47 protein-coding genes and 1 pseudogene (1 of these 48 running past the window's edge) are annotated in these 57,671 nt (G+C 55.8%); 17 read left to right on the top strand and 31 right to left on the bottom strand.

Features of this window, described 5'->3' with window-relative positions; all coding sequences use genetic code 11:
- The 3 genes from alsS to BBB56_RS10060 form a co-directional block, all read left to right on the top strand.
- Positions 1-1,375, top strand: the 3' portion of a protein-coding gene (gene alsS, locus BBB56_RS10070; protein WP_123800824.1) for an acetolactate synthase AlsS. It extends 305 nt beyond the left edge of the window; the window shows 1,375 of its 1,680 coding nt (coding positions 306-1,680); the start codon falls outside the window, past its left edge; its stop codon occupies positions 1,373-1,375.
- A gap of 24 nt (positions 1,376-1,399) precedes the next feature.
- Positions 1,400-2,173: a (S)-acetoin forming diacetyl reductase gene (locus BBB56_RS10065; protein WP_123800823.1), complete on the top strand. Its 774-nt coding sequence runs from the start codon at positions 1,400-1,402 to the stop codon at positions 2,171-2,173.
- Between the two features lie 289 nt (positions 2,174-2,462).
- Positions 2,463-2,759 carry a type 2 periplasmic-binding domain-containing protein gene (locus BBB56_RS10060; protein WP_123800822.1) on the top strand — a complete coding sequence of 99 codons (297 nt, stop codon included), beginning with the start codon at positions 2,463-2,465 and terminating at the stop codon, positions 2,757-2,759.
- Positions 2,760-3,520: 761 nt separating this feature from the next.
- Here the strand turns inward: BBB56_RS10060 and BBB56_RS10055 are convergent.
- The 4 genes from BBB56_RS10055 to BBB56_RS10040 form a co-directional block, all read right to left on the bottom strand.
- Positions 3,521-4,534, bottom strand: a complete 1,014-nt coding sequence (locus BBB56_RS10055; RefSeq protein WP_123800821.1) for an AI-2E family transporter — start codon at positions 4,532-4,534, stop codon at positions 3,521-3,523.
- 572 nt (positions 4,535-5,106) lie between these two features.
- Positions 5,107-6,072, bottom strand: coding sequence for an acyltransferase family protein (locus BBB56_RS10050; protein WP_123800820.1), 966 nt, complete (start codon positions 6,070-6,072; stop codon positions 5,107-5,109).
- Positions 6,069-9,134 carry an efflux RND transporter permease subunit gene (locus tag BBB56_RS10045; RefSeq protein ID WP_123800819.1) on the bottom strand — a complete coding sequence of 1,022 codons (3,066 nt, stop codon included), beginning with the start codon at positions 9,132-9,134 and terminating at the stop codon, positions 6,069-6,071. The genes BBB56_RS10050 and BBB56_RS10045 overlap by 4 nt, the downstream gene beginning before the upstream one ends.
- Positions 9,134-10,216, bottom strand: coding sequence for an efflux RND transporter periplasmic adaptor subunit (locus BBB56_RS10040; RefSeq protein ID WP_370661857.1), 1,083 nt, complete (start codon positions 10,214-10,216; stop codon positions 9,134-9,136). The genes BBB56_RS10045 and BBB56_RS10040 overlap by 1 nt, the downstream gene beginning before the upstream one ends.
- 738 nt (positions 10,217-10,954) lie before the next feature.
- On the opposite strand from BBB56_RS10040, the gene BBB56_RS10035 reads away from it, so the two are divergent.
- From BBB56_RS10035 to BBB56_RS10020, 4 genes are all read left to right on the top strand, one after another.
- The gene (locus BBB56_RS10035; RefSeq protein ID WP_123800818.1) at positions 10,955-13,642 is read left to right on the top strand and encodes a cation-transporting P-type ATPase; all 2,688 of its coding nucleotides are present in this window, start codon (positions 10,955-10,957) and stop codon (positions 13,640-13,642) included.
- Between the two features lie 525 nt (positions 13,643-14,167).
- Complete coding sequence (locus BBB56_RS10030; protein WP_123800817.1) at positions 14,168-14,611, top strand: Xre family toxin-antitoxin system antitoxin; 444 nt, start codon at positions 14,168-14,170, stop codon at positions 14,609-14,611.
- Positions 14,608-15,066 carry an RES family NAD+ phosphorylase gene (locus BBB56_RS10025; RefSeq protein WP_123800816.1) on the top strand — a complete coding sequence of 153 codons (459 nt, stop codon included), beginning with the start codon at positions 14,608-14,610 and terminating at the stop codon, positions 15,064-15,066. Before BBB56_RS10030 ends, BBB56_RS10025 begins: the two co-directional genes overlap by 4 nt.
- A gap of 465 nt (positions 15,067-15,531) precedes the next feature.
- Positions 15,532-15,807 carry a hypothetical protein gene (locus BBB56_RS10020; RefSeq protein ID WP_123800815.1) on the top strand — a complete coding sequence of 92 codons (276 nt, stop codon included), beginning with the start codon at positions 15,532-15,534 and terminating at the stop codon, positions 15,805-15,807.
- Positions 15,808-15,902: 95 nt separating this feature from the next.
- On the opposite strand, the gene BBB56_RS10015 is transcribed toward BBB56_RS10020, so the two are convergent.
- From BBB56_RS10015 to atzF, 9 genes are all read right to left on the bottom strand, one after another.
- Positions 15,903-16,130, bottom strand: coding sequence for a hypothetical protein (locus tag BBB56_RS10015; protein ID WP_123800814.1), 228 nt, complete (start codon positions 16,128-16,130; stop codon positions 15,903-15,905).
- A 62-nt stretch (positions 16,131-16,192) separates the two neighbouring features.
- On the bottom strand, positions 16,193-16,891 hold the full coding sequence (gene urtE / locus BBB56_RS10010) for an urea ABC transporter ATP-binding subunit UrtE (protein ID WP_123800813.1): 699 nt from the start codon (positions 16,889-16,891) through the stop codon (positions 16,193-16,195).
- Position 16,892: 1 nt separating this feature from the next.
- Positions 16,893-17,684 carry an urea ABC transporter ATP-binding protein UrtD gene (gene urtD, locus BBB56_RS10005; protein WP_123800812.1) on the bottom strand — a complete coding sequence of 264 codons (792 nt, stop codon included), beginning with the start codon at positions 17,682-17,684 and terminating at the stop codon, positions 16,893-16,895.
- Positions 17,677-18,753 (bottom strand): urea ABC transporter permease subunit UrtC, encoded by a 1,077-nt coding sequence (urtC, locus tag BBB56_RS10000; protein ID WP_123800811.1) that lies wholly within the window; start codon positions 18,751-18,753, stop codon positions 17,677-17,679. The genes urtD and urtC overlap by 8 nt, the downstream gene beginning before the upstream one ends.
- A complete protein-coding gene (gene urtB / locus BBB56_RS09995; RefSeq protein ID WP_123800810.1) occupies positions 18,753-20,318 on the bottom strand; it encodes an urea ABC transporter permease subunit UrtB in 1,566 nt (521 codons plus the stop codon). The genes urtC and urtB overlap by 1 nt, the downstream gene beginning before the upstream one ends.
- 74 nt (positions 20,319-20,392) lie before the next feature.
- Positions 20,393-21,661, bottom strand: coding sequence for an urea ABC transporter substrate-binding protein (gene urtA / locus BBB56_RS09990; protein ID WP_123800809.1), 1,269 nt, complete (start codon positions 21,659-21,661; stop codon positions 20,393-20,395).
- A gap of 30 nt (positions 21,662-21,691) precedes the next feature.
- Entirely contained in the window at positions 21,692-22,390 is a 699-nt protein-coding gene (locus BBB56_RS09985) for a GntR family transcriptional regulator (RefSeq protein ID WP_123800808.1), read from the bottom strand.
- Between the two features lie 9 nt (positions 22,391-22,399).
- Positions 22,400-26,017, bottom strand: coding sequence for an urea carboxylase (uca, locus tag BBB56_RS09980; protein ID WP_123800807.1), 3,618 nt, complete (start codon positions 26,015-26,017; stop codon positions 22,400-22,402).
- Positions 26,018-26,019: 2 nt separating this feature from the next.
- Positions 26,020-27,816 carry an allophanate hydrolase gene (gene atzF, locus BBB56_RS09975; protein WP_123800806.1) on the bottom strand — a complete coding sequence of 599 codons (1,797 nt, stop codon included), beginning with the start codon at positions 27,814-27,816 and terminating at the stop codon, positions 26,020-26,022.
- A 455-nt stretch (positions 27,817-28,271) separates the two neighbouring features.
- On the opposite strand from atzF, the gene BBB56_RS09970 reads away from it, so the two are divergent.
- Together BBB56_RS09970 and BBB56_RS09965 are read left to right on the top strand one after the other, a co-directional pair.
- Entirely contained in the window at positions 28,272-29,381 is a 1,110-nt protein-coding gene (locus BBB56_RS09970; protein WP_123800805.1) for a lactonase family protein, read from the top strand.
- Positions 29,382-29,617: 236 nt separating this feature from the next.
- A complete protein-coding gene (locus BBB56_RS09965) occupies positions 29,618-30,172 on the top strand; it encodes a pyridoxamine 5'-phosphate oxidase family protein (RefSeq protein ID WP_199756227.1) in 555 nt (184 codons plus the stop codon).
- A 378-nt stretch (positions 30,173-30,550) separates the two neighbouring features.
- Here BBB56_RS09965 and BBB56_RS09960 read toward each other — a convergent pair whose 3' ends face one another.
- Together BBB56_RS09960 and BBB56_RS09955 are read right to left on the bottom strand one after the other, a co-directional pair.
- Entirely contained in the window at positions 30,551-31,336 is a 786-nt protein-coding gene (locus tag BBB56_RS09960; protein ID WP_123800957.1) for an SDR family oxidoreductase, read from the bottom strand.
- Positions 31,337-31,388: 52 nt separating this feature from the next.
- Positions 31,389-32,285, bottom strand: a complete 897-nt coding sequence (locus BBB56_RS09955; RefSeq protein WP_123800804.1) for a GntR family transcriptional regulator — start codon at positions 32,283-32,285, stop codon at positions 31,389-31,391.
- A 249-nt stretch (positions 32,286-32,534) separates the two neighbouring features.
- Between BBB56_RS09955 and BBB56_RS09950 the strand changes: the two genes are divergently transcribed.
- Genes BBB56_RS09950 through BBB56_RS09920 form a run of 7 tightly spaced genes read left to right on the top strand, consistent with a single transcriptional unit; the run spans position 32,535 to position 39,157 of the window.
- Positions 32,535-33,287 (top strand): ABC transporter substrate-binding protein, encoded by a 753-nt coding sequence (locus BBB56_RS09950; protein WP_370661856.1) that lies wholly within the window; start codon positions 32,535-32,537, stop codon positions 33,285-33,287.
- 20 nt (positions 33,288-33,307) lie between these two features.
- On the top strand, positions 33,308-34,042 hold the full coding sequence (locus tag BBB56_RS09945) for an amino acid ABC transporter permease (protein WP_123800802.1): 735 nt from the start codon (positions 33,308-33,310) through the stop codon (positions 34,040-34,042).
- Entirely contained in the window at positions 34,039-34,785 is a 747-nt protein-coding gene (locus tag BBB56_RS09940; RefSeq protein ID WP_123800801.1) for an amino acid ABC transporter ATP-binding protein, read from the top strand. The genes BBB56_RS09945 and BBB56_RS09940 overlap by 4 nt, the downstream gene beginning before the upstream one ends.
- 13 nt (positions 34,786-34,798) lie before the next feature.
- Positions 34,799-35,974 carry a M20 family metallopeptidase gene (locus BBB56_RS09935; RefSeq protein WP_123800800.1) on the top strand — a complete coding sequence of 392 codons (1,176 nt, stop codon included), beginning with the start codon at positions 34,799-34,801 and terminating at the stop codon, positions 35,972-35,974.
- On the top strand, positions 35,971-37,074 hold the full coding sequence (locus BBB56_RS09930; RefSeq protein ID WP_123800799.1) for a mandelate racemase/muconate lactonizing enzyme family protein: 1,104 nt from the start codon (positions 35,971-35,973) through the stop codon (positions 37,072-37,074). The genes BBB56_RS09935 and BBB56_RS09930 overlap by 4 nt, the downstream gene beginning before the upstream one ends.
- Positions 37,058-38,227 (top strand): M24 family metallopeptidase, encoded by a 1,170-nt coding sequence (locus BBB56_RS09925; RefSeq protein WP_123800798.1) that lies wholly within the window; start codon positions 37,058-37,060, stop codon positions 38,225-38,227. The genes BBB56_RS09930 and BBB56_RS09925 overlap by 17 nt, the downstream gene beginning before the upstream one ends.
- Before the next feature lie 9 nt (positions 38,228-38,236).
- Positions 38,237-39,157 carry a dihydrodipicolinate synthase family protein gene (locus BBB56_RS09920; RefSeq protein ID WP_123800797.1) on the top strand — a complete coding sequence of 307 codons (921 nt, stop codon included), beginning with the start codon at positions 38,237-38,239 and terminating at the stop codon, positions 39,155-39,157.
- On the opposite strand, the gene BBB56_RS09915 is transcribed toward BBB56_RS09920, so the two are convergent.
- Positions 39,144-40,205 carry a glutamine amidotransferase-related protein gene (locus BBB56_RS09915; protein WP_123800796.1) on the bottom strand — a complete coding sequence of 354 codons (1,062 nt, stop codon included), beginning with the start codon at positions 40,203-40,205 and terminating at the stop codon, positions 39,144-39,146. The genes BBB56_RS09920 and BBB56_RS09915 overlap by 14 nt on opposite strands.
- Before the next feature lie 68 nt (positions 40,206-40,273).
- Here BBB56_RS09915 and BBB56_RS09910 point away from each other — a divergent pair, with 68 nt between their 5' ends.
- Positions 40,274-41,482, top strand: coding sequence for a pyridoxal phosphate-dependent aminotransferase (locus tag BBB56_RS09910; protein WP_123800795.1), 1,209 nt, complete (start codon positions 40,274-40,276; stop codon positions 41,480-41,482).
- A 400-nt stretch (positions 41,483-41,882) separates the two neighbouring features.
- On the opposite strand, the gene BBB56_RS09905 is transcribed toward BBB56_RS09910, so the two are convergent.
- From BBB56_RS09905 to BBB56_RS09835, 15 genes and pseudogenes are all read right to left on the bottom strand, one after another.
- Entirely contained in the window at positions 41,883-42,473 is a 591-nt protein-coding gene (locus BBB56_RS09905) for a cupin domain-containing protein (protein ID WP_123800794.1), read from the bottom strand.
- A 78-nt stretch (positions 42,474-42,551) separates the two neighbouring features.
- Positions 42,552-43,250 carry a DUF1989 domain-containing protein gene (locus BBB56_RS09900; protein WP_199756226.1) on the bottom strand — a complete coding sequence of 233 codons (699 nt, stop codon included), beginning with the start codon at positions 43,248-43,250 and terminating at the stop codon, positions 42,552-42,554.
- Positions 43,219-44,503, bottom strand: a pseudogene (locus BBB56_RS09895) (M20 family metallo-hydrolase). Before BBB56_RS09895 ends, BBB56_RS09900 begins: the two are co-directional and overlap by 32 nt.
- The gene (locus tag BBB56_RS09890; protein WP_123800793.1) at positions 44,496-45,308 is read right to left on the bottom strand and encodes an amino acid ABC transporter ATP-binding protein; all 813 of its coding nucleotides are present in this window, start codon (positions 45,306-45,308) and stop codon (positions 44,496-44,498) included. Before BBB56_RS09890 ends, BBB56_RS09895 begins: the two are co-directional and overlap by 8 nt.
- 4 nt (positions 45,309-45,312) lie before the next feature.
- Positions 45,313-45,951: an amino acid ABC transporter permease gene (locus BBB56_RS09885; protein WP_123800792.1), complete on the bottom strand. Its 639-nt coding sequence runs from the start codon at positions 45,949-45,951 to the stop codon at positions 45,313-45,315.
- A complete protein-coding gene (locus BBB56_RS09880; protein ID WP_123800791.1) occupies positions 45,948-46,607 on the bottom strand; it encodes an amino acid ABC transporter permease in 660 nt (219 codons plus the stop codon). Before BBB56_RS09880 ends, BBB56_RS09885 begins: the two co-directional genes overlap by 4 nt.
- Before the next feature lie 11 nt (positions 46,608-46,618).
- On the bottom strand, positions 46,619-47,476 hold the full coding sequence (locus BBB56_RS09875; protein ID WP_123800790.1) for a transporter substrate-binding domain-containing protein: 858 nt from the start codon (positions 47,474-47,476) through the stop codon (positions 46,619-46,621).
- 839 nt (positions 47,477-48,315) lie between these two features.
- Positions 48,316-49,452 (bottom strand): alpha-hydroxy acid oxidase, encoded by a 1,137-nt coding sequence (locus BBB56_RS09870; RefSeq protein ID WP_123800789.1) that lies wholly within the window; start codon positions 49,450-49,452, stop codon positions 48,316-48,318.
- Positions 49,449-50,708, bottom strand: coding sequence for a flavin-containing monooxygenase (locus tag BBB56_RS09865; RefSeq protein WP_123800788.1), 1,260 nt, complete (start codon positions 50,706-50,708; stop codon positions 49,449-49,451). The genes BBB56_RS09870 and BBB56_RS09865 overlap by 4 nt, the downstream gene beginning before the upstream one ends.
- A 118-nt stretch (positions 50,709-50,826) precedes the next feature.
- Positions 50,827-51,336: a flavin reductase gene (locus BBB56_RS09860; RefSeq protein ID WP_123800787.1), complete on the bottom strand. Its 510-nt coding sequence runs from the start codon at positions 51,334-51,336 to the stop codon at positions 50,827-50,829.
- Positions 51,326-52,048, bottom strand: coding sequence for a class II aldolase and adducin N-terminal domain-containing protein (locus BBB56_RS09855; protein WP_123800786.1), 723 nt, complete (start codon positions 52,046-52,048; stop codon positions 51,326-51,328). The genes BBB56_RS09860 and BBB56_RS09855 overlap by 11 nt, the downstream gene beginning before the upstream one ends.
- Positions 52,049-52,063: 15 nt before the next feature.
- The gene (locus tag BBB56_RS09850) at positions 52,064-53,848 is read right to left on the bottom strand and encodes an ABC transporter permease subunit (protein WP_233593013.1); all 1,785 of its coding nucleotides are present in this window, start codon (positions 53,846-53,848) and stop codon (positions 52,064-52,066) included.
- A 9-nt stretch (positions 53,849-53,857) separates the two neighbouring features.
- Positions 53,858-55,189, bottom strand: coding sequence for an LLM class flavin-dependent oxidoreductase (locus tag BBB56_RS09845; protein WP_123800784.1), 1,332 nt, complete (start codon positions 55,187-55,189; stop codon positions 53,858-53,860).
- Between the two features lie 27 nt (positions 55,190-55,216).
- Positions 55,217-56,281: an extracellular solute-binding protein gene (locus BBB56_RS09840; protein ID WP_123800783.1), complete on the bottom strand. Its 1,065-nt coding sequence runs from the start codon at positions 56,279-56,281 to the stop codon at positions 55,217-55,219.
- A 68-nt stretch (positions 56,282-56,349) separates the two neighbouring features.
- Positions 56,350-57,444: an ABC transporter ATP-binding protein gene (locus BBB56_RS09835; protein ID WP_123800782.1), complete on the bottom strand. Its 1,095-nt coding sequence runs from the start codon at positions 57,442-57,444 to the stop codon at positions 56,350-56,352.
- Between the last annotated feature and the right edge of the window lie 227 nt (positions 57,445-57,671).

Here is a 57,671-nt window from a genome sequence, read left to right as displayed (position 1 = left end):
GGTGGCGATTGGCGGCGCGGTAAAACGTTCAGACAGCGCAAAGCAGGTGCATCAGAGTATGGATACCGTGTCGATGTTTCGTCCCGTCACCAAGTTTGCCGTTGAGGTTACCGATGCTTCGGCGCTGGCAGAGTGCGTGTCTAATGCCTTTCGCCATGCGGAAAATGGACGAGGCGGCGGCGCCTTTATCAGCCTGCCGCAGGACATCGTCGATCAACCTGTTTCCGGCAGTCTGCTACAGCACAAAGGGCGCGTAACGCTGGGGGCCGCCCCCGACGCGCTGGTGGAGGCAGTGAGTCGTGAAATCGCCCGCGCTAAAAATCCGGTCATTCTGCTGGGCCTGATGGCGAGCCAGCCGGAGAACAGCGCGGCGATCCATGAGTTACTCAACAGAAGCCGGATTCCGGTCACCAGTACCTATCAGGCCGCAGGGGCGGTCAGGCAAGAGCATTTTTCCCGCTTTGCCGGACGTATCGGCCTGTTTAACAACCAGGCGGGCGACCGGCTGCTGCAACAGGCCGATCTGATCATTACCATCGGCTACAGCCCGGTGGAGTATGAACCAGCGATGTGGAACAGCGGCAACGCCATTCTGGTGCATATCGATGTGTTGCCCGCTGAAACGGATAATCGTTATCTGCCTGATGCCGAGCTGGTCGGCGACATCGCGCAGACGGTGCGCAAAATTGCGTCACGGGTCGATGCGCCGCTGCAACTCAGCGAGGCCGCGGCGGCGATCCTGGAAGATCGCCAGCAGCAGCGGCAGTTGCTGGCGATGCAGGGCGCCCGCCTGGAGCAGTTTGCCCTGCATCCGCTGCGCATCGTGCGGGCGATGCAGGACATTATTAACAGCGATGTCAGCCTGACGGTCGATATGGGCAGCTTTCATATCTGGATAGCCCGCTATCTCTACAGCTTTCGCGCCCGGCAAATCATGATCTCCAACGGACAGCAAACCATGGGCGTAGCGCTGCCCTGGGCGATTGGCGCCTGGCTGGTGGATCCGTCTCGCAAAGTGGTTTCCGTGTCAGGCGACGGCGGTTTTCTACAGTCGAGCATGGAGCTGGAGACAGCGGTCCGGCTGAAGGCCAATATTCTGCACATTATCTGGGTCGATAATGCTTACAACATGGTGGCCATTCAGGAAGAGAAAAAATATCAGCGCGTCTCCGGCGTGAACTTTGGTCCGGTGGACTTTAAGGCCTATGCCGAGGCGTTCGGGGCCGCCGGTTTCTCAGTCAACAGCGCCGCTGAGCTGGAGCCAACGCTGCGCCGGGCAATGGATGTAGCGGGTCCGGCAGTGGTGGCGATTCCGGTCGACTACAGCGATAACCCTCTGCTGATGGGGCAGCTGCATCTTAGCCAGCTGCTTTGAGGTTTTAACCGAAAGGAGAACAGGATGAAAACTAACGTTGCCTTAGTGACAGGCGCCGGTCAGGGTATTGGCGCAGCGATTGCGCTGCGTCTGGCGCAGGATGGCTTTGCCGTAGCGGTCACCGATTACAACGCCGAGACCGCGCAGCAGGTGGCGGATACGATTGTCCGCTCAGGCGGTAAAGCGATTGCGTTAAAGGCCGACGTCGCCCGGCGGGATCAGGTTTTTCACGCCGTTGAAGAGGCAAGGCAGGCGCTGGGCGGCTTCGATGTGATCGTGAACAATGCAGGCATAGCGCCTTCCACGCCGATCGCGGAGATCACCGAAGAGGTCGTGGACAGGGTGTATAACATCAATGTCAAAGGGGTGATCTGGGGCATACAGGCTGCGGTTCAGGCATTTGCAGCCGAAGGGCACGGCGGCAAGATCATCAATGCCTGTTCGCAGGCAGGCCACACGGGCAATCCAGAGCTGGCCGTTTACAGCTCCAGTAAGTTTGCGGTACGCGGGCTAACGCAAACCGCAGCCAGAGACCTGGCGGGCGCAGGAATTACGGTGAATGCCTTCTGCCCCGGTATTGTGAAAACGCCGATGTGGGACGCCATCGACCGCCAGATCTCAGCCGCTGCCGGTCAACCAGCCGGGTATGGCACCCAGCAATTTGCCCGACGCATTACCCTGGGACGCCTTTCAGAACCAGAGGATGTCGCCGCCTGCGTCTCGTTTCTGGCCGGTCCTGACTCCGACTATATGACCGGGCAGTCGTTACTGATTGATGGCGGGATGGTATTTAATTAAGCTTCTGCGCGGCGTGATGACTTAAGCGATCCATCGCGCCGCGGCTTGCCTGCATGCTGCCCTCTGATTCACAGGGGTGCCGCACAGCCGCGTCACCCTCTCCTCGTCCACAGCATCCATCACCCGCGAAAGAAAAAGCCAGACTTCTGTCAGTCGCCCGCGAGGACGTCTCCTTAGCAGGGCGGCTCACCACCTGACCTGCACGCCATCGAAAATCACGCAAGAAAGATGGCGCAAATTCAAAACTTAAGTAAACTTAAATTTTAAGCAGATCATAAGGACGTTTGTTATGCCAGTCTATGACATCTCGATTGAGCTACGCGGCCAGGTCGACGCAGCAGGGGATTACCGGCGACTTCGCGAAGCCATGAACAACAGTGGATTTCGGCACAGCATCACTGATAATGACGAAAAATGTTACTGGCTTCCGCGTGACGTTTTTACTTATCAGGGAAGCATGTCGAGTCAGGAGTTAATGGAGAGAGTTTACGATCTGCTAACTGATTTCGTGCCTGCTCCCGGCGTAATGGTCACAGAGTCTGTTGGCCGCGCCTGGCGAGGCCTGAGACCGATGGACGGCGCGTAAGCCTGTAAGCCCTGCGCTTCAGCCTGCCAGTGACATCGGGAGTAAGGCGCTCATGAGTAAACGCTAAATGGCAATTAAAAAAACAGCGGTCAGGATACCAGGAGTGACGGATACCCCATCTGTATTTTTCTTTGCCGAGAAATAACGCCATTTTTTCGACCGTCGTCATTGCCTCAGTACTTTACTCTTCCTCTGTTTTTTCCAGGGTCGTAATGAAAAAAAAAGACCTGATAATCAACCCCCGGCATTATCGGATCAGTTTAAACACAAGGACGCTAAAGATATTTTAAATATCTGGAAAAAGCGAAGATGGCCGGGGGCTATATCGTATCGGATAAAGAGATGAGGAGAACTCATCTTTCCAGTCTGGCAGTGAGCTGCACGGAAATCGATTCGGAAGCATCAGACAAAAACCTGAACGCTGATTCGCATACCGCGTCTGAAACGCACTCAGATTTTAGACAAGCCGTTAATTTGCAAAACCCAGACTTTCAGAGCGGCCTTTCATTTCGCTCAGCGTGGTAACGTCCAGCGCCCCACAGGTAATGCCAGCCGTCGGGCAAACCTGCAGCACGCTATAAAATTATCTGTGTAACGGCAGGATTATTTTTCAGGCTGACCGGTATCCAGTCGACCAGATGCGCCAGGGAGAAATCCTTGTCTGTATAAAATTAGCGAAGGTAGCAAAGGCCAGGCTGAGAGAAAACGTTCTCAGGCGGGCTGCAATCTCCTGTATTTAACCTCGCCCTGAAATTCACAAGTCAGCTCTGCCGCATCGGTTGATGCAATGCCAGCCACACCTTCTTCAGCATATAAGTGAGGGGAATAGCCAGAATCGCCCCGGTTATGCCAAGCAGCGACTGCCAGAATAAAAACGCCAGTAGCTGTACGGTAAGGGACATATTAAGTCGCCTGCCAAGCATTAAGGGTTCAAGCAGAGAGCTCAGTGACAGATTCAGCACGACAAAAAAGCCGGCTACCAGGAGGCTGGTTTGCATATTGAACAGAATAAAGGATTGTATCACCATCGGCAGTGCGGCAAGAAACGAACCGAGGACGGGGATGTAGTTCAGAATAAACATCAGCACGCCCCACAGAAAGGCGAACTTCAATCCCAGCAAGCTGGCAACAAGCCAGACAATAATGCCGCCGAGCAGGCCTGTCAGCGTTTTTACCCGTACGTACACAGTGACGCTCTGAACGCCTTCTTCCAGCGCGCTGATAAGTTCCGTATGCCGCGCACTGCTGGCACGCAGGATAAGTTTGAACACTGGAAGCTCATACAACATAAACAGTAACATCAGAAAGACCATTAACCACCACGACAGCATGCCGGGAATAAGCGACAGCTGAGTCGTCACCAGACGCACCACGGCCCCGGCATCTACAAAGTTCAAAAGTTCATCGGGAGTGAATACCACGCCCATCTGCCCAAGCGACTGCGTCAGCGTTTGCAGTCTGGCAGCGACAAGGCCAGGCGCCTGTCGGCTGAGCTGTATTAAATCCGGAGCTGAGGCGCTGAGTGACATAATGGTAACAACGATCAGCAACAGCATGATGACAATAATTAACAGGGACGAAATGATGCGTGGAATACCGCGCTGCGCCAGACGGCTGATCAACGGGTCGAGCATAACGGCGAGAAACAGCGCCAGCAGCACCTGGTTCACCAGCGGGGCGGCCAGATAAAGGCCGAGCAACACCAGCGTCAGGCACGCTAACATAAACAAGCCCTGAGCAAAGGGAGTAAGCGATTTTAACCAACCCGGGTACATTGGCGCATATTCTCCGGTCATCGGATGGCGAACAGGTGACAGATAAAAATACCATCGCCAGAATAACCTCAGCTAAACAACGATTATATCGATCGCATCATGACGCCGGTGGGCTTTCAAACCATGCAAGCTTTCGCCCCTGTTCATATGCATCAGTCAATGTCCTTAAGGATAAACCATGCGAAGAATCCCTGCGCCTTTGTGCATGGTCGTGAGGGTGTTTATCTCTCCGGCTCAGGCGAAAAGGGCCTGAGTGAGGTCTGGGAATAGTTTAAACAGGATTTTCGGTCTGGGTGTCACCGCTGGCCTCAGGGCGCACATTGATTTTGCCAGTTATTTTCCCGCCGCTCGGCCGTTTTTCTCTGCCGGATACAAAGCTTCAACCTCCAGCTTACCTGTATTCCCGGTATCCGATATCGTGGCCATGTTCTCTTCGCCTGGTGGCGTTATGACCTGTGGGCCATCAGATGTTAAACAAATAAGATCCACCTGCTAAATCAGGCAATTTAATCCGGCTGATGAATTTTGTATGCCACCCTCTCACCCGGCGCAATGACGCCTTCAGCACGGCCTTAAAGAGTTATGACCTTTTTGAGCAGGTTGCTGATAAGCATTAACCGGGAAAGTAATACGGATATAACAAAGGTAACGATAAGCAGCGCCAGTTTAATACCCAGGGAAGCGACAGGAATAAACATGGTTAAGAGATGAAATACAGAGTAATGCAGGATATAAACCCCAGTCATGGTTTTGCTTATAGCCGCTAACACTTTCTCTTTCACCGGCGCATCGCGACGAAAACGCACGCGACTGGCCGCCACCACTAATGCCACCACCAGCAGGTATATTTGCGAGCCGGTCAGAATAAAAGCATTACGATCGGCTTTAAAAACGGCAAAGAAAAAATGTTGCTCATAAAACCAGGTAAACAGATAGATAAAAGGGAGGGCTGTCGCGGCAACACGCGCCACTTTTTTGCGGCTGAGCCAGTCAGCGATGCGCGGATGTCCTGCCAGCTGACCCGTTAAATAAAACAGTAGCCAGGTCCAGATACGATATTGCGGTTCCAGACTAAAGAAAGGGAGCTGCGGATAGAGCACAGAGAGCAGGTCGTAGCCATAGGAAACGAACAATAACGTCAGGATCAGACTGTAGAACAGTAATCGGAGCTGAGCCAGTCGAGTAAACAGAGGATGCAAGCCGTAAATCAGCAGGAAAGAGAGGAAAAACCACGGCTGAATCAGATAGCCGCGCTGATAGGGTTCCCACAAAAGGTAAACCGTCATCCAGAACACATAAATGACCACCAGATTCATTATTCTGGTCAGCTGCCATCCCTGTTCCTGATTAGAACGGGCATCCATGATACCCGCCACAACAAAAAACAGTGGCGTGGCGATGGTCGAAACAAAGGTAAGAAACGCCAGAATCCAGTGGTAGTCATAATCGTATCGGTCCCAGGTGTTATACAACGTGAAAAAGGTCACCGCTGACATACACCCCAGCGTTTTAATCAGGTTGAGTCCCGTAACATTCATGGCGCGGGCGTGGTTTTTGACTGGGGATGAAAGCAGGCGTAAATCACCGGCAGCACCAGCAGAGTCAGTACTGTCGCAAAGCCCAGACCAAACATAATCACCACCGCCATGCTCTGGAAAAAGAGATCGCGCAGCAACGGTGCCAGACCCAACACTGTGGTAAAGGCCGTCAGCAGAATAGGGCGTAAGCGTGACGTTGCGGCGTAGAGAATGGCGTCGTGCTGTGGCATGGACTGCTTCTGCTGTTCAATTTCTTCCACCAGTACAATGCCGTTACGGATAAGCATCCCGCTCAGGCTTAATAGCCCAATCAGCGCCATAAAACCAAACGAAATGCCGGTGATTAAAAATCCCGGCGTCACGCCAATCAGCGCCAGAGGAACGGTCAGCCAGATAGCAACAGCGTTTTTCAGTGAGCTGAACATAAGAATAGTGATCGTGAACATCACAAGATAACCCAGCGGCAGAGTGGTAAATACGCCTTGCTGCGCGTCGCTGGCATTCTCGGCGTCGCCGCCCCACTCAATACTGTAACCATGCGGCAGCGCTATTTGCTCAATCTGTGGTCTGACGCGCGCCAGGATGTCAGCGGCAGTGGCATGACTCAGCGGATCGGGATCGGTCTGGACAGTCAGCACCCGGCTGCGATCGCGTCTCAAAATCAGCGGATCTTCCCACTCAAGGGTAAATCCGCTCACGACATTACTGAGCGGAATATAGCGTTGCTGGCTCTGGCTCCACACCAGGATGTTTTGCAGATGGTTGACATCCTGTCGTTCGCTGTCGGGTGGTCGGGCGATAACAGGGAGCAGATCGGCTCCATCACGATACAGCCCTACGCGACTGCCGGTAAAATTCATCTCCAGCGCGTTATCGACGTCCTGTTTATCTACGCCCAGCTCACGCCCGAGAACCGGACTATATTGCGGACGAATGACTTTACTACGGTTTTGCCAGTCCTGTCGCACGCTGTCGGTAGCCGGGTCGCGGGTTAAAATGCTCTCCACCTGGCTGGCGATCAGCCGCATCTGGTCAGGCTCATGGCCCTTAATGCGCACCTCAATCGCGCTACCTCCCGAAGGGCCGAACATAACCCGCTTAGTGCTGGCGTTCACCTGGGGATAGTGACGTGCTATCAGGCCATCAAGCTGGCGAGTCAGGGCAGTAATATTGCGCTGATCGTCCATGCGCACCATGATTTGCGCGTAGTTACTATACTGTCGCTGTCCATTGTAGGTCAGGATAAACCGCATACTGCCCTGACCAACGGTCGTCACTGTCGCAACAACGCCTTTCCGCCCCGTAATATTTTTTTCAATCTCGCTGGCTATTTTCTCCGTGGACTTGATGTCAGTCCCGTAAGGCAGCCAGAGATCAACAAAAAAAATCGGGGTGTTTGCTGCGGGAAAGAAGTTTTGTCGTACCGCCCCGAACCCCCAGACGGCCAGTGCCAGCAAAATCACCATCATGGAGAGCGTTAAGGTTTTCTGCGCCAGTAAAGCGGTCAGCGCGCGCTGATACAGCCGATAAAAACCGCCCTGATAGGGTGAAGATGTCGGCAAAGTCTGAACAGAACGCGCCTGGCTGAATAGCCCCCATTTGATCAGTACGGGGGTGATAGTAAGGGCGGAGAACCAGCTCAGCATCAGCGAAATGAGGAGCACCTGAAACAGGGATTTACAATACTCACCCGTAGAATCCTGGGATAAACCGATAGGCGCGAAAGCCAGAATAGCAATAACGGTGGCCCCTAAAAGCGGTAGCGCCGAACGCCGAATAACATAATCTAGCGCTGCGCCAGGCGATGAACCCTGCTGGCGCGCAATCAGCGCGCCCTCAACAATCACGATGGCGTTGTCAACCAGCATACTGAGCGCAATAATCAATGCTCCCAGCGAGATACGCTGTAGCTCAATTCCCCAAAGGTACATAATCAACAGTGTGCCCAGCACATTAAGAGCCAGCGACAGCGCGATAATAATCCCGCTGCGAATGCCCATAAATATCAGCAACACGCCCACAACAATCGCAAGGGCTATCAGAAAATTAATTATGAAGCCATTTACGGCATGGGTGACTTCCGCCGCCTGGTCGTAGAAAAGGTTGAGGCTGATGCCTGCGGGTTTTTCAGCAGACATCTGCTGGAGCCGGGCTTCCAGCGCGTGTCCTGCCTTCATGACGTTTACGCCAGAGATGAATGAAACCCCCATCGTCAGCGCCGGCCGTCCGTTGGCGTGATAGATACTGGACGGTGATTCACTAAGCCCACGAGATAAGGTAGCGATATCGCTTAATCGCGTCGTGGCAGGGCTGCCGACAGGGCTAACCAGCAGATCGCGTAACTCATCAAGCGTGACAAATTCGCCGGTTGGATGCAGGCGAATCGACTCCGTACCCGATATGATTTCCCCTGCGCTGGACACCACATTGAGGCGGCTCAGCGTGCTGGCGAGCTGAGGCAGAGTGATGCCGCGCGCGACCATCTTCGCCAGTGATACATCAACATTAATCTGTGGGGGGATCGCCCCGCCAATAACCACTTTTCCCACTCCCGGCACAAGAACCAGTTCCCGCCGAAGCTGTTCGGCGTACTGAACCAGCTCCTGATTACTAAAATCATCTCCGGAAATGGCGAAGAAAAAGCCGTAAACGTCGCCAAAGTCATCATTGACGAACGGGACGGCGACGCCGGGAGGAAAGACGCGCGCGGCGTCATCCACGCGTCGACGTAGTTCATCCCAGATTTGCGGCAACTGGTCAGAGTGATAGCGGGAGGCAATATTCACGGTAATTTGCGACAGGCCGTTGGAAGATATTGAGGTGACGTTATCAAGGTAGGGCAACTGCTGAAGCGCATGTTCCAGAGGCAGCGTGACTTCCTCTTCAACCTGCTGGGCTGCGGCGCCAGGATAGTGGGTAACGATGACCGCGGTTTTGATAGTAAAAGCCGGATCTTCCAGCCGACCAATATTAAACAAGGCAAAAATACCGCCGACGCCGAGCAGAAGAATAGTCAGCCAGACACGAGTGGGATTATCGATAAACTGTCGTGATATATCCATTACAGCCCTCGCTCACGCGTCCAGATACGAACCGGCTGCTGGGCATGCAGTTCATTCACCCCTGCTGCCACCACCCGTTCGCCTGCATGTAGCCCGCTGGTAATAATGACGCCTTGATCGGTGACATCGCTCACACTGACCTGACGATCTTCAAGATGCAATCGATCGCCTGTACCTTGTACTACCCACACATGAGGTGCGTTACGCGGGCTATTATCTGGGTTGAACACCGCTTCTGTCGGCACGATTAGCGCCTCACGGCTAACACTGGCGGGCAGGTTCGACACATTAACTGTTACGGTCCCGCTGACGCCGCCCACCGCGGGGAAATCGGCAGGACGCGGCATGGTTAGAATGATCTGCCAGGTTAAGGTATTGCTGTCGCTGCTGCCGGTATGCTCTTTATATTCGGCTGAAAATGTCTGGCCGGGCAGGGCATTGATACGCACTTCCGGGCGATAGTGCGTATTGCGCATATCCAGCGCGGTGAAAAGGTTTTCCGGCACGCTAAACACCACATCAAGCAGATCGGTACGGGTTAGCGTGGCAATCGTTTGTCCAGCGGCTACAACCTGATGGTTACGGACATTGACCGTCGCGACAATACCCGTAAAGGGAGCGGTCAATGTCATTTGACTTAACTCTTCGCGGGCTATCTGTAAAGCGGCACTGGCCGCGTCCCGATTTGCACGTTGCAAATCCATCTCCGCCTGGGAGATCGCCTGACGGCCAGACAGCGTCTGAAAACGCGAAAATTGACGCTCAGCCAGAGTTGCAGCGGATTGTCGCTCATTCAGCCGCTGCTGCGCTTCACGGGCGACCAGCCGGGCAATCAGTTGTCCCTGTTCAATGCGTGTCCCCTGTCGGATCGCCAGTAATTCAATCTGGCCACTACGCTTAAACGAAAGCTCTGTGGCGTCACCGGACTCGATTCGCGCTGGAAAAATGCGCTGCTGAGCCTGTCCTGAAGCCATGACATCAACCACTTTAACCATGCGTGGAGGAAGAGTGCGTTCCGGTTCTTTTTGATCGCAACCTGTTGTTATAGAGATAACAACGGCAAAAAAAGCAAAATAACGCATCACTGTTTTATCCTCATTAATAACGATATAGTTATTACCGTTATTATTAGTGGGCATTTTATTCTCCCAGCATGGAAACCACTGCGTAAGTGAACAATCCAACAGCAGAGCAGGTGACGATCGCTAGCACAACGTAAAGACTCAGGCGGAGCAGACTATACTCAGGCATTATCGCCCCCATTAATATGGCCGCAAAAAACAGTGTCGCGTTTTTAATCCGCGACCCGTTCAGGAATATTTTTGTTATCGATGAGGATAGCCGCGTAAATGACAAATTGTAAAGTTACCTAAAGCTAATAATTCAGATCAAATTCTCAAAGCTTATCCCTCAATTACTGACACATAGCAGAATTAACAACTAGCCAGGCCGGTTTATTATGCTGCATCACCTGCAATCGTCATAAACTCAATCCCTGAATGGATTACCGACAAAAAACTTTTAATAATCTTCAGCTTAATTGATTAAGACGACTATATCGCCTCATATTTTCATCAGCGATTGAATATATGCGCCCACCCTGTGCTAGGGTTATAACGTCATTTTTTTAGAGTTCTCTACATGCCGTAAATAATTTTTGCTCGTTTAGTTATGGTGAGCAGGCATCAATTCTGCATTCCAGTTATCACCGGCCTTTGATTCTTCTAAAGCATGGATATAAGTCTATGTAACAAAAGCAGGTATGTTTATAACGGAATATCACCGCCTTGATTTCCGAAACAGGATTTGAGGAGAAAGCGATGAATACTGATAAACCGGAAAGAGCCTACTATCATCTTTCTGTTGATGAAACCCTGACGCGTACAACAAGCTCAGCCGAGGGTATAACCAGTACGGAAGCGGCAGCGCGCTTACATCAGTTCGGGGAAAATGCATTACCGCAAAAACCCGGCAAACCCGCATGGCTGCGCTTTCTGGCCCATTTTAACGATGTTTTGATCTATGTCCTGCTGGCGGCCGCTCTCCTGACAGCGGTTATGGGGCACTGGGTGGATACGCTGGTGATTCTGGGTGTGGCGGTGGTCAATGCACTGATCGGCCATATTCAGGAGAGTAATGCGGAAAAATCCCTGCAAAGTATACGCAATATGCTTTCGAGTGAAACGGTCGTTGTCCGCGCCGGCAATTATGAAACACTCCCCACCACATCGCTGGTGCCAGGGGATATCGTCGTGATCCGTGCCGGAGATCGCATTCCCGCAGACCTTCGCATCATTGAATCCCACAACCTCCGGGTTGAGGAAGCGATACTGACCGGGGAATCTACGGTAGTGGAAAAAAGTACCGCAGCGCTGACAGGCGACCTGGCTCTGGGCGATCGCACCAATATGCTGTTCTCCGGCACCACCGTAAGTTCAGGCGGCGGCAAGGGCGTCGTTGTGGCCACCGGCGGCGATACAGAGCTGGGACACATCAATCAGATGATGTCTGATATTGAAAAGCACCGAACGCCACTGCTGGTGCAAATGGATAAGCTAGGCAAAGCCATTTTTCTGATTATTCTGGCGATGATGGCGGCATTATTTGTCTTTAGTTTGCTGTTCCGCGATATGCCCGTCTCTGAACTCATGCTTTCACTGATCAGTCTGGCTGTTGCTTCCGTTCCGGAAGGATTGCCAGCCATTATTTCCATTATTCTGTCACTGGGCGTGCAAACCATGGCCAGGCAGCAGGCGATTATTCGCAAGCTGCCGACGGTGGAAACGCTGGGCGCAATGACGATCATTTGCTCGGACAAAACGGGCACCCTGACCATGAATGAAATGACCGTCAAAGTGGTGATTACCGCCGATCATATTTATCGGGTTGAGGGCGACAGCTATGAGCCGGTGGGAACAATGCATAAAATTGATGATGCGTCGCCGGTGACAATAGCCCCAGGCTCCATGCTGGAAAGCTATTTACGCACTATCGATTTGTGTAATGACAGTCAGCTGATAAAAGATGAGAACGGCATCTGGAAAATCACTGGCGGGCCGACCGAAGGGGCGCTTAAGGTTCTGGCGGCTAAAGGACGACTACCGGAAGTCACCACAGAGCTGCGAAGCAAAATTCCTTTCGATTCACAATATAAGTATATGTCCACGCTTTACCGTGTCGGTGACGAAGAGCGCATTCTTATCACCGGCGCGCCTGATGTATTGTTCCGACTTTGTCAGCTACAGCAAACAGAAAGCGGCTTGCAGCCACTTGACCTGGCCTGGTGGGAAGCCAGAATCGAAGAGTACGCGGGCGAGGGATTACGCATGGTCGCGGCCGCGTGGAAACCGGCATCGTCCGGGCAGACTGAGCTGTCCCATCAGGATTTACAACAGGGCGTAATCTTGTCAGGTATTGCCGGAATGATGGATCCGCCGCGTCCTGAAGCCATTTCCGCTATTGGCGACTGCCTACAGGCAGGTATCCGCGTCAAAATGATCACCGGCGACCATCCGCAAACGGCAATGAGTATCGGCCAGATGCTGGGTATAGGCAACGCCAGCACCGCCATTACCGGTCGCGAACTTGAGAGCATGAATGAACAGCAGTTAAGTGAGGCGGCGCAATATTACGATATTTTCGCGCGGACCAGCCCTGAGGATAAATTTCGCCTGGTGCAGGCGTTACAGCGTAACAGGGAAATCGTCGGCATGACCGGAGATGGTGTGAATGACGCGCCGGCCTTGAAACAGGCTGATGTTGGCATTGCGATGGGCATCAAGGGAACGGAAGTCACCAAGGAAGCAGCGGATATGATCCTGACGGATGACAACTTTGCGACCATTGCCGGCGCGGTCAGAGAAGGGCGCAGGGTTTACGACAATCTCAAGAAAACCATTCTGTTCATAATGCCTACTAACCTTGCGCAGGGGTTACTGATCATTATTGCCTTACTGGCGGGCAATTTGATCCCGCTTACGCCCGTTTTGATTCTCTGGATGAATATGGCGACCTCCGCCACGCTCTCCTTTGGCCTGGCCTTTGAAGCCGGAGAAAAAAATATAATGAAACGTCCGCCACGCGACCCAACGCTGCATGTGATGGATGGCTTCGCTATCTGGCGCGTGATTTTTGTCGGATCGATGATCGCCATTAGCGCCTTTGTGCTGGAGGCCTGGCTACAACCGCGCGGCTACTCCGCAGAATTTATCCGCACGGTATTGTTGCAGATGCTGGTCACGGCCCAATGGTTTTATTTACTAAATTGTCGCGTCTCTGACGGCTTTTCTTTGAATAAAGGGTTGCTCAGGAATAAAGGCATCTGGATTGTCAGCGCCGTTCTGCTAGGGCTACAGCTGCTGATAATTTATGCCCCTTTCATGCAGCTCCTGTTTGGTACGGAATCGCTGCCTTTCCGCTACTGGGTCATTACGTTCATTATAGGTTTCGTCATGTTTTTGATTGTGGAAATCGAAAAGCCACTAACCCGAAAATTCAGAAAGGTGTAATACCTGAACGAATAATGCGAATATTCAGGCTGTTATTGCCGCGGCCTGAATATTCATACGTTGCCACTCAATGGAAAACGAGCAAGCTGTTATGACTTCTGGTCGATCACTTTACTCAGCATCAGTGACCTTGCCAGAAGTTTATGGCAGCAGACAATTCAAAGCCTGTTATCAGCCAGATGGCGCAATGAATACGTATGCAGGACGATCAGTCGCATCGGCGCTTCTTACTTTTTGTTTTCGTAAAAGCGCATGGCTCGCCACACCTTATCTCTGAAATACGCAGCCGGAAAGGACGTTGTCGGCACGGCGTAAACCTGAGGATGCCAGTCCAGTATGCCTGATGTTTCGAGGAACATCGTCAGTATCAGGGCCGCGCAGGTCTCTCCCTGTCTCTGTGACGAACCCGGCAACGATCGCCGGTCGCGCCCACTATTCTGCCCCAGTCTGGTTAACAGGTTGCGCTTAACCGCTGGCGGCTGCATTACCATATGGATATAATTAAATATCCATATGGAGGTCGAAATGAAAACATTCAGCTTATCCTCAACCAAAGCCAGACCGCCCCGTCTGTGGCAGGTAGCCGGGTTAAACAATTCTGATGGTGTGGCGCTGCTGGGGCAGATTAGCCAGGGGCTTGATGGCAAAGTTGCCAGCCTGATTGTTGACTGGGCGAAGATAACGCAAAGCGACCTGCGCAAAATGTCCGGCATTCCGTCAACGACATTCAGCCGGAGCGTAAAAGCACGATTCAGCGCTGAGCAAAGCGAACGGCTGGTGCGCATCATCCGCGTTATCGATCGGGCGGTTGAGCTGTTCGAAGGAGATAAGGATGAGGCGCAAAAGTGGTTAAATGAGCCAAACAAGGCGCTGGGCTGGAAAGTGCCCGCCGAGCTAATGGCATCCGAAACCGGGGCTTATGAAGTGATTAAATTAATCACACGCCTGGAACACGGGGTCTACTCTTGATCCTCTATCGGCTGACAAAAACGAAGTATCTTTCTACCGCCTGGACGGGTTACGGCGCAAAGGAAGCCGGAGGCCGATGGAACAGCGTTGGCACTTCTATGGTGTATCTTTCAGAAACCGCCTCGCTCACCATGCTGGAGACGCTGGTTCATTTGCATGCGGCCCACATTCTGGATTATTTCACCCTGTTGCGTATTGATGTGCCAGATGCGCTTATTCAGGCTGCCAGCATGGATGAACTGCCAGATCGCTGGGCTGCTGAAGAAGCGCCGCCAGAGCTGGCCGCATACGGTGATGCCTGGATCTTTTCTAAAAGCTCAATCGCCTTGCGTGTTCCCAGCGTCCTGTCGCCTGTGGAATATAACTACCTGCTGAATCCTGAACACCCGGAATGCTATGAAATCACGCATCAGGCAGAGGCGATTCCCTTCCAGTTTGATAACCGACTAAAGTAAGGTTGTGTGCAAGTCGGGAGTTGAAACGTTTCGGTAATGAATGCACGAACGTGACTGCTATCCCTTCGGCCGTATGCGCTAGCGCGGCGTGGTCCTCAGACGCAGCGCATAAACTCAACCATTATTCGTAAGCAACAACAAGCCGCTGCCCGGTTTTGTACGTTGAGGTTATTCAATCGCGCCGTCAGGGTGGGGAAACCGTGTGGCAGGCGCGCTTTCTCGCCGCCAGCCAGGTGTTATGCCATGCAAAAAGCGGAAGACCGCCATTGCCGCGCGTCATTGTTGCCGGAACGCACCGCCAGCGAATGCGCTACGCGCTGTGATTGCGCCGTTATCTCCAGCTGATTGAGCTGCGTGCTCCCCGCGCATTAAACAGACACTATTGACAAATACGTCGCTCATCTCATGCCCTGGCGCAGACCAGACAAGTGACGACACAGGATGATGAATCGGCGTCCTCGCCGAATGAGAGATATTGATAATAATAACGGGCTGGCAAAGCTGGGAGAAGGGGAGCTGGATTTCGCTGCGCCGGATGCGACCGGGTATGCCGGTATCACAGCCATAGTGCGGCATCAGACCAGCTATTCCGCCGTGGCTGGCTCCCACGAACATCCCGATATGGTGACCCTGGCCGAGGGCGAGCCGATTATCGTTGCCTGTGAAAAACAGTACGGCTGGAAATTGCGGCCGGAACAGCTGGCAGCGGCATTAAGGAGGTATTTAGCGATGAGTAACTAAATACCTTTTCACGGATATGCCTGTGGACAGGGCAGGAACAATTGGTAGCAGAACGGCCTTATTGAGGTCACATATCAATGCGCTTTTAGCGCAGATCACGATCTAACAGTTTTCAGCTGAGCCAGCGTTTGCTGCAAAATAGCGGCAACCTGTCGCTGCGTCTGTTCATCACTGCCATGATTGAGATGCAACTGACTACGCAGCTCGTGAAGCGCCTGCATAACCGAGGGTTCAAATGGCTGACGCTGTTCAGACATTGCCTGATTCACGGTCTCACTCTGCCGGGCAAACAACGCCAGTTTGGCGAGCAGTGCTTCAGCCATAGCCTGATGCTCAGTCAGCCAGCCTTTACCCTGCTCATTAATCGCGTAGCGTTTGCGGTTGCTTATATCGCGACCAGATTTCGCACGCCCTCGCTTTCCATATTTTCGCCTTTTCCTCTTTGAACGATTTCTCCGCGCGACATCACCAGGTAGTTGCCCGCCAGTTCAGCGGCAAAATCATAAAACTGCTCGACCAGCAGGATCGCCATATCGCCACGCTGCGCCAGCTGCCGGATAACGGCGCCAATTTCTTTGATTACGGAGGGCTGTATGCCTTCCGTGGGTTCATCAAGAATTAACAGCTGCGGGCGGCAGGCGAGGGCGCGTCCAATCGCCAGCTGCTGCTGCTGACCACCCGAAAGATCGCCGCCGCGCCGCAGTTTCATCTGCGACAACACCGGAAACAAGCGGTAGATTTCATCGGGGACCTGTTTCGCCTTGCCGCCGGAGAAACGAGACAGTCCCATCAGCAGGTTTTCCTCTACCGTCAGGCGTGGAAAAATTTCACGTCCCTGCGGCACATAGGCGATGCCCGCCTGTACGCGCTGGTGCGGTTTAAGGGTATTAATGATCTTATTCTGCCAGCGGATTTCACCCGACTTAGCCGGGATCACGCCCATCAGACACTTCAGCAGCGTGGTTTTCCCTACGCCATTGCGTCCCAGCAGGCAGGTAATTTCACCGGGCTTAGCGTCAAATGAAAGCCCGCGCAGAATGTGGCTGCCGCCATAATATTGATTCAGTTCTGATACCTGTAACATTTCAGCGTCCCAGATAAACGTCAATCACCTGTTCGTTAGCCTGCACGTCGCGCAGCGAACCCTCAGCCAGCACCTGCCCCTGATGTAATACCGTGACATGATCCGCGATGGTTTCCACAAAGCCCATATCGTGTTCGACGACCATCAGGGAATGCTTACCGGCGAGACTGCGAAACAGCTCGGCGGTGTAGGCGGTTTCGGCATCGGTCATCCCCGCTGCCGGTTCGTCAAGCAACAGTAAGTGCGGGTCCTGCACCAGCAGCATGCCGATTTCAAGAAACTGCTTTTGTCCATGCGACAGCAGCCCCGCCTTACGCTGGCGTTCGCCGCTAAGCCGTAACAGCTTCAACACTTCATCAATGCGATCCTGCTGCTCACTGTTGAGACGCGCCCGCAGGCTGGCCCAGACTGATTTGTCATTTTTCAGCGCAATTTCCAGGTTTTCAAATACCGTCAGCGCCTCAAACACGGTGGGCTTCTGAAACTTGCGTCCTATGCCGGCGCGGGCGATCTCTGGCGGCGATAACCGGGTGAGGTCAGTGTCCTGATCATAAATCACCTCTCCCTTATCCGGTCGCGTTTTCCCTGTTATCACGTCCATCAGCGTGGTTTTGCCCGCGCCGTTTGGCCCGATAACGCAGCGCAGCTCGCCGACGCCGATCTGCAACGACAGATCGGTCAATGCACGAAAGCCGTCGAAGGACACGCTGATGTTGTTCAGCTGAAGCACCGGATCGCTCTGATGACGATGGCGGTCCGCGGGTTGCGGTTGGGTAAAGAGTAGGTCAGTCATCACGCCTCCGGCGCAGCAGGCCAATGACGCCACGCGGTAAAAACAGCGTGACAAGGATAAACATCAAACCGAGAAAGAACAGCCAGAACTCAGGAAACGCCACGGTGAACCAGCTTTTAGCCCCGTTGACAATGGCCGCGCCGAGCAGCGGACCAATCAGCGTGCCCCGGCCGCCAAGCGCCACCCAGATCGCCGCCTCAATCGAGTTGGTCGGCGACATTTCCCCTGGATTGATAATGCCCACCTGCGGCACATACAGCGCCCCCGCCAGCCCGCACAGCACGGCGGATAAGGTCCAGACGAACAGCTTAAAACCTTTGGGATCGTAGCCAATAAACATCAGACGGTTTTCAGCATCGCGTACGGCGGTAAGCACGCGGCCAAACTTACTGCGCGCCAGCGCAAAACCGATGCCGAGGCTGATTAAAAGCAACAACACAGAGGCGACAAACAGCCCGATGCGCGTGCCGGTCGCGGTGACATGAAAACCGAGCAGGGTGGTGAAACCAGTGAAGCCATTATTGCCGCCGAAGCCGGTTTCGTTGCGAAAGAACAGCAGCATACCGGCGTAGGTCAGCGCCTGCGTCATGATCGAAAAGTAGACGCCTTTGATCTTTGAACGAAAGGCGAAGAAACCGAACGCCAGCGCCAGCAGGCCGGGAACCAGCACAATCAGGCACAGCGCCCAGGCAAAATGCTGCGTTCCGGCCCAGAACCACGGCAGCTCGCGCCAGGAAAGAAATGACATAAAAGCGGGCAGTCCGTCGCCTGCGGCCTGACGCATCAGGTACATGCCCATGGCGTAGCCGCCGAGGGCGAAAAACAGGCCGTGGCCGAGCGACAGTAAACCGGCATAACCCCACACCAGATCGAGCGCGACGGCGACGATGGCGTAGCAGAGGATCTTGCCGAACAGCGTCAGCGTATAGGTGGAAATCGCCAGCGGATGAGTGGCAGGCAGCAGGGCGCAGAACGGCAGCAACAGCAACAGCAATGTTACGGCGGCGCCGATGCTAAACGTCAGGCGCGGCGCTTTTCGCCCGATGGTTAATGTCAGTGGCTGGCTCATCAGTCAATCACCCTCCCTTTGAAGGCAAACAACCCTTGCGGACGTTTCTGGATAAACAGCACGATCAGGACGAGGATAAGAATTTTGCCCAGCACGGCGCCAGTCTGCGGCTCGAGCACTTTATTAAGAATACCGAGGCCGAAGGCCGCCACCACGGTGCCCGCCAGCTGGCCGACGCCGCCCAGCACCACGACGAGAAAAGAGTCGATGATATAGCCCTGGCCCAGTTCCGGGCCGACATTGCCCAACTGCGACAGCGCCACGCCGCCCAGTCCGGCGATGCCGGAGCCGAGGCCAAACGCCAGCATATCGACACGTCCGGTCGGCACGCCGCAGCAGTCCGCCATGGCGCGGTTTTGCGTGACGGCGCGCACGCTGAGGCCAAGACGGGTTTTATTCAGCAACAGCCAGGTTAACCCCAGCACTGCCACGACAAACAGAATGACCGCGATACGGTTGTAGGGCAAAACCAGATTCGGCAATACCTGAAGGCCGCCAGAGAGCCAGTTCGGATTAGCGACTTCGAGATTTTGTGCGCCAAACATCATGCGCACCAGCTGGATCAACATCAGGCTAATGCCCCAGGTCGCCAGCAGCGTCTCCAGCGGGCGGCCATAGAGATGGCGGATAATGGTGCGCTCCAGCACCATGCCCATCACCGCCGTCACCATAAAGGCTACCGGCAACGCCAGCAGCGGATACCAGGCCAGCCACTGCGGCGCGAACTGCTGAAACAGGCTTTGCACCAGCCAGGTGGCGTAGGCGCCTAGCATCAGCATTTCTCCGTGCGCCATGTTGATCACCCCGAGCAGACCGTAGGTAATCGCCAGGCCAAGCGCGGCCAGCAGCAGGATCGATCCCAGCGACAGGCCGGTAAACGCCTGTCCGAGTAAATCCCCCCACATCAGGCGCTGTTTAATCTGCTGAAGACTGTGCGCCGCCGCGGCGCGCACATCGGCATTGGGTTCACTGGCAATCTGGGTAAGGCGGTTCAGGCTGGCCTGGGTGCCGGGATCGCTGGAGTCACCAAGCAGCGTGACCGCCTTCAGGCGCACTGCCGCGTCGGCGCTGGCGAGTTGCAGATTCGCCGCGGCCATGGTCAGTGCGGCCTTTACCTGGGTGTCGCGCTCGTCGGCCAGCCGCTGCTGGATGAGCGGCAGCTGATCTGCCGCGCCGTCGTTTTGCAGCTGCTGCGCGGCACGCAGGCGCGTAGCGGCATCACTGCTGACCAGCTGGTGAGCAGCGAGAGCGCTGGCGATCAGCACGCGCAGGCGGTTATTCATAAACAGCTTTTTCGTACCGCCGCTCGGCTGCTGCGCGCTGTCAAGCGGCTTCAGGTCAGCGCCCTGTTTGCTAAACGGCTGTTTATTCTGGTCGATGACCACGGTTTCATGGCGCAGCGCTTCCAGCAGCGGCAGACGGCTGGCCTGCGGTGCGGCAGCCCACTGTTGCAACAGCGACGCCTGCTGCATGCGGCTGGCGGCAGCAAAGCTTGCTCCGTCGCCCGCCTTTGCCAGCCAGGGCAGAAGTAACAGCAGACAGCAGAGATAACGGCGGATAGACATAGTTCTGGCCCTGTTGATGGTGGCTGGAGAGGGTGCGCGCCTGCTTTTCTGCGAAGACGCGCACCTCACGCAACTTACTGCGTCGCTTTCACGGGATGGTCAGGCTTCTTGTCATTCCCGGCGATATACGGACTCCACGGCTGAGCGCGTATCGGCTGTTCGGTCTGCCACACCACGTTGAACTGGCTGTTCTCTTCCACTTCACCAATCATGACCGGCTTATGAAGATGGTGGTTGGTCTGATCCATGGTCAGAGTAAAACCGTCCGGCGCCTTAAAAGTCTGACCGGCCATCGCCGCCCGCACCTTATCCACATCGGTGGTGCCCGCTTTTTCCACGGCCTGCGCCCACATATGAATGCCGACGTAGGTTGCCTCCATCGGGTCATTGGTCACCACGGTATCGGCGTTGGGCAGATTATGAGCTTTGGCGTAAGCACGATAGGCAGCAACAAACTTCTGGTTATCCGGGTTATCCAGTGACTCAAAGTAGTTCCATGCCGCCAGCTGGCCGACCAGCGGTTTGGTATCGATGCCGCGCAGCTCTTCTTCGCCCACGGAGAAAGCGATAACCGGAATATCGGTCGCTTTTATGCCCTGATTGGCCAGCTCTTTATAGAACGGCACGTTGGAGTCGCCGTTGATGGTTGATATCACTGCGGTTTTGCCGCCGGCCGAGAATTTTTTTATGTTGGAAACGATGGTCTGATAATCGCTGTATCCAAACGGGGTATAGACTTCCTCAATATCCTTATCCTGGACCCCTTTTGTATGCAGGAAGGCGCGCAAAATTTTGTTGGTGGTGCGGGGATAGACGTAGTCGGTTCCCAGCAGGAAGAAACGTTTAGCGCTGCCGCCGTCCTCGCTCATCAGATATTCCACCGCCGGAATCGCCTGCTGGTTCGGCGCGGCGCCGGTGTAGAACACGTTTGGCGACATCTCTTCGCCTTCATACTGCACCGGATAGAACAGCAGGCCGTTCAGCTCTTCAAATACCGGCAGAACCGATTTACGCGATACCGAGGTCCAGCAGCCGAACACCACGGCAGTTTTATCCTGCGTCAGCAGCTGGCGCGCTTTCTCGGCGAACAGCGGCCAGTTAGAGGCGGGATCGACCACCACGGGTTCCAGCTTTTTGCCCAGCACGCCGCCCTGCGCGTTAATCTCATCAATAGTCATCAGCGCCACCTCTTTCAGCGGCGTTTCCGATATCGCCATGGTGCCGGAGAGCGAGTGCATTATCCCGACTTTGATGGTGTCTGCGGCCCTGACGCCAAAGGAAAGGCTCATGCTGACCACAGTCGCTGAGAGTGCGAAAGCCTTGAGCAACGAACGTCTTTTCATTTTCTGAACCCCTAAATTGTTTATATGAATTTATTCAATGGGTTGGAGCCTGGCCTGCTGTAACATGTGCAAAGTAATTTTCCTGACCTCAGCCTTACTCACGGCGATGTGATCGGTCAGAATGCGCTGCGCCTCCTCGGTCTGTTGCTGAAAAATCGCCAGTAAAATCTGGGCGTGTTCGCGATAAGTGGCATCGACGCGATCGTCCCTGGTGAAGTCAAGACGGCGAATGATGCGGATTTTTTCGGTCAGTTCGGCATGAATGCGCGCCATCTCCTGATTGCCGGCGGCGGCCACCAGCGCTATATGGAAAGCTTCATCGTGCGCGGACACCGCTTTGCCGTTCTCCAGCCGCGGCGCATCAATCCAGAAGCCTTTCAGCGGCGCCAGGGTGTCTGCGCACAGCGGCGATGGCAGGGCGCACAGGCGGCGCACCGCTTCGCACTCCACCACGGTGCGGAAGTCATAAAGCTCTTCGAAATAGGCGAAGTCGAACGGTTTCACCTGCCAGCCGCTGCGGAACCACACTTCGACGTAGCCCTCACGCTCCAGCCAGAACAGCGCCTGCCGTACCGGCGTGCGGCTCACCTCCAGACGGTCGGCGATCTCTTTTTCGCTGAAGCGATCGCCGGGCATCAGGCGAAAGTCGAAAATGTCCTGCTTCAGCGCCTGGTAAACTTTCTCCGCCAGCGCTTCCGGGCGGCCTTTGCCGCGAGGGCTTAGATTCATGCGGACTCCTCAGGCCAGCCACAGCAGAACATCGCCCGGACTTACCGGACGCCCGGCCTGACAGGCGATGCGTTTCACCGTGCCCGCCTGCGGCGCGACAATCGCCAGCTCCATCTTCATCGCTTCGACGATGATCAGCGTCTGACCGGCTTCCACCACATCGCCCGGCTGCGCCAGCACTTTCCAGATGTTGCCGTTCATGTCGGCGCATACGGCCAGCGCATCTTCATCTGCCTCTGCCGCGACCTCTGCCTCCTGATCGATCGGCGGAGCACTCTGCTCTTCCTGCGCCCATAAGGCGACCTCCTGCTCAAAGGCGGCGGCCTGGCGCTGACGGAAATCGGCAATCGACTCGGCGTGATCGGCGAGAAACTGCTGATGCGCGGCGAAATCAAACAGCGTCTCTTCGATACGGATGCGCGCGCGTCCCTCGCGGAAGTCGTCGCGGAGCTGCGTCAGCTCCTCTTCGGTTACCGGATAAAAGCGCACCTGGTCAAAGAAGTGCAGCAGCCAGGGTTCGCTGGCAGCAAACTGCGGGTTTTTGAGGAATTTATTCCAGATTGGCAGGGTCCGGCCCACCAGCTGATAACCGCCGGGCGAATCCATCCCGTAGATACACATGTACATACCGCCGATGCCGACCGTGCCTTCGGCGGTAAACGTCCGCGCCGGACTGTATTTAGAGCTAAGCAGGCGATGACGCGGGTCGATCGGCACTGCGCAAGGCGCGCCCAGATAGACGTCACCCAGACCGAGGATCAGATAGCTGGCGTTGAAAAGGGTGTCGCGTACCGCCTCGCGGCTGGCTAATCCATTAATACGCTGAATGAAGTCGACATTGTTCGGCAGCCACGGCGCGCTGGCGCGTACCGTTTCTTTGTAGCGCTCCACCGCGCCGAGCGTGGCGCTGTCTTCAAATGCCATCGGCAGCCAGACAATGCGCGACGGCACTTTCAGCGCGCTGACGTCGCCGAGTTTCGCCTCCAGTCCCAGCAGCAGGTTCATAAGCTCACCCTGGCTAAGGATCAGGCTGTCGTAACGAACCTGTAGCGAGCGTACGCCGGGTGACAGCTCCTCCACGCCAGGCACCGCCCGTTCGCGCAGCGCATTCATCAGCAAATGCACGCGCAGGCGCAGCGCCAGATCCAGCACGTTGTCGCCATACTCGATCAGCACATATTTGTCGCCTGCCTGACGATAAGCCACGGCGGGCGTGCTCTCCGTGGCCGGTAGCGACGCCAGCAGCGTGGCGGAGCCTATATCGCTGGTCGCCAGTGACGGCACGTCAAACGCGGCGGCGTGCGCGCTGCGCAGCGTACTGATGCTGTGCGCCTGGGCTTTTTCGCGCGCGACGGCTTCATCAGCGCTAATCGGATGGAAGCGGATGCGATCGCCGGGCTTCACCTGGCCGACTTTCCACAGCTCCGCTTTGGCAATGGTGACCGGACAGACAAATCCGCCGAGGCTCGGACCGTCGTGCGTCAGGATGACTGGAAAGTCGCCGGTAAAGTTCACTGCGCCAATCGCATATTCGCAGTCGTGTACGTTAGAAGGATGCAGTCCGGCTTCACCGCCGTTGGCGCGTGTCCAGCTCGGTTTCGGGCCGACCAGACGCACGCCGAGACGGTTGGAGTTGTAATGCACCTGCCAGTCGCTGGCGAAAAACTCATCGATGGCGGCCTGGGTAAAGAAATCAGGGGCGCCATGCGGGCCGTACAGCACGCCGATGCGCCATTCAGTGCCGTAATGCGGGATCAATGCGCGATCGGGCGTCTGCGGCTCGCTCACCGGCGCGGGCGTGGTGCAGGCCGCCAGCTGCGGCTGCGAAACCGGCAGCATATCGGCTACCCGCAGCGTACGTCCGGCGTGACCGCCAAACTGGCCGAGTGAAAAGGTAGAGCGACTGCCGAGATATTCCGGCATATCGAAGCCGTTGCGCACAGCCAGACAGGTACGACAGCCGCTTTGCGCGCGGCCAAGCGTCAGGGTTTGTCCGGCGGTGACCTTAACAGGTTGCCAGTAGTCAACGCTTTCGCCATCCAGCTCCGCCGGACAATCGGCGCCGGTCAGGGCGATCACGGCATCGCAGTGAAAACGCAGCGTCGGTCCCTGCAAGGTGAACTCCAGTCCGGCGGCGCTTTCATGATTGCCCACGATGCGGTTGGCAATACGAAAGGCGAAATCGTCCATCGGACCAGAGGGCGGCACGCCAATATCCCAGTAGCCGAGGCGGCCCGGATAATCCTGAACGGTGCTGAAGGTGCCGGGTTGCAGCACCTCAATCATGCTGGCCTGCGGCGTAAAGCTGTCAAGAAAACGCGTCCAGACGTCACCGCTGCGGAACGCCTCGGTGGCGACAACCTGGCGCAGATAATCGAGGTTGGTCGCGATGCCGTGCAGCTGAGTGGCGGCCAGCGCTTGCTGCATTTTTAACAGCGCCGCGTCGCGCGTGTCGGCGTGCACAATCAGTTTAGCGACCAGGGGATCGTAAAACGCCGATACCTCAGTTCCGGTATCGATCCAGCCGTCAACGCGCACGTCGTCAGGAAAAGTGACGCCGGTCAGCACGCCAGGACTCGGCTGGAAGTTTTTCAGCGGGTCTTCGGCATACAAGCGCACTTCAATCGACGCGCCCTGAGGCGCCTGTTGCAGACGCGTCCAGTCAATGGCGTCGCCCGCGGCTACCTTCAGCATGCACTCCACCAGATCGAGTCCGGTAACGCATTCGGTGACCGGATGCTCGACCTGCAAGCGGGTATTCACCTCCAGAAAATAGAAGGCGTCCTGTTCAGCGTCGTAAATGTACTCCACGGTTCCGGCGCTGCGGTAATTCACTAATTCCCCCAGGCGTACGGCCGAGGCGAGCAGGGCCTGGCGCGTGGCCTGCGGCAGGTTCGGCGCCGGGGTTTCTTCCACCACTTTCTGATTACGGCGCTGTAGCGAACAGTCACGCTCGCCGAGGGCGACGACCTTGCCGCTGCCGTCGCCGAAAATTTGCACTTCAACATGACGTGCGCGATCGATACAGCGTTCAAGGAAGACGCCGGCATCACTGAAGAACTGTTCTCCCAGACGTCGCACGCTTTCCCAGGCGTTGCGCAGGGCGATATCGTCGGCGCAGCGCGTCAGGCCAATTCCGCCGCCGCCCGCCGTGCTCTTCAGCATAACGGGATAACCGATCTGTTCTGCCGCGTTTAAGGCTTCCTCAAGAGAGCTGAGCAGCGGGGTGCCGGGCGTCATCGGCACGCTGGCGCTGGCGGCCAGTTCGCGCGCGCGGTGCTTCAGGCCAAATTCGCCGATCTGTTGCGCCGTCGGGCCGACAAAAGCGATGCCGGCCTGCTCACAGGCGTCGGCAAACGGCAGGCTTTCAGACAGAAAGCCATAACCTGGCCAGATCGCTTCCGCACCGCTTTCACGGGCGGCGGCAAGGATTTTATCGATGCGCAAATAGCTGTCGCTGGCTTTATCACCGCCAAGGGCAATCGCCATATCGGCTTCTTTCACATGTTGCGCGTTGCGATCGACATCCGAATAAACGGCAACGCTTTTTACCCCAAGGCGCTTCAGGGTACGAATGGCGCGGCAGGCGATTTCCCCCCGGTTAGCAATCAAAACGGTACTGAACATAATTATTTCCCCTCCTGTGTCGCCAGCCAGTTGCGCCAGCCGCCAAACCGGGTGATTTCCAGCGCCTGCTGAAGCGCTGCCGGTTCACAGATAAAGCCTTTTACGCTGCGGCCATCCGCCAGCGTTAATGAACCGATGCCAAGCGGCGCGGGTATCTCCGCCACAAACTCGCCAAAACGCGCCAGCGGAATATCCCACAGCTCAACGGTGATGGCGGCCCCGTGGTCTGCACGCAGCAGGCCAGGTTTTTTAATGGGGCCATCGAGCAGCGCGAACAGACGATAGTTCGCAGCCGTCTGGGTCTCTTCAACCAGAACGGCCTGCCGCGTAGTGAGCTGGAAGTTGAGCGGCATCCCCGTCAGGTGAGCGCCGACGACGGCTACGCGTACATGCTCGCCGGAAGAAGGAAGGGCAAAAGCGTGCGTGGGCGGCGCTTTGCCGGTAGCGCCCAGCGGCAGCGCCAACTGCCGCTGCCAGCGCAGCCCGAATTCGGCCAGGGCGCGATCGTGCCAGGCGGGCGCTATCAGGGTTATTCCGGCAGGCAGGCCATCAGCACGAAAGGGACCGGGCAGCGCCAGCGCGGCGAGATCGGCAAGGTTGGTAAAGTTGGTATAGGTGCCGAACTGCGAGTTGTAACGCACCGGCTCCTGCTTCATCTCGTCCAGGGTATGAATGGTCGGTGAGGTCGGCACAACCAGCGCATCGTACTGCGCCAGGGTTTGCTCAATCTGGCGGGTCAGCGAGGCGCGCAGGTATTCCGCCTGATATGCCTCTACCGCGCTGTATTTCAGGCCGCCGCTGACAATGCTATGTACTACAGGGTCCATCTCTTCCGGTCGGTTGATCATTTCTCCGACGGCCACCGTGCGCTCGGCGACCCACGGGCCGTAGTAGAGCTGTTCCGCCAGCTGGTGGAAGGGAGTGAAATCGACAGGATGCAGCGTTGCGCCGCACGCCTGTAAATGCACCAGCGCCTGCTGCCACGCCGCTTCAGCCTGTTTATCGCCAAAAAACTCCAGACTGGCCGGGATAGCTAATTCAGGCTGCGGCCTGAGGCTGGCCGGTGCGGTATGCGGGTGATGGCGTGAATAGGCGTCGTCAGCATCATAGCCGCCTGCGACGCTGGCCACGGTAAAGGCATCCTCTACCGTCAGAGCAAAGACAGAGATAGTGTCATTGAGGCGACAAGCGGGTAACACGCCGCTGGCTGAAAACCAGCCTTTGGTCGGCTTCAGGCCGACAATGTTGTTAAACCCGGCCGGCACTCGTCCGGAACCAGCGGTATCAGTCCCCAGAGAGAACCCGACCAGGCCGCGCGCCAGCACGGAAGCAGAGCCAGAGCTGGAGCCTCCGCTAACGTAATCCGGGTTAAAGGTGTTGCTCACTGCACCATAGGGCGAACGGGTGCCGACCAGGCCAGTAGCGTATTGATCGAGATTAGTTTTGCCGATCACAATGGCACCGGCGGCTTTCAGTTTTGCGACCACAAAGGCGTCAGCCTCTGCGGTGTAAGTCAGCGCCGGACAGGCGGCGGTGGTTGGCCAGCCCGCAACATCGATATTGTCTTTCACCGCAAAGGGGACGCCAAACAGCGGGTATGCCGCGGGGTTCTCCAGGTATTTTTCTAACAGAGGTTCAGTTTGTGCCTGCAACTGGGCTGGCGTGGCAAGGTAGATCCAGGCGTTGTCCTGAGGATCGATCGCTGCCAGGTGCGCAGCCAGCAGCGAAGCGATCTGCTGCGGTTCCTGTTGATAACAGCGTTGCCACTCCTGAAGCGTAAAGCCGAAAGTCGATGCCATGAATGAATTCCATCTGGTATACAAGATAGAATTTTTTCAGCAACCTTTGTGCCAAAAATTAACCTGTTGTTTATATAGGCAATAATTATTCCCGCTCACTGTTTAGCTTTTTTTTGAGGCACAGGTTGCACCATAAAGCATCGTTTTGCAGGGCAGTGAGGGGGCCGCAGCGGGTTTATTTGATACGAATCGGGTGAGGGGTATTAACCGGGCATAACCGATCGCTTAACCCGCCATTAAGCAAAACGTCAGGTTCCCAACTTTTAATATTCTGTATTGTGAACTCGATCGTCCTGACCAGGCGCTATTTAAATGAATCCCACTATATTCGTTAACTATTCAGATAGTGGTGGGATACCAAAATGAACAGAAATAAAAAAAGCCTGCACAGCAGTTTAGCCACGAACATAACCATGGCATTATCCCTGGCTGTTTTTTCACTGGCGGGGAGCGCTATGGCAGAGGCCGCGGAGCATTATCAGACAGCATTAGTGGGGACCTGGACGTCGATTCCGGATGCCCCCGCTGAGCAAAAACCCGATCGTCCCAGTGAGGGTTTATATCGCCTGAAGGTGAACAGCGACGGTACGCTGGCACCACTCGATGTGATCAAAATGAAAAGCCCGTCGTGGATTGTAAAATCCCGCGATGGCCGTTTCGCCTATACCACCAATGAAGAGAATAACGGCACGGTCACCGCGCTAAGCATTGATAAAAGCGGTCAGGTACGGGTGCTGAATGTCGTGGACAGTCACGGCCAGCAGCCTACCCATGCGACTATCAGTCCGGACGGTAAGTTCCTGTTTGTGGCGAACTACTCGGTGGCGAAGGGGGGTGCGGGCGTGTCCGTCTTTCCGATCCATTCCGATGGCAAACTGGGCGAGCAGGTACAGCATTTCCCCTATGAAAACGGCAGCGGCGGCATAAAAGGGCGTCAGGATGGCGGCCACGCCCATGCCACCACTTTTACGCCCGATGGCAAGTATCTCTATGCAAACGACTTCGGCGGGGACAAGCTGCATGCTTACCGCTATCACGCTGATAAAGCCCAGCCGCTGGAGGCGGACAGCGCCCGTGACGTGAATTTTACTCCGGGTTCGGGGCCGCGCCATATGGTGTTTGCGCCAGATGGCAAACATGCCTGGGTCATTACTGAACTGACCTCTGAAATTGCCGTCTTCAGGGTGAATCAGGATCGTCTGGAGCCCGTTGCACATGTCAGGCTGAATACTGAGAACAGCAGCGCAGAGTATCGCAGCGGCGGAGGCATTATCCTGAGTCCGGACGGTAAATATGTGATTGCCTCAAACCGTGGCTCGGATAATAAACTGCTGGTGTTGAAAATTGGGGCTGATGGCATGCCAGGCAAACCGGCGAGTTATCGCGCTAACGGGGTGGAGCCGCGCGCGTTTACCTTCGACGGCAGCGGCAAATATCTCTACGTGACTAACGTATTCAGCAACAATATCTCCCTGTTCCATTTCAATGCGGATACCGGCGAGTTAAAAGCTGCGGGCGACGCGGCGAAAATCCCTACGCCAACGGATATTAAATTTTTTAATTAAGGTGAGGGGAGCAGCGCAGCACTCTGGCCTGCGCGAAAATCGTGCGTCTCGGGCAGGCTGAGTTACCAGGCTGGCGGAACACCGTTAAGTCGCAGATGTAATAAGGCCTGCTAATATTCCTGCAATCGGGGCGTCACGCGCAGGCTGATATGCATTGCTCCCTCTCAGCGAGTATGCCAAACAGGCAACAGGTCAAATCATGCAGTGACGTTTTATTCAGTTAGCAGGAAGAATACATGCCATTGCGTCTCGACGAGATTGATAACGATTGCTGGACTGCCCTTGAAAACGGCGCGAAAGAGCCTGAATGCGGCTTTCACTTCTTAACGGTGGCATCTGTTGATCAGCAAGGCAAGCCGCAGGCAAGAACAATGGTCCTGCGCGATGTTGACCGCGTGAACCGAACGCTGGAGATTCATACCGATATGCGTAGCCCGAAGTGGCGGGCGCTGGGCGTCAACCAGGACGTAACGGTATTGGGTTACTGCAACAAAATCCAGCTGCGACTACAGGGAACCGCTGAGCTTCACGCTGCGCACAGCGAAGTGGCGGCAAACGCCTGGCAACGGTTATCGCCCAGAACGCAACAAACTTACGCAGGCGGCGCACCGGGAAGTGATACTGCCATCTCGTCCGGCGATAAAGGCGACCCTGAGAATAATTTTGGCGTGATGCTAATCCGCATCTCTTTGCTTGACTGGTGCCAACTGGCGCGCGAAAACAATCAAAGAGCGTTACTGCATTACCGCGCGGATGGCGCTTTTATCGGCGGCAAAGAGGTCAATCCGTAGGTCAGGCGCGCATACCGTCTCATTAGCTCTTCGAGGGCATAAAGGGAACCTGAATGACTTTCACTCTCGATTGAATAGCGCGCCGTTTTATTTATCATAAATAGCACTGTATGCATTTTCAGCAAGATTTATAAATACACATTCAAATCTCTTACTGAACACTCCTCTGTGATATTGGCTAGCATAAGCGTGATTCACCTTCTACTTAAAACAGGCATTTGAAAAAGTAGCCGCAGCCTGACCCCGACTATTTTCAGGTACGCGTTATCAACGCTGCTGCCGGTCTGTCAGCGTCTGATGAAAGCTCGCTTGCATGAGCCATTCTGATGAAATAGCGGGCAGGGCTCATCGTCATCCCGCCCGCATTCACGCGTCGAGTCAGATTGAGTTTGTCATGCCGCCATCGACTCTGATCACGCTGCCGGTAATGTAGCTGGCAGGCTGACTGGCGAGAAAGGCGGCGGTCGCGCCATATTCGCGCGTATCGCCATAACGGCCCGCGGGAATAGTTTGCCGACTCTTTTTCGCTACCGCTTCCGCCGAGCTGTTTTCACGTTGGGCTTTGAGACTATCCAGCTCGCTGACACGCGCCGTGGCGATGCGGCCCGGAACCAGCACGTTAACGGTCACGCCGTCCGCAGCCACTTCCGTCGCCAGCGTTTTCGACCAGCCAAGCAGGCTCATCCGCAACGCGTTTGATAATGCCAGATTAGGAATAGGCGCGATCACGCCAGAGGAGGTCGACGTGATAATGCGTCCCCAGCCGCGTTTGCGCATAGACGGCAGCACTTTGTCCGTAAGCTGGATCAGCGATGCGACCATCAGAGAAAACTGCTGCTGCCAGACGGCGCTGTCTGTGCCCTGCGCCTGCGCGGGCGGCGGTCCGCCGGAATTATTAACCAGAATATCGACATCGCCCCAGCGCTGCCTTATCTCACTCAATGCGCGGTCAAAGGTCCGGGGATCGGCCAGATCCAGCGTAAACGCCTCAGCTTCTCCACCCTGTTCTTGTATCTGTTCAACGGTTGCCCGCAATTTCTCTGGGTTACGCCCGGTGACAGCGACCTTAACGCCCTCCAGCGCCAGAGAGAGGGCTATCGCCTGACCTAATCCGCTGCCCGCTCCGCACACCAGCGCGACGCGATTGTTTATTTGCAAATCCATCATTATCTCCTGATTGTATTTTCAGGATCTTAATGTGCAAAAATGATGCCGGTTATGTGCCAGGCTTGCGCAGCTGCACCTGATCGAAAGCAGACTGCAGGTGCGCTTTCATCAGCGCGGCGGCCTGTTGGGTATCGTTCTGGCGAAGCGCGTCGATAATGGCAACATGCTCTTCGCACCACTCTTTAACGCGACGCTTATTGTGATAGCTGCCGAACTCCAGCAGGCGGCGCAGGCGGTTCTGCTGCTGGATCGCCTGAAACACAAACAGGTTGCCGCTCGCTTCGGCCAGAAGCTCATGAAAGGAGGCATCGGTTTCAAAAATCTCTTTAGCCGGGACCTGGGTGATATCCGGATGGGTAATAAGTCGCAAATGCTGAGCGCGCATGCGCTTCAGTAGCTGGCGATCCACGCGCAGCTGCGCGCTCAGTAACGCCGCAGGCTCAATCATTAAGCGGAAACCGTAGCTGTTGCGCAGCGCTATGTCAGAGTTAAGCGTCTGTTGAAAGCGCCAGCCATGTCCGGCGTTCCGCGCGATTAATCCATCTTCCGAGAGCTTAACCAGCGTGCGCGTCAGCACGCCGCGATCCACGTCGTAACGCTGGCTGATTTCAGTCTGGGTAAAGGACTCAGGCAGCACACCGGCAATGCGGTCGCGCACCAGCTGTTCATATAAGGTCTGGTCGCTGCTTTTGGGCTGCTCAATCTCCAGATGAAGCAGTTCTTCCGCACTTTTCAGCAGGAAAAACCCCTGATTAGGCCGCGCTTCGACGGCGCCGAGACGAGTCAGTTCTTTTAGTCCGGCGCGTACCGGCGTACGCGACACCCCCAGCGCATCCGCCAGATGTTGTTCGCGTAAATGGTGACCTGGATCGAATCTTGCTTCATAGATTAAGTCGAGAAGCTGGCGCGCAATTCGGCGGCTGCTGGCAGAGGAGTCAGGCTGCATAGGAAAGGGTTTCCTGGAATGTATTATTGTGAACTAAACATACAATAACATGCCGATCGATATGCAGCGATACAAAGCAACAAACGCACAATAACCGTGCAGCACGCACTATGAAGAGGCTTATTCTTGCTGTTGCAATTGTATTTTTTGATTCACAAAACTCAATTTAACATTAACCAGGAGAGACACATGACCCGAACTTCATTCTGGACCTTGCGCGTATGGGGCGTTATTTCAGCCCTCAGCGTCATGCCAGTCGCCAGCCATGCGGCGATGGAAAGCATCGCCGCGGGCAAGCTGACTTACGGCACCGCAGCCACCTTTATGCCGTTTGAGTTTGTGAAAGGGGGCAAGCTGACCGGTTTCGATATCGACCTGATCACCGCGCTGAGCAAAGCGATCAATCTTCAACCCGCCCCGATGCCGATGGAGTTCAAAGGGCTGATCCCGGCGCTGCAGGGTAAACGCCTCGACATCATCAATTCGGCGATGTACGTCAATCCGACGCGCGCGGCCCAGGTGGATTTTGTGCCCTATCTGAAAATTGGCAGCCGCGTCGTGGTGCGCAAAGGCAATCCCGAGGGCATCACCGGCCGCGATCTGTCGCTGTGCGGCAAAAACGTTGCGGTCACGCTGGGCGGAATCGAGGAGAGCCAGGCGCGCGTTGATAACCAGCGCTGTCTGGCGGCGAAAAAGCCCGCCATTAACGTCATGACCTTCCCGGCGGCGACCGACTCCGCTGTGGCGGTGGCGCAGGGCCGGGCCGACGCCGAGTTCCTTTCTACGCCAGGCACCGTGGCGCTGTTCAGCGAAAAGCCCGGCCTGTTTGAGGCGGCTGGCGAAGAATTCGAAGCCGATACTCATATCGCTTTCGCGGTGCGTAAAGGCGACAGCGAAACCAAAGCGCAGCTGGAAAAAGGTCTGCAAAGCCTGGTGAAAGACGGCACTTACAAGCAACTGATTGAGAAATGGAACTTCCCGGACTCCGTTGCCCTTTTCTAATCCGCTGACCGGAGAAAGCTATGTCGATCGACTTAATGTGGCAGTACTTCATCTCCCCTGAATTTCTGCAAGGCGCGTGGATGACGCTGCTCATCACTCTGTGCTCGCTGCTGTGCGGCGTGGCGCTGGGACTGGTGCTGGCGCTGATGCAGGAAGCGCCATTCCGTGCCGGTAAAGGCGTGGCGTTCTTTTATCTGTGGCTGTTTCGCGGCACGCCGGTGCTGTTTCAGATCATTTTCGTCTACAACGTATTACCCGGTTTCGGTCTGCGCTTCTCCGCGTTTACCTGTGCCGTGCTGGCGCTCTCGCTTAATGAAGGCGCTTACATGGCTGAAATTTTGCGCTCGGGCTTACAGGCGGTTAAAAGCGGACAGCGCACGGCCGGCATGGCGCTGGGCATGACCAACGCGCAAATCATGCGCAAGGTTGTGCTGCCGCAGGCGGCGCGCATCGTGTTGCCGCCAATGGGCAACCAGATGATCAGCATGCTGAAGTCCAGTGCCCTTGTCTCCGTCATCGCCGTGCAGGAGCTGCTGCTGGTGGCTAACCAGGCCGCCAGCGCCAGCTTCCGCTATTTCGAAGCGCTGTGCGCAGCAGGCATCTATTACCTGCTGCTGACCAGCCTGTTCATGCTGTTCCAGTCCTGGCTGGAGCGCGCGCTGGACCCTAAACAGCGTCGCAGCAAGCTTCAGAAAGCCCAGGCGCGCCAGAACAAACCGGCGAAGCCCGCGAAAGCCGCAGGAGATCTGTTATGAGCGAGAGCAATAAACCGCTGCTGGAGATGATTGGCATCGACAAGAGTTTCGGCCGCCAGGCGGTGCTGAAGAACTGTTCCCTCAGCGTCGGGCGCGGTGAAACTGTGGTGCTGATTGGGCCGTCAGGCTCGGGCAAATCGACCTTGCTGCGCTGCGTGAATTTGCTGTCGCCCGCCGACAGCGGCGATATCTTTTTCACGCGTCAGAACATCAGCCGCGGCGATGTGCCGCCTCATCAGTTGCGCCAGCGCATCGGCATGGTGTTCCAGAACTACGAGCTCTTTTCTCATCTGACGGCGGCCGAAAATATCATGCTGGCGCCCATGACGGTACTGGGCCTTAACCGCATCGAGGCGCGTAAGCAGGCGGAAACATTGCTGGCGAAAGTCCGCATCCACGATCGCGCCGACCATTTCCCTGACGAGCTCTCCGGCGGGCAACAGCAGCGCGTGGCGATAGCGCGCGCGCTGGCGATGAAACCTGAACTGATGCTGTATGACGAACCCACCTCGGCGCTCGATCCGGAGATGATCCGCGAAGTGCTGGACGTGATGGCGGAGCTGAGCGCCGAAGGCATGACCAGCATGGTGGTGACGCACGAAATGGGTTTTGCGCGCCGCGCGGCCAGCCAGATTTTGTTTATGGAAGAGGGCGAGATCCTGGAGCGAGCCAGCGCCCAGAATTTCTTTAACGGTAAGGTCAGCGAACGCGCCCGGAGCTTCCTCGACCAGATCCTTCATTAATTGCGGAGTCACTATGACAATCTGTCAGACAGACAGCGGGCGCATGAAGCGCGATCTCGCGACGCTGGTCGCTATCAACACGGAAAATCCGCCAGGCCAGGAACGTCAGGCCGCTGAATGCGTAGCTGGCTGGCTGCGCGCGGCCGGTTTCGATCTCTCATTCAGCGAATATGCGCCGGGACGCACTAACGTTATTGCCGTGCTGCAAAACGGCGCCGGACCCTGTTTCGCCTTTAACACCCATCTCGATACCGTACCGGCGGGCGACGGCTGGAGCAGCGATCCCTTTATCCTGACCGAACGCGAAGGGCGGCTCTATGGCCGCGGCGCCTGCGATGCGAAAGGGCCGCTGATAGCGATGGTGGAGGCGCTGCGCCTGCTGGCGCAGCAACCGCAGCGCTGGTCAGGCACGCTGATGGGCGTGTTCACGGCTGACGAAGAAGTGGCGAGCGAAGGCGCGAAGTTTTATGTCAGCGACGCGCCGCCCGCTATCGATTTCGCGGTCATCGGCGAACCGACCTCCAACGCCACCTTTTCCGCGCACAAAGGCAGCCTTCGCCCGCGCGTCAGAGTAAAAGGCGTCACCGCACACTCCGGCACGCCGGAGCTGGGGGTCAACGCCATTTACCAGTCAGCGAAGCTGCTGGGGCTAATTGAGGCGTCGCATCATGAGCAGGTACGCTGCCGCTGCCACGCGCTGGTAGGCAACGCCAGCCTGACGGTGACGCGTATCCACGGCGGCCATGCCGATAACGTCGTGCCGGACAGCTGCGAGCTGTTGCTCGATCGCCGCATGGTGCCAGGCGAAGACGAAAGCGCGGTCAAAGCCGAATTGCAGCAACTGCTCGATCACGCCAGGGACGCCTCGGGCGTCGACGCCGAGATCGTCGCATGGCAACCCACGACGGGCGGCGCAACCGAAACCGACAGCAGCGAAGCGATTGTGCGGCACAGCCTGGCGGCCTGCCGCCGTCACGGTCAGGCCGAGCCGGGACCATTCGGTTTTCAGGGCGGCTGCGATTTGGTGCACTTCCGCGCCCTCGGCGCGAAAGGGGTCGTGATCGGCCCGGGCAGCCTGGCCGTGGCGCACAAGCCGGATGAGTTTGTACCGGTAGACGAGTTTATTGCCGCCGCCGCCATCTATCTGGATATCGCGCTGGCGATGCTGCCGCAGGAGAACGCAACGTGAAAGCGACGCTGTTCCGCGGCGAACTGCACTATGAAGGCGTCACCTTGCACACCGCAGCCTCTGGCGCGATCGGGGCGCTGGATACGCTCTGGCTGCGGCTGGATGACGGCGACTGCCAGGGCACAGGCGAGGTGCGGCTGAATATTCACTATCTGCACGGCTACAGCGCTGAACAGGTGCTGCGAAACGTCACGCAAGCGCTGGCGCACCGGGACTGGACGCTGTCGCCGCAGGCGATGCTGACGGCGATACAGGCGCCGGACGCCACGCTGCTGGCGCCGACGCGCATGCTTATCGATATGGCGCTGCACGATCTGCTGGCGCGCCGCGCCGGTCTCTCCTTGCCGCAGTGGCTGGGCGCAGGCGCGACAGCGCCGGGCTACCACACCAACCAGACGCTGTTCTGGGCCAGCGAACAGCAGATGCTGGCGCAGGCGAAGCGCTATGTCGCGCGCGGCTTTACCCGGCTGAAGCTGCGCACCGGCGTAGCGGATATCGCCACCGATCTGTCGCGTTTGCGCAAGCTGCGCGACACCTTTGGCGCGGACATTTCGCTGGCTATCGACGTCAACGGCCAGTGGTCGCTGCAACAGGCGCACGCGGTTTTTCCGGCGCTGCGTCAGCTCGACCTGAGTTATGTCGAGCAACCGCTGGCGGCAAAGGACGATCGCCTGCTGCCGCAGCTCAGCGAATTCGGCGTTCCGATCATGCTCGATGAGAGCCTGAACAGCCCGGCGGCCATCGATCGTCTGATTGACGCTAACGGCGCGCTCTGGGGCCACCTCAAGCTGGTCAAACTCGGCGGCGTCGCGCCGACGCTGGCGGCGGCCAGGCGTCTGCGGGCGGCGAACATTCCTTTCATGATTGGCCAGATGAACGAAGGCCACGCCGCAACAGCAGCAGCGCTGCAGCTATGCCGCGTCGTGCAGCCGCAGTTTGCCGAACTGTACGGCGCAGATGGCCTGATCGACGACCCGGTTACGGGCCTGACCTACGCAGACGGAGAAATACGCGTCGCGGATTCTTACGGCCTGGGTGTGCATTTCGATGCCGCGCGCGCCACTTTCCTCCAGGAGTTTAGTTATGCAACAGCTCAATAACGTCATTCAGGGCAGCGAATCCGCGTTTAGCGCGGAAGAGTATGCCCGGCGCATCCACCGGACGCGCGAACGCTTAAACGCAGCCGGGGTCGATGTGATGATTGTCACCGGACCAGAAAATATCTTCTGGTTAACCGGCCAGCAAACCCCCGGCTATTACACCTTTCAGGCGCTGCTGTTGCCGGTAGAAGGGGATCCGGTGTTTGTGATACGCCAGCTCGAATACTTCAACTTTATCGCCAACACCTTTATCTCTGACGCCGCCATTTACCAGGATGGCGACAATCCGGTGGATTTTCTTGTCGGCATGTTGCAACAGCGCGGCTGGCTGAATAAGCGTATCGGGCTGGACAAGCGCGGCTGGTTCCTGCCGATTGCCGTGTACGAAGCGCTGCAGAGCCGACTCGGCGAGATTGCCGATACCGCTGGCGTGATTGAGCCGCTGCGCGCGGTGAAATCGAGTGCGGAAGTCGAGAAGATCGCGACCGCTGCGCGCTATGTGGATGCCGGCATGCAGGCGGGTATGGCGGCGATCCGCGCCGGCGCTGACGAGAACGCGCTGGTCTCCGCCATGATGGGCGCGGCGATCGCCGCCGGTTCGGAATATGTCGGTATGGAGCCGCTGGTCTCCAGCGGACCACGCAGCGGCGTGCCGCACGGCACCTGGCGTCGACGCGTGATGCAGGATAACGATCCGGTATTTCTCGAAATGGCCGCCGCGCACGATCGCTATCACGCGGCGCTGATGCGCTCGGCGTGGATTGGTCGTCCGCCAGCGATCGCACTGGAGATGGAGAAAGTGTGCCAGGAAGCGTTGCAGGCGGCGCTGGATGCGATTCGTCCCGGCGCAACCTGCGCTGACCCGCATATCGCCTGCCAGAAGGTTATTGACCGCGCCGGCTTCACCGACAACTTCAAAAAACGCACCGGCTACTCCATCGGCGTCTCTTTCGCGCCTGACTGGGGCGAAGGCGGCATTCTTAGCCTCTACAGTGGCGTGACCACCGAACTGCAGCCGGGCATGGCCTTTCATATTCCTCCGGCGCTGCGTATCTACGGCGAATTCACCGTCGGCGTCAGCGAGACCATTGTCGTGACCGAAACCGGCTATCGCCAGCTCGGCTCTCTGGCTCGCCCGTTAACACTTTTATAAGGAAAACAGATGAAAGATATCAACGAATGCCGCGAACGCCTGCGCGGGATTTTCAACATCACCGTCACGCCTTTTACCCCTGCGGGCGTGATCGATTTCCCGGCGCTGCGTGAAAACATCGAACGCGTGATTGCTCTTGGCTACGATGGCCTGTTGATTGGCGGCACCTACGGCGAGTTTCCAGTAATGTCGCTGGCCGAGCGTCGCGAGCTGTTCAACGCAGTAATGGCGTGCGTACAGGATCGGGTGGCGGTCATGTTGTGCAGCGCCAGCGCAGACCCGCGTGAAGCGCGCGAGCTGACGCAGCTGGCGGGCGATCTTGGCGGGCTGCCGATGGTGACTGCGCCCTTCGTCAGTGAAATCACCGAGGCGCAAATCCTCGCCTACTTCCAGGAGATGGCGCCGCTGTCGACAACCGGCATTCTGGTTTATAACGCGCCGGGCATCGGCATCACCCTGTCGCCAGCGCTGCTGGAGCAGCTGGCGGCGATCCCTGGCGTGGTCGGCATTAAACAAGGCGATCTCAACCCTGCCGCCATCGATCAGATCGCCAATCGTCTGCGCGGCAAGCTGCGTCTTTTCTGCGCCTCGGATCTGGCGTTTCTCGGACCGATGATGGCCGGTTTCGACGGCATCAGCACCACTAACAGCGGCGCGCTGCCGGAGCTGATCCTGGCGACCTATCGCGCGCTGGAGCAGGGCGACGCCGCCACTGCGCGCGACCTGCATCAGCTCTGGTTCGATTACCGCATGCTGGCTCGCCAGCACGGTCAGCCCCAGCTGGTAAAAGCGGCAATGGCGCTGCGCGGTTTCAATGGCGGCACCGTGCGCGCGCCGCTGAAACCGATCTCCGAAGAGGCGTTGACCGCGCTGACTGGCGTAATGAAAACACTGGCCAGCGATAAGCGTAGCGGCGTTACGCTGGCTTAGTCAATGCCTGTAAAAATGCGGTAAACAGGGGATGCGGGGCATCCGGACGCGACTGCAGTTCCGGATGTCCCTGTACCCCCAGCCAGAAAGGGTGATCGGCCAGATAAATGCCCTCAATGATATCGTCCGTTTTAGCGCTGATGCGCACTCCGCTCGCCAGCAGATGCGGCAGCAGACGGGGGTTGAAACGGTAGCGATGGTTATAAAGCATCTGGTCAAACGGCGCGGCAGCTGGAAAAGGCAGCAGGCCACAGCGATGACGGCGATCGTCAAACGGGACGAAGCTGTGAAGCGGGGCGTCGGGCGCGACTTCGGCCAGCATCGCCTCTTCGCAACCGGGGTGACACTGTACCGCGGCAGTGCACATGCTCTGCATCCCGAGGCACAGTCCCAGCGTCGGGATGTTGCGCTGCCAGCTGGCGCGGGCGACGGCGATTTGCGCTGTTACAGAGGCCATCGACGCGCCGCCTGGCAACACGATGCCGTGCAGATCGTCCAGCTCATGTAAATCGCCGGAAAGCGCGGCAGGGGAGAGAAAACGAATATCAACGCTGACCGCCAGCTGCGCCGCCGCCGCATGCAGTGCTTCAAGATTAGCGGAGTAAGCGTCGCGCTGATCTCGCTCACGCGCAATCAGTCCAATGCGCAGCGCGCTGTGATCCGGACGCGGGTAAGCGACAGTATGCTCGAGCAGCGTCAGTTCACCCTCCTGCAGACGTAAAGGATGGCTGTTGGCATAGCTGTAAAGTCGTCGGCCCGGCAGATGTTTAATCCGTTCAGCGTCGGCCAGCGAGAGCACGATAACCGCATCCCGGGCAGGCAGCCGGGCAATATCGCTGACCTCCTGTTGCAGCGTATCGCTGCGAAAGAGGCCGCTGGTGACGCAATATCCGGCCTGCGCGACATGCTGGTAGCTGTCGGGATAATCCCCCGTAAAACGCGGGCGCAGGCTCCATAACGGCAGCCCAAGCTGGTTCGCCCATAAGCTGGCCAGCAGACCAAACCGCGCGGGAACAAGTGCATCATCGAGAATAAACGTAGCTGACACGGCAATTTTCCTGCTGATGTTGGGTAATTAATTGTATTAGTTGAATCATGAGATACAAAAGAGGATTTATGAATAGTCAGCAACTGGCCCGACGCATGCAGCGGGTTCGCCCTTCGCCCACCGCAGCCATCTCCGATCAAGTAAGAACGCTGGAGGCAGCCGGTCAATCTGTCATCAATCTGGGCGAAGGCGAGCTGGATTTCGCTACGCCAGACGCGATCGGCTATGCCGGCATCGCCGCCATTATTCAGCACCAGACTAAATACACCGCAGTATCGGGCACGCAGGAACTGAAAGCGGCGATTGCCGGCAAATTCGCCCGTGATAACCAGCTGCGCTTCTCGCCCGAAGAGATCATTGCAGGCAGCGGCGCTAAACAGCTGATCTTTAACGCGCTGATGGCGACGCTGGATGTCGGGCAGCAGGTCATTATTCCTGCGCCTTACTGGGTCTCTTATCCAGATATGGTGAGCCTGGCGGAAGGCGAACCCGTGATTGTCGCCTGTAAAGAGCAGCACGGCTGGAAACTGCGCCCGGAGGAGCTGGCGGCAGCCTTAACACCCGCTACGCGCTGGGTGATCCTGAACTCGCCCGGCAATCCAACCGGCGCGGTCTACAGTGCGCAAGAGCTGCGCGCGCTGGCGGAGGTGCTCTCCGATCATCCGCAGGTGCTGATTATGGCGGATGACATCTATGAGCCGCTGCGCTATGACCAGACGCCGTTCAGCACCTTTGCCGCAGCAGCGCCTGAGCTCGCCGGACGTACGCTAACGGTAAATGGCGTGTCAAAGAGTCATGCTATGACCGGCTGGCGGCTTGGCTATGCTGCAGGGCCGGCCTGGCTAATCAGCGCCATGCAGATACTGCAATCGCAAAGCACCTCTAATCCCAGCTCTGTTTCCCAGGCTGCTGCCGCCGTCGCTTTACAGCAGCCAGCTGAATTCCTTGATGACTGGATTGAAATACTGGATCGCCGTCGTCGACATGTTCTTGCGATGATTGCCGACAGCAACGCGCTTTACGCCAGCGCACCCGCAGGCGCCTTTTACATTTTCGCCAATTGTCAGGCATTACTGGGACGTATCACGCCCGAGGGAGACACGCTGGCGGATGACAAAGCCCTGGCAAGCTGGTTATTACAGGATGCTCAGGTGGCGGTGTTACACGGCTCCGCCTTTGGCACGCCGGGGTATTTGCGTATTGCCTATGCGGTGGCCGACGATTTGCTGGCGCAGGCGTGCCAGCGTTTGCTGAACTCACTGGCCAAATTAGGGTGATTAAAACGTGCAAGTCAGCCGGCGCGGCTTGCACGTTCAAAGCAGGATATTTTACTGAGCAGGGTTGCGAAAATTAAGCAATTGCTTGCGAGCGCCAGGCTTTGATCTTAGCGTAGATAATTTAACATAATTATGATTATGTGCACCAAGCATTACTGCAGGTACTATCAACTTCTTGAATGCTATATAGTTCTATATTTCGCTGTTTGAGCTAAACAAGTTAAAAAAATCAGCCATAGAGCTTGCTTCTTCTCTGATCGTCTCGCCAGTCTTTATTGCTTTAATGGCCAATATACCGGTTTAGCCCTCTCGCTGTCTGACAATTTAGTCATCATGTAAAACTTCGCTCAGGTACTGCCTGACCAGAGTACTGGACTAACAGCCTGTACCTGATACACCCTCAAAAGGTGACAGGAGTATTCACCCACAACACTTTGGCAACCGTTGTGCCGGTATTGCTGTAACCGTGCGGCACATTGCTGGGAAAATAGAACGAGTCCCCGACACTCAGTTCGTAAACCTGATCGCCAAGGTAAAGCGCAACCTCTCCCTCAAGCACATAACCCATCTCTTCTCCATGATGTTCAATCTGTCCGTCACTGGCGACACCGGGTTCAATAACATGAATATTGCCCTGTAACAGGCCGCCTTTATGGTGATGTGTTAAGTTCTCCAACTCAATGCCACCTTTCCTGTTACGGTGTACAAAGCGTTTGCGTCGGCGGCTCTCAGCCTTCATCACGGGTGAATCGGCCACCCAACTTTCAGCCATCAGGTCAGAAATGTTGGTTTCAAGTGCGGTGGCCAAACGGTGTAGCATTGCCAGAGACGGTGCAGCGACCTCATTCTCCAGCTTCGACAGCAAACTCTCTGAACAGCCGACTTTTTGCGCCAGTTGTTTCAGGGTGATTTCCTGCGCTAAGCGCGCATGCCGTAGTCGCATGCCTAAATCTGATAACCCTTTTCCACTGGCTTCGCCGTTTTTTTTCATACTCTGCTTCTGTTACTTTCTATTGAAACGCCCGGCACTGGCCGGGCACGTTAATACCTGTACGAGTAGGCTGGCTTATCAATCCGCTACGTAGAAATGCACCGGCTGTGGATCACAGCTGTTGATTGGCACGATATCCTGCGGGCATGCCGACATCACCACAATACAATCCAGCTCGGCACGAATCTCTACGTAGTCGCCGGCTTTGCTCACCGTTGGCAGCCAGGAGATGGAATTGTCGGCATTGACCGGAATATTCATCCACAGGTTCAGTGGCTGCGGTACTTCACGGGCGCGCAAACCGATAGCATTCAGCGCCAGACGCATATTGTCGGCACAGCTGTCGTGATATTCAGTCACACCTAAATTTGTATAACGATGCAGGTCGCAAGCGGCGATCAGCGTATCGTGAATGCCTGGCGAAGTGTCAGTCAGCAGCGTACCAATCGGACGACGTTGGTTGGTAACCAATGCATCGCCTTCCTTCGGGATGATCTTATCAATATAGGCTCGGGTATGTTCCATCGAGGAGAACTCGCTGAGATCGTCGCTGTTGAACAGCCAGGTATCACAAACCTGACTGCCGGGCGTATTGATAATACGAATAATTTGTCCCTTTCTCAAACGCACGGCGCAGCCGCAGCGTGCCGGCACAGTGTATAGCTCCCCGGAAATCGGCGTACCGTCCGCAGAAATCGCGGAAGATAACGTAGCGTTGCTGCCCAGCGCACAGCCGTTGTCTTTGTCACAGCATGCAGGATAGGTTGATGTGCTCATGGATTAACTCCTTCAGATTGATTGGCCAGTTCTGTCAGGCAATGCGCTAACGCTTTGGCGCCAAGATACAGATATTGAGGGTCAGTGTGCTCAGCCGGATTATGGCTAATACCACAATGGCTAGGGACGAAAAACATGCTGGTCGGGCAGTGTCCGGCAAGATGCATCGCATCGTGGAATGCGCCGGACATCAGCTTCATTGCTGCTATTCCCAGCGCCTCTGCGCTGGCATGCTGCTGTGCTATCAATCCGACGTCAAAGGCCACTGACTGATGATGAAACAGGCTCTTAACCTGAACATTCACGGCGGCAAATTGCTGCATGACGGCGTCAAATTCCGCGAGAACTGAGGCGTCAGCATGGCGAAAATCTATGGTAAAACTCACCTGCGAGGCGGTGGTGTTAATGGCGTTTGGCGTTATGTCCCAACGCCCAAAAGTCAGACGTAATTCTTCTGCTGGCAGATGCGCCATCGCCAGTTCGACCTGATGAGCCGTGCGACGGGCGAGCGTCATCGCATCCTGACGCATAGCCATGGGCGTCGTGCCCGCGTGTGCCGATTCGCCGTAACAGGTAACCTGATACCAACGCACGCCCTGAATACCGCTGACCACAGCCAGCGGCAGCGCCGCCTGCTCCAGCACCGGTCCTTGCTCAATGTGCAGCTCAATAAAGGCAGCAAAGGGAACGCGGGCACGGCGGGGTAAATGGGGAAATCGCTCATGACACTGTTGCAGCGCTTGCGCCACCGTGGTTCCCCTTGCATCCTGATGGGCCAAATAATCGTTCAAGCGCGTGGGTTCGACATAAGCGCTGGATCCCATTGCGCCCGGTGCGAAACGACTGCCCTCTTCATTCATCCAGACTGCGACCTCGATTGGACGACGCGTCACAATCCCCGCTTCATGCAATGCGCTCAGGCACTCCATTCCCGCGATAACACCATAACAACCATCAAGATTTCCGCCAGACGGTTGGGTATCAATATGGCTGCCGGTGACCACAGGCGGCAAAGCCTCTTGTCCGGCACGACGGATGAAAAGATTGGCACTGTCATCGGTTATCACTTCACAGCCCAGTGAGCCAGCCCAATCGATCAACCAGGCGCGTGCATCCAGTTCCGCAGTCGACAGTGCCTGGCGATCAACGCCACCATTTTCCAGCGCGCCAAAGCGGGCAAGTTGCGCCAGTCTGTCCAACAGACGCTGCTGGCTGACTTGCGCTACGACCTGCATCGGGGTGATATCAGGCATCGTTTATCTCCCGTTCGTCCAGTTGTAACGGGCGCTTAAACCAGGGCGCGAGGAAATTCTTCAGTCGATCGGTTTGGGGCTGACGAAACAGCTTATCTGGCGCACCGCTTTCAATAATCGAACCGCCCGCCATGAATACCACGCGTGAGGAAATTTTGGCCGCGAATGACATTTCATGAGTCACCATCACCATGGTCATTCCGTCACTGGCCAGGGCTTTCACCACGTCCTGGACCTCTTCCACTCGCTCCGGGTCTAGTGCAGAAGTGGGCTCGTCCAGCAACATAAGCTCAGGCTCCAGCGCCAGCGCTCGGGCAATACCAACGCGCTGTTGTTGTCCTCCAGAAAGGCGAGCTGGCCGCACACTGGCTTTTTCCGCCATTCCCACCTGCGCCAGTGCTTGCGCCGCTTTCTTCCGCGCCACATCACGTGGCGTTTTCTTACCAAGAATTAGCGGTGCGCAGACATTTTCTAATACCGTCATATGTGGCCACAGATTAAATTGCTGAAACACCATAGCCAGCGGACGACGCACTTCGGCAATCAACGCTGCGCTGTCACGATCTTTCAGGCTGCGGCTGTTGCTGCTGTACCCCAGAAGCTGCCCTTTTATCAGAACGTCTCCTTCGTCATAGGCTTCGAGAAAATTCATACAGCGCAGCGCGGTCGTTTTACCCGAGCCTGATGGGCCAATTAGCGTTACGATCTCACCGGCACTGACCGTGAGGTTGATTTCTGCGAGCACACGATTTTCGGCAAATGACTTACCAACATGGCGTAGTTCAAGAATAGGTTGGGGATGCATGCTCTTATCCTTCTACAGAGGTGCGGCTCAACAGACGCACGCCGATACTGACACCCTGAGCCAGAAGCCAGTAGCTGAGGATCAACAGGGTGTACGGCACGATATAGGTGTAGGTGTTGGCGACAATTTGCCCAGTCGTCATGGTCAGTTCAGGCACGGTAATCACCGAAGCCACCGCGCTTTCTTTAATCGTGGAAATAAACTGATTACCCAGTAATGGAAAGCTGAAACGAAGCGCCTGCGGCGTCTGGATATGCCAGAAGCTTTTCCAGGCAGAAATATCGTGTACCTGCGCAGCTTCCAGTTGCCCGACACTGATGCTCTTCCATGCGGCGCGGAAAATTTCGCCGAAGTAAGCGGTACTGTATAGCGCCAGTGACATCACCGTGGCTTCGACGGCGCTAAGCGTGATGCCGATTGCCGGCAGGCCAAAGTAGAACACCGCCAGCTGCGCTAAATAGGGAGTGCCACGTACCAGCCAGACATAAGTGCGCCACAATCCGTACAGTAACGCGTTCATACGGCTCATGGCCTGTGCAGCGAAACCGATGAGAGCGCCTGACAAAGCAGCACACAGACTGATACCGAGCGTAACGACGAGAGCATGACTAAAATCGGGGATATAGAGTAGGAAGTCGTTCATTGACTCTCCTTCTGCCAGCGGCGTTCAGCATAGCTGCCCAGCAGCGAAAGCAGGCTGGTGAGTACCAGATACGACAGCGCGATAGCAATATAGACTTCCAGCGGCCGATAGGTTGAGGAGGCAAGTTGTTGCCCGACTCGCATCAGATCTGTAATGGCAATCACTGACACCACGGCAGAAGCCTTGATCACGTCGATCAATTCGGAAATTAACGACGGTAATGTCAAACGCAGCACCTGCGGGATCTGGATATGCCACAGCGCCTGACGTGGCGTCAGTCCACAGATTGACGCAGCTTCCAGTTGCCCCGGCGCAATGGCCCGAAAACCGCTGTGCAAAATCTGCGACTGGTAGGCTGCGGTATTTAACGTGAGTGCGATAACAGCGGCCAGGTAGCCCGGCAATGACAGGCCCAGTTCACCCGGCAGGTAATAACAGAGCAAGACCTGTGCAATAACCGGCGTGCCGCGAAACAGGCTGATATACACACGGGCGAATCTGCACGCGATTGATGACCGGCCATTCTCCATCAGATAAATCACCACACCGACAAAAAAACCGGCAACGATGGCAACAATGCACAGTGAGGCGGTAGTAACCGCACCATCAATTAGCATCGGCAGCCAATGGGTCAGCAGCGAGAAGAATTCGCCCATATTCTCACCTCTTACAGCGCGGGTGCGGGCATTTTGTTCGCCGGCACGTCCATCACGAAACCAAACCATTTCTGCTGAAGGGCTTTCATCGTGCCATCTTTGTTGGCTTCGCTGATGCCATCGCTGAGGAGTTTCACCAGAGAGGCGCTGTCAGTATCCTGACGGCCGACCCAGCCGAAATAGGTGGTAGGTCCGAGCATGGGTTTAAGGGTAGTGAAAAGGCCCGGGCGTGACTTGATTAGGGGGCCAAGGTTGGAAAGCGATTGCGCGACGCCATCCAGACGTTTGTTTGCCAGATCAGCGTAGGCCTCATCAAAAGAGACGTACTGCTTGATCTCTTTAATGCCAGGCTTGCCGCTGGCTTTAAGTTTTTCGTTGAACTCCTGAAGTACCTGCAACTGGCCTGAACCCGCCTGGGATCCGACTATTTTGCCGCTCAGATCATTTAATGTAGTAATTGTGCCGTCATTTTCACGTTTAAGCAGTGCAACGGTAGATTCTGCAATCGGCACGGTGAACGCAAAGTGTGCAACGCGCTGTTTGTTTACAGTAACTGCCGTAACCACAAAATCGAATTTCTTCGCATCCAGCCCGGGCAAGATGCCCTGAAACGGCAGGTCAAGTTGTTTAACCGCTACGCCAGGAAGCTTTTTCTCCAAAATGTGATTCATCAGATCGACGTCATAACCCACGATTTTGCCGTTTTCTACCGACTCAAAGGGGGCATAACGCGCCTCAGTCGCAATGGTAATAGTTTTTTCTTCTTTGATGCGATCCAGTACATCTGCGCTGTGAGCCATCGCGGAAAACCCGCCGATTACGCACTGCATTGCCCAGATAAGAGAAAGCGCTTTTTTACTTCGTTTCATGTTTACCACCCCGGTGAAAGTATTTTGAAATCAGTTCAAGTTACTTGAATGAAGTGAAATAAGCATGAAACATGCCAGTCGAAAACCACTAGCATCAAAAAGTGAGCACTTTTTCTTAAGCAAATGATTTTAAAGTTAAAAAGAAATATTTTTTATTTAGCAAATGTCCGCGTTTTACAGACAGGGGTGTGAAGCTTGCTGGCTGCAAATGCACAGAAATAATGCAGCCGCGATACTTATTGGTGCAGAAAGAAAGAAGCACTGCAGAACGAATGCCCCTCGCAGAATAAGATACGGACAAGAAGCGGCGGCGTGAGGCCAATGAAACGGATCGGATAAGCTATAAAAGTCTCCCGTCTTTGATCAGGATGTCATCTGTCATCCTAAGAACGCATCCAGACATTCGTACCTCATGCAATATCAGGTAAGAGGCCTTGCCTGTCACAAAGCCTCTTGTTGCTCTTGCTGTCTCGCGCAAAGGCCTTCTTTTATCCGTATGCCCGCCCAGCTCCCGGTTAAACGCTTCCGGGTTTAACTTATCTCGCAATGCTCCAGGCACCATTTGCCGCTGAGCCTTCCATAATGATGTCACTCTTGAGATGCGGAGGTTTTGCTGAGTTGTCATGCAGTGATCCCTGGATGCGGTCGGTACGCCACTGGACTGGCTGTTTAATAGACGGATAGCGCCGTTCCCTGTCAACAATTGTCAGCCTTTTGCCATATCTGAAACAGAGATCTACAGCCCAGCCCCGATCCTGATATCAGCGCATGAATTATCTCCTGAAGGTACAGGAAATCGTCCGCGCCTTTCCCTTAACGAGTCTTTACTCCTCTCAGGTTCAGGCAGGATTCAGCAGCCCCGGATGCAAATCCTTAATCGAACAGCAACCCAGTTGCGCCATGGTACGGTCGATTTCCGCTACCATACTGGAGATGGCTCGCTCAACCTGCGGCTCTCCGCCACTGGCCACCGCATATAACAGGGGGCGTCCCAGCAACACTGCATTCGCCCCCAGCGCCAGCGCTTTGACCACATCAGTACCGCGGCGAAAGCCGCTATCAATCAGCAAGGTGAAATCGCGTCCCGCCGCCTGACGCGCTGCCGCCAGCATCAGCATCGGGCTGATACTGCCGTCCAGTTGTCGGCCACCGTGATTCGACAACACCACGCCTTCTGCACCAAGTTGCTGCGCCAGTTGCACATCTTCCACTGTCATCAAGCCTTTGATATACAGCGGGCCGGGCCACTGTTTGCGTATCCATGCCAGGGTTTGCCAGTTCAGCGTTTGATCCATCTGGCTGGCAAACCAGGCGGCAGCGCCCATACCTTTCTGGTATTCAGGCGGCAGATAAGGCGTCAGGTTGCCAAAACCTGGCATGCCATGCGGGATCAGGACTCGTCGCACCCAGCCGGGATGACAGGCAATGTCTGCCATCGCCTTAAATGAGAGCTTCATCGGACGACGATAATGCCGTCTGTCGCGTTCACGGTTGCCGAAATGCACCGCATCTACCGACACTACCAGCGCTTCGCACCCTGCCTGTTGCGCACGCGCCAGTAAATTCAGCGTAATTTCATGATCTTTCAGCACATACAGCTGAAACCAGCGCGGCCCGGAAGAGACGGCGGCCAGTTGTTCCATTGAAGCCGTCGAAACGGTGCTCTGAATATGACCCAGGCCGAGTTTTGCAGCAGTACGCGCCAGCGTCTCATCCGCCTGATAACGCAACATGCCGTTATAACCGGTAGGCGCAACCAGCAGCGGTACTTTGAGTTGGCTCTGACCTACTCTGCAACGCAGATCGCGCTGGCTGGCATCCTTAAGCACCGGGGGAGCAAACTGCCAGCGATCAAACACTGACATATTGTGCGCCAGGGTTTTCTCATCATCCGCACCACCGTCAACGTAGCTGAAAGCAAAGGCAGGCAGCGCCCGCTTTGCCTGTCGCCGCAGTTCATACCAGTTAAGGATCATTGAGCGACACTTCCATAGGCGGCATAGCTGCGTTGAATGGCGATTTGATCAGCGATGTACTTCGCGTCATGCCATACGCCCCAGATAAACGTTGAACCACGACGCGACTGCCACGGCAAGCCGAGAAAATAGATCCCCGCCGCCTGCGCCACGCCGCGGTGGTGTACCGGGCGTTGCTGCTCATCAAAGCAGTCAACGTCCAGCCAGCGATAATCGGTGGCATAGCCAGTCGCCCAGATAATCGTGCGAATGCCTTCGTCTGCCAGATTGAGCGACAGTACCGGCTGCGTCAGACAGGGCGGATCACTCATAAACTGACGGGCGGCAGGTTCAGGCGGTAAATCTGCGCCGTTAGCGGCAATCCACGCATCTGCCGCGTCCAGCACTGACAGATAATTTTCATCCCCGAGCCGCACATTCTGTTGCAGGTCGTCGGCGAACTGCACATTACCGTCAGCGAACTGACGCGTCACACCGGTTAGACGAATGCCCTGATGCGCCAGTCGACGAAAATCGATAGTTTCACCGCCGCGGGCGCCACTCACCGCGATAGTGACGTGCTCTTTATGTGCTTCTTTGGTCGCCGCATCCCACAAACCCAACACACCCAGCCACCAGCAATAATCACGTCCGCGGTAGGCACGCGGCGGGCGATCGTGCGGCCCGACTGACAGCCAGACCTGACGCCCGGCGCGTTGTAATTCATCGGCAATCTGCACGCCCGACGAGCCTGCTCCTACCACCATCACGCCCCCTTCCGGTAGCTGTTGAGGATTTTTATACTGCGCGGAATGCAGCTGATGAATATTTTCCTGCGCGGGTGCTATCGCTGGAATGATCGGCCGATGGAAAGGACCGGAAGCGGCCACCACACGCTGAGTCTGAATAACGCCGTCGCTGGTTTCCACAGTAAATCCGGCACGCCCTCGATTGCGCGTCACTCTATTTACCGTGACGCCAGTGCGAATGGGTGCATTGAATTGCTGCGCATAACGAACGAAATAATCCGCCACGCCCTCTTTGCCAATAAAACTGTCAGGATGTGCATCAAATACCCTATTTGGAAAACGATCGTGCCAGGCTGGACCATTTGCCACCAGTGAGTCCCAGCGCCCGCTGCGCCAGGCTTCTGCAATACGTTTTTTTTCTAATACCAGATGGGGGATTTTTAGTGCCGTCAGGTGTTCACTCATGGCGATGCCCGCCTGCCCCGCGCCGACAACCAGCGTGTCGATTTCAGTTATGGTTTCTGACATTGTCTCATCCTCAAATAATGCGGTGTTGCGCACAGGCAATCGCCTTTATCTTTTAAATAAGAAAAAAGATCTCCTCGCGCTTAATGTCGGCGCGAGTTTTATCAGCAAATAATTAAGCTTACAGGGAGTGATACTGGCGGTTAAAATAAAGCAGACTGGTTCCTGTCTGATTATCGAGAATATCCTGCACTTCACAAAACAAAACATCGTGACTGCCCACGGTGGTGGTGTTCACAATATGACAATCGATGGACATCGCCGCGCCAGCCAGCGCAGGGGCTTTTCCTGCGCGTTCGATCCAGTCAATTTTGCTGAAACGATCGGCCATCGCGGTTTTACCACCAAACACCGCCGAAATGGCCTGCTGCCCGGCACTCAGCGTATTGATACACAGCAGCGCATTCTGCACCGTCGCCTCCCAGGCAGAGGATCCGCGGTTCAGACACACCAGCAGCGTGGGCGGCGAATCAGTCACACTGCACACCGCCGATGCGGCAAAACCGGCTTTACCGGCGGGGCCATCTGTGGTCACGATATGCACAGCCGCCGCCAGTTGCGCCATCGCATTGCGAAATTGCTGTTGTGCGCTGAGCGCTTCCACTTCCGGAGGTATAACATCAGTCGGCATAATCAGGCTCCTCGCGATCCAGAATACGTTTCATCTCTTCAAAATGAGCCAGGGAGAAATCGCGGATATTTTCCCAGTCACGCGCGGTTTTTTCCGCCACCTCTGGCGACAATACTTTTAGCGGCTGCTGTGTAGCATAGGCCTGCACCAGGATCTGACAGGCGCGTTCCAGCGTGTACATATCATCGAAGGCTTCGCCAATGGTGCCGGAAGTGATCAGCACACCGTGGTTGCCCATCATCAGACGCGATTTATCACCCAGCATCGCGACCAGACGTGCTCCTTCATCTTCAGTATCCGCCATACCGCTAAAGTCGCTGTCCACTGCCACCCGATTGAAATAGCGTGCGGTGTTCTGCTCAATCGGCACAATGTCAGGATCGGCCAGCGTGGAGATGGTGGTGATACAGACAGGATGCAGATGCATCGCTACACGGATATGCGGAGCACGGCGATGTAACTGGCCATGAATCGCCCACGCGGTCGGGTCCACTGCACCGCCCTCCATACTGCTGGCATCGTCGGCATCCAGCAGAATCAGGTCACTGGCTCGTACGGTAGAGAAATGCTGCCATTTACGGTTCATCAGGAAACGGCGACCATCCGCAGAGACCGCCGCGCTAAAATGGTTGGCTACCGCTTCGTGCATGCCGAGGCGGGCAAATATGCGAAATGATGCGGCTAAATCAATACGAATCTGTTTTTCACTCATCAAACTTCACCTTAGTTAACTGGATACGCGTTTGTTACGAGGTTTTATCGATTGCATGACGGCAAAGAGCACCACCACCACCAGCAGCACCATAGTGGACGCGGCCGCTAACGTAGGACTGACCTGTAACAGAATGTCGTCCCACATCTGTTTCGGAATAGTGGTTTTCATGCCGCCGCCCATAAACAGCGCCACGGTTAATTCTTCGAACGAGGTCAGAAAACCGATGACAAAAGCCGCAGCCAGCCCGCCTTTGACTGAGGGTAGCGTGACGCGCCACAGCACCTGAAATTTGCTGGCACCAAGCGTGGCGGCCGCATGATCAAGACGCCAGTCGTGGCCCTGAAAGGTGGTGAGAAGAATGACGAATACCATCGGCAGCGCAATCACCACGTGACCAATGGCGATACCGGTATCGGTCGCCACCAGCCCGAGCTGCGCGGCAAAATAGAACAGCGCGATAGCAATCACGATTGACGGGATCATCATGGGCAACAGGAACAGGAAGAACAGCCAGCCACGCGCCCGACTTTGTGAACGTGACACGCTTAGCGCTGCCAGCGTACCCAGTAAGCAGGTGATCCCTCCCACCACCACGCCAATACCGAACGAACGTAGCGTAGCGCCTACCCACAAGGGCGAGTTAAACCACACTTCAAACCACTTCAGGCTAACCCCCTGTGGTGGAAATGTCAGGAAACTGCCACGGGTAAAGGACATGGGGATCACTGCCAGCACCGGGAACAGCAGCACAAAAATGGCGAGGCAAGCGTAAACACCGAGCAGTCTGACACGCAGCACCTTACCCAGCGTACGGTCATAGAGCCTGACAATCACTGACGACAGCGTTGCGATGCTCTTTACCAGCGCCAGACCAACGTAACGCACCATACGACTGTGCGAAGAGCGTGCAGCCCGACTCTCTCCTGCCAGCGACGACAGACCAAAAATCAGGTTGTAGATTACGCAACTGATTAATGCCGCGCAGACCAGCACCACCGCCAGCGCACTGCCCAGCTGCCAGTTCTGCAGTTCGTTGATTTGCATAATAATCATCTGGCCAAGCATCATTTCACGCGGGCTGCCCAGAAACGTTGGAGTGATAAAGAAGCCGAGACTGCTGATAAAGACCAGTAAGCCTGCTGCGGCAACACCGCGCATCGATTGCGTAAACCAGACGCGCCAGAAAGCCTGCATACGATCCGCGCCCAGGGTGGCAGCGGCCTGCATCAGGCGGCGATCGAGCTGGTTCATCACCGGTAGCATCGTTACTACCGCCAGTGGCAGCAGCGTATGCACCATGGCAAAAATCACGATTTCACGATTAAACAGAAAGTGAATATCGGGGAAGCCAAGCGACTGCATCAGATTTTCCACGAAACCATTCCGCCCCAGCAGAATCAGCCAGGTGAAATTCTTCACCAGCGTACTGCTCCAGAATGACAGCAGCACCAGCAGCGACAAAATCTGCTGATTGCGCTTTGACAGGCCCGACAGCCAATAAGCCAGCGGATAGCCCAGCAGCAGACACCACGCGGTAGTCCAGAAGGCAATATTGAAGGTGTTGAACAGGACGCGGTTATAAACGCCCGGTCCAAAAAACCGGGCAAAAGCGGCGAACGAGAACTGACCGCTGCGATCAAACAGACTGAGGCTGAAGATGCGCAGCGATGGCCAGATCAGGAACAGCAGCAGAAACAACGCCCCCGGCAGCGCCAGCCATAAAGGCCCGGGGCGCGGGAGTTGCAGCGTTCTGCGCTCTTTTTTGGTGATTTCTACCAGGCTGGTCACAGGTTTCATCTCCCCAACTTAACGGCTGTGGCGGTTAGCCGGACGCGTTAATCCCAGATGCTCACGAAGCGTGTTGCCGCTATAGGCCTTGCGATAAACGCCACGGCGCTGTAGCTCAGGCACCACTTTGGTGATGAAGTCAGAAAGATCGTCCGGCACCACATGGAAACTCATCATAAAGCCATCTGCCGCATCGCTCTCCATCCACTCCATCATATGGTCCGCAATGCTGACAGGCGTGCCGCACAGCGTCACTTTGCCGCGCTCATAGGCGGCATACAGCTGACGCAACGTCAGTTTTTGCGCGCGGATCATCTCGGCAATCATATTGAAATAGGACTGATGGAAGTTGGCTTTCGCCGGGATCATCGATACCGGCACCGGCTCATCCAGCGGCAACTTGCTAAGGTCGGTTTCCAGATCGGCACTCAGGCGCATAATGCCAACATCAGGATGGATCAGACGCTGAAGCTCCTGATATTTTTCCTGTGCTTCAGCTTCGCTCTCGCCAACCATCACCGATAATCCCGCGAGGATTTTCAGGTCGTCAGGCGAGCGGCCAAACTGCGCCAGTCGCCCTTTTAAATCGGCATAAAATTTCTTGCCGGCCGCCAGCGTGGGATCGGAGGCAAACACCACTTCTGCGGTTTCGGCGGCGAAGTTTTTGCCGGTTTCCGAAGATCCGGCCTGAATGATGACCGGACGACCTTGCGGCGTGCGGCGGATGTTCAATCCACCGAAGAGCTTGAAGTATTTCCCTTCATGTTCGGTAACATGGTATTTGGCGGGGTCGTAATAGGTTACTGATTCACGGTCGTAAACAAAGGCATCGTCTTCCCAGGTGTCCCACAGGCTTTCAACCAGCTTGTAGAACTCATGCGCTTTAACGTAGCGCTCATCATGCGGCGGCAGTTTATCAAGGCCATAGTTGCGCGCCGCATAGTCATTGGCCGACGTCACAATGTTCCAGCCCGCACGGCCATGAGAGATATGATCGAGAGAGGCAAACAGGCGAGCAATGTTGTACGGCTCGTAAAAGCTGGTTGAGGCGGTGGCGCCGAGACCAATATGATGTGTCGCGCCGGCAATCGCCGACAGCAGAGTAATCGGCTCGAAACGGTTGTTATATTCCGGATTGCGGCTGTGTACATGCAGATTATCGGTACGGGTCGCAGGCGTGTCGGCGATAAAAAACAGGTCAAATAAGCCCTGTTCTGCCAGCTGCGCTACCGAGCGGTAATAATCGATATCGGTAGCGGCATCCAGTGGCGCGCGGCTTTTCAGCCAGCCAGCCGGATGATCGCCTTGCGGCTGGGCCAGCAGGCCCAGATGAATTTGTCGGTTGGTCATAGCAACATTCCTGAGTCGTGAAATGAATTAGCCCTCAAGGAGCCACTCCTGAAAACGTTCGTTAACGGCGTCGTAATTTTTCGACCACCATGCTTCATCGCGGCGTTGCAGCCCCGCGAGGTTTTTCGGATAGGTTGTCAACAACTCGGCTTTGCTCTGATCCATCATCTTCAGGGCGCTGGCGTTACTTGGACCATTGCTGGTCATCGATGAATACACCGCCTGGCGTTCCGGTTGCATACAGAAGCGGACAAACTGTTGCGCCTCTTTGAGCTTCGGCGTGCCGGCAACAATCGACCAGCCATCAACGCTGTAAGTCCCCTGCCAGTCGATTTTCACCGGCGCCCCAGACTTGATTGCCGCGATGGCGCGAGCGTTCCAGGTGTCGGACATATCCACTTCTCCACTTTGCAGCAGCTGGGTGTTCTGCGCCCCGTTTGACCACCAGACGTTGACCGATTTGCGGATCTTGTCCATCGACTTCATGGCGCGTTCAATGTCGAGCGGATAGAGATCTTTTGGCGCCACGCCATCGGCCAGCAGCGCCATCTCCAGCGTGCCGCTCGGTGAGCGATAAAGCGCCCGGCGACCGGGGAATTTTTCAGTATCCCAGTAATCAGCCCAGCCGGCTGGCGCGCCGTTTTTAAACTTGTCGGTGCGATAGGCCATGACCGTTCCCCATACCGAGAAACCAAACCAGTTGGGCGTAATCATGCCCGGCAGGACATCTTTGTTTTCAGCCATATCAAGCGGCGCAATATAGTTTTTGTCCTGCGTCAGACGCTGCACGTTATCGGGCGTGACCATTGCAAGATCCCAGATGTGCGAACCGGCATCGACCGCCACTTTGAACTGAGTCACGGGATCGGATTCATGCGCCACATTGTTGATGCGAATGCCGGTCTCTTTTTCAAATGGATCGTAGAAAGCTGCGCGTAGCGCTGGAGCGAGCGCACCCCCGTTATCGGCGACAATCAGGGTGTTATCTGCTGAAAAAGCGCGGGGGATCCATAAAGAAGGCGCAGACAGCGCTGCACCGGTCACGGCGACGGTTTTAATAAAATCTCGCCGACTGGATGATTTCTTAAACATGACTCATGACTCCATATGCAATGAAAAGTAATGACAGGATCAAGCAGGACATGCTGCTGACGCGCCGTTTAGCCAGCGAGAAGGCGCGCGTGTGATGTTTGCCACCGCAGAAAGACACGTTCACCCAACTGGCGGGATTTCTGACCGGCGCTCTGGCGTGCGGTGATTAACGTGCCGCTGGCGAGTTTGATCAGCAGGCGGGTTTCGGAACCGACATAAATCGTTTCCACCACATCACCGTGCAGATAGCCGCCGTGATCGGCCAGTTCGATATATTCCGGGCGAATCACCATGGTGGCGGACGAGTTGTTTTGTGCCGGGGTAAACCCGTCAGGCAGCGGCATTAGCCCATCAGCGCTGGCAAGCTGGCCGCTGGCGGTAACCTGACCGCTGACTATGTTGGAGATACCGATAAAGTTGGCGACAAACGCACTTTGCGGGCGTTCGTAGATCTCGAGCGGCGTGCCGATCTGTTCAATACGCCCCGCGTTCATCAGACAAACGCGATCGGACAGCGCCAGCGCCTCTTCCTGATCGTGGGTTACAAAGATAATGGTGGCGCCGGTTTCACGGTGGATGCGCTTGATCTCAACCTGCATGTTTTCACGCAACTGGCGATCAAGCGCCGAGAGCGATTCATCCATCAGAATCAGCGATGGTTGATACACCAGACAGCGCGCCAGCGCGACGCGCTGTTGCTGACCGCCGGAGAGTTCACCGGGAAACCGGTGGCCGTAATTTGCCAGGCCAACGATTTCCAGCGCGTGCTTTATACGCTTATCGCTCTCGGCGCGTGACGTACGGCGCATTTGTAGCGGGAAAGCCACGTTTTCTTGCACCGTCATTTGCGGGAACAGCGCGTAATTCTGGAATACCACGCCAATATCACGTTGATGCGTCGGTGCCAGGGTTTTATTTATCCCATCGATAAACAGCTGGCCGCCGTTTGGCGCTGTCAGGCCACAAATTAATTGCAGCAGCGTAGTTTTGCCAGAACCCGACGGCCCTAACAGCGTCAGCAATTCTCCGCTACGCACCTCAAGATCCACCGGATGCAACGCGGTGGTGGCACCATACTTTTTCGTCAAACCTGCGATGCGCATTTTTATTTCCGGCGCAAGGGCAGCAGAATGCACGTCATCCTGGTGAGCTAAATACGACATGTAGCACTCCTGATGCAGGTGATTAGACTGAGCGTCTCTGATTTTTATATTTACCGGGCATAACAGCGACGAGTTATTTAATTAATGGTTGCGATTAATTAATTCAAATAATTTAAACGCCACTGATTGATTTCACTATGTCAGGATAAAAATCCATCACGCAACCAGTAATTATATTGTCAAGCTATCTAAAAAAACTATGCAAACAAAAAACGTTATATTACATG

This window comes from Candidatus Pantoea deserta (assembly GCF_003813865.1).
In the GTDB taxonomy this organism is placed as follows: domain Bacteria; phylum Pseudomonadota; class Gammaproteobacteria; order Enterobacterales; family Enterobacteriaceae; genus Pantoea; species Pantoea deserta.
The sequence above is the reverse complement of the archived record's forward strand: the minus strand, read 5'-3'. Positions and strand labels throughout refer to the sequence as shown.

Coding starts and splice junctions, on each gene's coding strand:
- BBB56_RS10065 (WP_123800823.1), top strand. CDS start 1,400: ATGAAAACTAACGTTGCCTTAGTGACAGGCGCCGGTCAGGGTATTGGC.
- BBB56_RS10060 (WP_123800822.1), top strand. CDS start 2,463: ATGCCAGTCTATGACATCTCGATTGAGCTACGCGGCCAGGTCGACGCA.
- BBB56_RS10055 (WP_123800821.1), bottom strand. CDS start 4,534: ATGTACCCGGGTTGGTTAAAATCGCTTACTCCCTTTGCTCAGGGCTTG.
- BBB56_RS10050 (WP_123800820.1), bottom strand. CDS start 6,072: ATGAATGTTACGGGACTCAACCTGATTAAAACGCTGGGGTGTATGTCA.
- BBB56_RS10045 (WP_123800819.1), bottom strand. CDS start 9,134: ATGGATATATCACGACAGTTTATCGATAATCCCACTCGTGTCTGGCTG.
- BBB56_RS10040 (WP_370661857.1), bottom strand. CDS start 10,216: ATGCGTTATTTTGCTTTTTTTGCCGTTGTTATCTCTATAACAACAGGT.
- BBB56_RS10035 (WP_123800818.1), top strand. CDS start 10,955: ATGAATACTGATAAACCGGAAAGAGCCTACTATCATCTTTCTGTTGAT.
- BBB56_RS10030 (WP_123800817.1), top strand. CDS start 14,168: ATGAAAACATTCAGCTTATCCTCAACCAAAGCCAGACCGCCCCGTCTG.
- BBB56_RS10020 (WP_123800815.1), top strand. CDS start 15,532: ATGAGAGATATTGATAATAATAACGGGCTGGCAAAGCTGGGAGAAGGG.
- BBB56_RS10015 (WP_123800814.1), bottom strand. CDS start 16,130: ATGGCTGAAGCACTGCTCGCCAAACTGGCGTTGTTTGCCCGGCAGAGT.
- urtE (WP_123800813.1), bottom strand. CDS start 16,891: ATGTTACAGGTATCAGAACTGAATCAATATTATGGCGGCAGCCACATT.
- urtD (WP_123800812.1), bottom strand. CDS start 17,684: ATGACTGACCTACTCTTTACCCAACCGCAACCCGCGGACCGCCATCGT.
- urtC (WP_123800811.1), bottom strand. CDS start 18,753: ATGAGCCAGCCACTGACATTAACCATCGGGCGAAAAGCGCCGCGCCTG.
- urtB (WP_123800810.1), bottom strand. CDS start 20,318: ATGTCTATCCGCCGTTATCTCTGCTGTCTGCTGTTACTTCTGCCCTGG.
- urtA (WP_123800809.1), bottom strand. CDS start 21,661: ATGAAAAGACGTTCGTTGCTCAAGGCTTTCGCACTCTCAGCGACTGTG.
- BBB56_RS09985 (WP_123800808.1), bottom strand. CDS start 22,390: ATGAATCTAAGCCCTCGCGGCAAAGGCCGCCCGGAAGCGCTGGCGGAG.
- uca (WP_123800807.1), bottom strand. CDS start 26,017: ATGTTCAGTACCGTTTTGATTGCTAACCGGGGGGAAATCGCCTGCCGC.
- atzF (WP_123800806.1), bottom strand. CDS start 27,816: ATGGCATCGACTTTCGGCTTTACGCTTCAGGAGTGGCAACGCTGTTAT.
- BBB56_RS09970 (WP_123800805.1), top strand. CDS start 28,272: ATGGCAGAGGCCGCGGAGCATTATCAGACAGCATTAGTGGGGACCTGG.
- BBB56_RS09965 (WP_199756227.1), top strand. CDS start 29,618: ATGCCATTGCGTCTCGACGAGATTGATAACGATTGCTGGACTGCCCTT.
- BBB56_RS09960 (WP_123800957.1), bottom strand. CDS start 31,336: ATGGATTTGCAAATAAACAATCGCGTCGCGCTGGTGTGCGGAGCGGGC.
- BBB56_RS09955 (WP_123800804.1), bottom strand. CDS start 32,285: ATGCAGCCTGACTCCTCTGCCAGCAGCCGCCGAATTGCGCGCCAGCTT.
- BBB56_RS09950 (WP_370661856.1), top strand. CDS start 32,535: ATGCCAGTCGCCAGCCATGCGGCGATGGAAAGCATCGCCGCGGGCAAG.
- BBB56_RS09945 (WP_123800802.1), top strand. CDS start 33,308: ATGTCGATCGACTTAATGTGGCAGTACTTCATCTCCCCTGAATTTCTG.
- BBB56_RS09940 (WP_123800801.1), top strand. CDS start 34,039: ATGAGCGAGAGCAATAAACCGCTGCTGGAGATGATTGGCATCGACAAG.
- BBB56_RS09935 (WP_123800800.1), top strand. CDS start 34,799: ATGACAATCTGTCAGACAGACAGCGGGCGCATGAAGCGCGATCTCGCG.
- BBB56_RS09925 (WP_123800798.1), top strand. CDS start 37,058: ATGCAACAGCTCAATAACGTCATTCAGGGCAGCGAATCCGCGTTTAGC.
- BBB56_RS09920 (WP_123800797.1), top strand. CDS start 38,237: ATGAAAGATATCAACGAATGCCGCGAACGCCTGCGCGGGATTTTCAAC.
- BBB56_RS09910 (WP_123800795.1), top strand. CDS start 40,274: ATGAATAGTCAGCAACTGGCCCGACGCATGCAGCGGGTTCGCCCTTCG.
- BBB56_RS09905 (WP_123800794.1), bottom strand. CDS start 42,473: ATGAAAAAAAACGGCGAAGCCAGTGGAAAAGGGTTATCAGATTTAGGC.
- BBB56_RS09900 (WP_199756226.1), bottom strand. CDS start 43,250: ATGAGCACATCAACCTATCCTGCATGCTGTGACAAAGACAACGGCTGT.
- BBB56_RS09890 (WP_123800793.1), bottom strand. CDS start 45,308: ATGCATCCCCAACCTATTCTTGAACTACGCCATGTTGGTAAGTCATTT.
- BBB56_RS09885 (WP_123800792.1), bottom strand. CDS start 45,951: ATGAACGACTTCCTACTCTATATCCCCGATTTTAGTCATGCTCTCGTC.
- BBB56_RS09880 (WP_123800791.1), bottom strand. CDS start 46,607: ATGGGCGAATTCTTCTCGCTGCTGACCCATTGGCTGCCGATGCTAATT.
- BBB56_RS09875 (WP_123800790.1), bottom strand. CDS start 47,476: ATGAAACGAAGTAAAAAAGCGCTTTCTCTTATCTGGGCAATGCAGTGC.
- BBB56_RS09870 (WP_123800789.1), bottom strand. CDS start 49,452: ATGATCCTTAACTGGTATGAACTGCGGCGACAGGCAAAGCGGGCGCTG.
- BBB56_RS09865 (WP_123800788.1), bottom strand. CDS start 50,708: ATGTCAGAAACCATAACTGAAATCGACACGCTGGTTGTCGGCGCGGGG.
- BBB56_RS09860 (WP_123800787.1), bottom strand. CDS start 51,336: ATGCCGACTGATGTTATACCTCCGGAAGTGGAAGCGCTCAGCGCACAA.
- BBB56_RS09855 (WP_123800786.1), bottom strand. CDS start 52,048: ATGAGTGAAAAACAGATTCGTATTGATTTAGCCGCATCATTTCGCATA.
- BBB56_RS09850 (WP_233593013.1), bottom strand. CDS start 53,848: ATGAAACCTGTGACCAGCCTGGTAGAAATCACCAAAAAAGAGCGCAGA.
- BBB56_RS09845 (WP_123800784.1), bottom strand. CDS start 55,189: ATGACCAACCGACAAATTCATCTGGGCCTGCTGGCCCAGCCGCAAGGC.
- BBB56_RS09840 (WP_123800783.1), bottom strand. CDS start 56,281: ATGTTTAAGAAATCATCCAGTCGGCGAGATTTTATTAAAACCGTCGCC.
- BBB56_RS09835 (WP_123800782.1), bottom strand. CDS start 57,444: ATGTCGTATTTAGCTCACCAGGATGACGTGCATTCTGCTGCCCTTGCG.